The organism is Arthrobacter sp. AG258, from assembly GCF_004364695.1.
GTDB lineage: Bacteria > Actinomycetota > Actinomycetes > Actinomycetales > Micrococcaceae > Arthrobacter.
The window spans coordinates 113,253-169,077 of the sequence record NZ_SOBI01000010.1 but is presented as its reverse complement, the minus strand read 5'-3'; the positions used below and the strand labels follow the sequence as shown (position 1 = coordinate 169,077).

General features: G+C 67.6%; 58 protein-coding genes and 3 tRNA genes (2 of these 61 only partly in view). 41 read left to right on the top strand and 20 right to left on the bottom strand.

Annotated elements, in window-relative coordinates:
• Positions 1–70, top strand: the 3' end of a protein-coding gene (locus tag DFO47_RS19175; protein ID WP_018763400.1) for a homoserine O-acetyltransferase. It extends 1,046 nt beyond the left edge of the window; 70 of the gene's 1,116 nt are visible here — the last part of the coding sequence; the start codon falls outside the window, past its left edge; the stop codon is at positions 68–70.
• A 120-nt stretch (positions 71–190) separates the two neighbouring features.
• Positions 191–1,318 carry an alcohol dehydrogenase catalytic domain-containing protein gene (locus tag DFO47_RS19170; protein ID WP_133832640.1) on the top strand — a complete coding sequence of 376 codons (1,128 nt, stop codon included), beginning with the start codon at positions 191–193 and terminating at the stop codon, positions 1,316–1,318.
• A 20-nt stretch (positions 1,319–1,338) separates the two neighbouring features.
• Here DFO47_RS19170 and DFO47_RS19165 read toward each other — a convergent pair whose 3' ends face one another.
• Complete coding sequence (locus DFO47_RS19165; RefSeq protein ID WP_133832639.1) at positions 1,339–1,944, bottom strand: hypothetical protein; 606 nt, start codon at positions 1,942–1,944, stop codon at positions 1,339–1,341.
• Positions 1,945–1,993: 49 nt separating this feature from the next.
• Positions 1,994–2,863, bottom strand: coding sequence for an SGNH/GDSL hydrolase family protein (locus DFO47_RS19160; RefSeq protein ID WP_018763402.1), 870 nt, complete (start codon positions 2,861–2,863; stop codon positions 1,994–1,996).
• Between the two features lie 77 nt (positions 2,864–2,940).
• Between DFO47_RS19160 and DFO47_RS19155 the strand changes: the two genes are divergently transcribed.
• Positions 2,941–3,591 carry a phospholipase gene (locus tag DFO47_RS19155; protein WP_018763403.1) on the top strand — a complete coding sequence of 217 codons (651 nt, stop codon included), beginning with the start codon at positions 2,941–2,943 and terminating at the stop codon, positions 3,589–3,591.
• Positions 3,592–3,622: 31 nt separating this feature from the next.
• Here the strand turns inward: DFO47_RS19155 and DFO47_RS19150 are convergent, their stop codons facing one another.
• Positions 3,623–3,856 (bottom strand): RNA-binding S4 domain-containing protein, encoded by a 234-nt coding sequence (locus DFO47_RS19150; protein ID WP_018763404.1) that lies wholly within the window; start codon positions 3,854–3,856, stop codon positions 3,623–3,625.
• Between the two features lie 32 nt (positions 3,857–3,888).
• On the opposite strand from DFO47_RS19150, the gene DFO47_RS19145 reads away from it, so the two are divergent.
• The 3 genes from DFO47_RS19145 (at position 3,889) to DFO47_RS19135 (ending at position 7,449) form a co-directional block, all read left to right on the top strand.
• On the top strand, positions 3,889–4,884 hold the full coding sequence (locus DFO47_RS19145) for a DMT family transporter (RefSeq protein ID WP_133832638.1): 996 nt from the start codon (positions 3,889–3,891) through the stop codon (positions 4,882–4,884).
• A 127-nt stretch (positions 4,885–5,011) separates the two neighbouring features.
• The gene (locus tag DFO47_RS19140; protein WP_133832637.1) at positions 5,012–6,397 is read left to right on the top strand and encodes a glycine--tRNA ligase; all 1,386 of its coding nucleotides are present in this window, start codon (positions 5,012–5,014) and stop codon (positions 6,395–6,397) included.
• A 2-nt stretch (positions 6,398–6,399) separates the two neighbouring features.
• Complete coding sequence (locus tag DFO47_RS19135; protein ID WP_133832636.1) at positions 6,400–7,449, top strand: GNAT family N-acetyltransferase; 1,050 nt, start codon at positions 6,400–6,402, stop codon at positions 7,447–7,449.
• A 75-nt stretch (positions 7,450–7,524) separates the two neighbouring features.
• Here DFO47_RS19135 and DFO47_RS19130 read toward each other — a convergent pair whose 3' ends face one another.
• Together DFO47_RS19130 and DFO47_RS19125 are read right to left on the bottom strand one after the other, a co-directional pair.
• Positions 7,525–8,352: a lysophospholipid acyltransferase family protein gene (locus DFO47_RS19130; protein WP_133832635.1), complete on the bottom strand. Its 828-nt coding sequence runs from the start codon at positions 8,350–8,352 to the stop codon at positions 7,525–7,527.
• Between the two features lie 11 nt (positions 8,353–8,363).
• Positions 8,364–9,146: an alpha/beta fold hydrolase gene (locus tag DFO47_RS19125; protein ID WP_133832634.1), complete on the bottom strand. Its 783-nt coding sequence runs from the start codon at positions 9,144–9,146 to the stop codon at positions 8,364–8,366.
• 140 nt (positions 9,147–9,286) lie between these two features.
• Between DFO47_RS19125 and DFO47_RS19120 the strand changes: the two genes are divergently transcribed.
• The 11 genes from DFO47_RS19120 (at position 9,287) to DFO47_RS19070 (ending at position 19,282) form a co-directional block, all read left to right on the top strand.
• On the top strand, positions 9,287–10,732 hold the full coding sequence (locus tag DFO47_RS19120; protein WP_133832633.1) for a YibE/F family protein: 1,446 nt from the start codon (positions 9,287–9,289) through the stop codon (positions 10,730–10,732).
• 107 nt (positions 10,733–10,839) lie between these two features.
• Positions 10,840–12,018: a tRNA dihydrouridine synthase DusB gene (gene dusB / locus DFO47_RS19115; RefSeq protein WP_018763411.1), complete on the top strand. Its 1,179-nt coding sequence runs from the start codon at positions 10,840–10,842 to the stop codon at positions 12,016–12,018.
• A 64-nt stretch (positions 12,019–12,082) separates the two neighbouring features.
• Positions 12,083–13,342 (top strand): deoxyguanosinetriphosphate triphosphohydrolase, encoded by a 1,260-nt coding sequence (locus tag DFO47_RS19110; RefSeq protein ID WP_196803370.1) that lies wholly within the window; start codon positions 12,083–12,085, stop codon positions 13,340–13,342.
• A 123-nt stretch (positions 13,343–13,465) separates the two neighbouring features.
• Complete coding sequence (locus DFO47_RS19105; protein ID WP_133832632.1) at positions 13,466–13,780, top strand: hypothetical protein; 315 nt, start codon at positions 13,466–13,468, stop codon at positions 13,778–13,780.
• 76 nt (positions 13,781–13,856) lie between these two features.
• Complete coding sequence (locus DFO47_RS19100) at positions 13,857–14,918, top strand: FAD:protein FMN transferase (RefSeq protein ID WP_243835547.1); 1,062 nt, start codon at positions 13,857–13,859, stop codon at positions 14,916–14,918.
• Positions 14,911–15,468, top strand: coding sequence for a ferric reductase-like transmembrane domain-containing protein (locus tag DFO47_RS19095; RefSeq protein ID WP_243835545.1), 558 nt, complete (start codon positions 14,911–14,913; stop codon positions 15,466–15,468). Before DFO47_RS19100 ends, DFO47_RS19095 begins: the two co-directional genes overlap by 8 nt.
• Complete coding sequence (locus tag DFO47_RS19090; protein WP_133832631.1) at positions 15,465–16,721, top strand: NADH-ubiquinone oxidoreductase-F iron-sulfur binding region domain-containing protein; 1,257 nt, start codon at positions 15,465–15,467, stop codon at positions 16,719–16,721. Before DFO47_RS19095 ends, DFO47_RS19090 begins: the two co-directional genes overlap by 4 nt.
• Positions 16,718–16,978, top strand: a complete 261-nt coding sequence (locus DFO47_RS19085) for a ferredoxin (RefSeq protein ID WP_133832630.1) — start codon at positions 16,718–16,720, stop codon at positions 16,976–16,978. The genes DFO47_RS19090 and DFO47_RS19085 overlap by 4 nt, the downstream gene beginning before the upstream one ends.
• Before the next feature lie 15 nt (positions 16,979–16,993).
• Positions 16,994–18,928, top strand: coding sequence for a DNA primase (gene dnaG / locus DFO47_RS19080; RefSeq protein WP_133832629.1), 1,935 nt, complete (start codon positions 16,994–16,996; stop codon positions 18,926–18,928).
• Positions 18,929–19,014: 86 nt separating this feature from the next.
• A tRNA-Asn gene (locus tag DFO47_RS19075) sits at positions 19,015–19,087 on the top strand.
• A 122-nt stretch (positions 19,088–19,209) separates the two neighbouring features.
• A tRNA-Asn gene (locus DFO47_RS19070) sits at positions 19,210–19,282 on the top strand.
• Between the two features lie 85 nt (positions 19,283–19,367).
• Here DFO47_RS19070 and DFO47_RS19065 read toward each other — a convergent pair.
• The 3 genes from DFO47_RS19065 to DFO47_RS19055 form a co-directional block, all read right to left on the bottom strand.
• Positions 19,368–19,775: a hypothetical protein gene (locus tag DFO47_RS19065; protein ID WP_018763419.1), complete on the bottom strand. Its 408-nt coding sequence runs from the start codon at positions 19,773–19,775 to the stop codon at positions 19,368–19,370.
• 64 nt (positions 19,776–19,839) lie between these two features.
• Entirely contained in the window at positions 19,840–20,019 is a 180-nt protein-coding gene (locus DFO47_RS19060) for a glycine zipper 2TM domain-containing protein (protein ID WP_018763420.1), read from the bottom strand.
• 37 nt (positions 20,020–20,056) lie between these two features.
• Positions 20,057–21,280 carry a multidrug effflux MFS transporter gene (locus DFO47_RS19055; RefSeq protein WP_026265056.1) on the bottom strand — a complete coding sequence of 408 codons (1,224 nt, stop codon included), beginning with the start codon at positions 21,278–21,280 and terminating at the stop codon, positions 20,057–20,059.
• Between the two features lie 181 nt (positions 21,281–21,461).
• Between DFO47_RS19055 and DFO47_RS19050 the strand changes: the two genes are divergently transcribed.
• The 6 genes from DFO47_RS19050 to DFO47_RS19025 all read left to right on the top strand — a co-directional run bounded on the left by DFO47_RS19050 (position 21,462) and on the right by DFO47_RS19025 (position 26,724).
• On the top strand, positions 21,462–22,319 hold the full coding sequence (locus DFO47_RS19050; protein WP_133832628.1) for a phage holin family protein: 858 nt from the start codon (positions 21,462–21,464) through the stop codon (positions 22,317–22,319).
• A gap of 63 nt (positions 22,320–22,382) precedes the next feature.
• Positions 22,383–23,006, top strand: coding sequence for a CDP-alcohol phosphatidyltransferase family protein (locus DFO47_RS19045; protein ID WP_133832627.1), 624 nt, complete (start codon positions 22,383–22,385; stop codon positions 23,004–23,006).
• On the top strand, positions 23,006–23,914 hold the full coding sequence (locus tag DFO47_RS19040) for a DMT family transporter (protein ID WP_018763424.1): 909 nt from the start codon (positions 23,006–23,008) through the stop codon (positions 23,912–23,914). Before DFO47_RS19045 ends, DFO47_RS19040 begins: the two co-directional genes overlap by 1 nt.
• A gap of 112 nt (positions 23,915–24,026) precedes the next feature.
• Positions 24,027–25,223 carry a glycosyltransferase gene (locus tag DFO47_RS19035; protein ID WP_018763425.1) on the top strand — a complete coding sequence of 399 codons (1,197 nt, stop codon included), beginning with the start codon at positions 24,027–24,029 and terminating at the stop codon, positions 25,221–25,223.
• 74 nt (positions 25,224–25,297) lie between these two features.
• Positions 25,298–25,371, top strand: a tRNA-Ile gene (locus tag DFO47_RS19030).
• Positions 25,372–25,533: 162 nt separating this feature from the next.
• Entirely contained in the window at positions 25,534–26,724 is a 1,191-nt protein-coding gene (locus DFO47_RS19025; protein ID WP_133832626.1) for an acyl-CoA dehydrogenase family protein, read from the top strand.
• Between the two features lie 23 nt (positions 26,725–26,747).
• On the opposite strand, the gene DFO47_RS19020 is transcribed toward DFO47_RS19025, so the two are convergent.
• A complete protein-coding gene (locus DFO47_RS19020) occupies positions 26,748–27,392 on the bottom strand; it encodes a M23 family metallopeptidase (protein WP_018763427.1) in 645 nt (214 codons plus the stop codon).
• A 451-nt stretch (positions 27,393–27,843) separates the two neighbouring features.
• Here DFO47_RS19020 and rpsB point away from each other — a divergent pair, with 451 nt between their 5' ends.
• From rpsB to DFO47_RS18990, 6 genes are all read left to right on the top strand, one after another.
• Positions 27,844–28,716, top strand: a complete 873-nt coding sequence (rpsB, locus tag DFO47_RS19015; protein WP_109044945.1) for a 30S ribosomal protein S2 — start codon at positions 27,844–27,846, stop codon at positions 28,714–28,716.
• Between the two features lie 127 nt (positions 28,717–28,843).
• Entirely contained in the window at positions 28,844–29,680 is an 837-nt protein-coding gene (gene tsf, locus DFO47_RS19010; protein ID WP_018763429.1) for a translation elongation factor Ts, read from the top strand.
• A gap of 145 nt (positions 29,681–29,825) precedes the next feature.
• Positions 29,826–30,563 carry a UMP kinase gene (gene pyrH / locus DFO47_RS19005; RefSeq protein ID WP_018763430.1) on the top strand — a complete coding sequence of 246 codons (738 nt, stop codon included), beginning with the start codon at positions 29,826–29,828 and terminating at the stop codon, positions 30,561–30,563.
• Between the two features lie 126 nt (positions 30,564–30,689).
• Positions 30,690–31,247 (top strand): ribosome recycling factor, encoded by a 558-nt coding sequence (frr, locus tag DFO47_RS19000; protein WP_018763431.1) that lies wholly within the window; start codon positions 30,690–30,692, stop codon positions 31,245–31,247.
• Complete coding sequence (locus DFO47_RS18995) at positions 31,247–32,167, top strand: phosphatidate cytidylyltransferase (protein ID WP_018763432.1); 921 nt, start codon at positions 31,247–31,249, stop codon at positions 32,165–32,167. The genes frr and DFO47_RS18995 overlap by 1 nt, the downstream gene beginning before the upstream one ends.
• Before the next feature lie 147 nt (positions 32,168–32,314).
• Positions 32,315–32,899 carry a DivIVA domain-containing protein gene (locus DFO47_RS18990; protein ID WP_133832625.1) on the top strand — a complete coding sequence of 195 codons (585 nt, stop codon included), beginning with the start codon at positions 32,315–32,317 and terminating at the stop codon, positions 32,897–32,899.
• Positions 32,900–32,921: 22 nt separating this feature from the next.
• Here the strand turns inward: DFO47_RS18990 and DFO47_RS18985 are convergent, their stop codons facing one another.
• Genes DFO47_RS18985 through DFO47_RS18965 form a run of 5 tightly spaced genes read right to left on the bottom strand, consistent with a single transcriptional unit; the run spans position 32,922 to position 37,437 of the window.
• A complete protein-coding gene (locus tag DFO47_RS18985; RefSeq protein WP_043424430.1) occupies positions 32,922–33,611 on the bottom strand; it encodes a hypothetical protein in 690 nt (229 codons plus the stop codon).
• A gap of 19 nt (positions 33,612–33,630) precedes the next feature.
• A complete protein-coding gene (locus tag DFO47_RS18980; RefSeq protein ID WP_109044944.1) occupies positions 33,631–35,103 on the bottom strand; it encodes a cation acetate symporter in 1,473 nt (490 codons plus the stop codon).
• A gap of 34 nt (positions 35,104–35,137) precedes the next feature.
• Entirely contained in the window at positions 35,138–35,509 is a 372-nt protein-coding gene (locus DFO47_RS18975) for a hypothetical protein (RefSeq protein WP_133832624.1), read from the bottom strand.
• Complete coding sequence (locus DFO47_RS18970; protein ID WP_018763437.1) at positions 35,506–36,222, bottom strand: LytTR family DNA-binding domain-containing protein; 717 nt, start codon at positions 36,220–36,222, stop codon at positions 35,506–35,508. The genes DFO47_RS18975 and DFO47_RS18970 overlap by 4 nt, the downstream gene beginning before the upstream one ends.
• A 33-nt stretch (positions 36,223–36,255) precedes the next feature.
• Entirely contained in the window at positions 36,256–37,437 is a 1,182-nt protein-coding gene (locus DFO47_RS18965) for a histidine kinase (protein ID WP_109044970.1), read from the bottom strand.
• Positions 37,438–37,644: 207 nt separating this feature from the next.
• Between DFO47_RS18965 and DFO47_RS18960 the strand changes: the two genes are divergently transcribed.
• Both DFO47_RS18960 and DFO47_RS18955 read left to right on the top strand, forming a co-directional pair.
• A complete protein-coding gene (locus DFO47_RS18960) occupies positions 37,645–38,025 on the top strand; it encodes a DUF485 domain-containing protein (RefSeq protein ID WP_018763439.1) in 381 nt (126 codons plus the stop codon).
• Positions 38,022–39,638 carry a sodium/solute symporter gene (locus tag DFO47_RS18955; protein WP_018763440.1) on the top strand — a complete coding sequence of 539 codons (1,617 nt, stop codon included), beginning with the start codon at positions 38,022–38,024 and terminating at the stop codon, positions 39,636–39,638. Before DFO47_RS18960 ends, DFO47_RS18955 begins: the two co-directional genes overlap by 4 nt.
• 109 nt (positions 39,639–39,747) lie before the next feature.
• Here the strand turns inward: DFO47_RS18955 and DFO47_RS18950 are convergent, their stop codons facing one another.
• The 4 genes from DFO47_RS18950 to DFO47_RS18935 all read right to left on the bottom strand — a co-directional run bounded on the left by DFO47_RS18950 (position 39,748) and on the right by DFO47_RS18935 (position 42,113).
• Positions 39,748–40,392, bottom strand: a complete 645-nt coding sequence (locus DFO47_RS18950; protein ID WP_133832623.1) for a hypothetical protein — start codon at positions 40,390–40,392, stop codon at positions 39,748–39,750.
• A gap of 2 nt (positions 40,393–40,394) precedes the next feature.
• Positions 40,395–40,799, bottom strand: coding sequence for a DUF4383 domain-containing protein (locus DFO47_RS18945; protein WP_109044941.1), 405 nt, complete (start codon positions 40,797–40,799; stop codon positions 40,395–40,397).
• A gap of 171 nt (positions 40,800–40,970) precedes the next feature.
• A complete protein-coding gene (locus tag DFO47_RS18940) occupies positions 40,971–41,516 on the bottom strand; it encodes a hypothetical protein (protein WP_240617723.1) in 546 nt (181 codons plus the stop codon).
• Positions 41,517–41,639: 123 nt separating this feature from the next.
• Positions 41,640–42,113 (bottom strand): Lrp/AsnC family transcriptional regulator, encoded by a 474-nt coding sequence (locus DFO47_RS18935; RefSeq protein WP_026265061.1) that lies wholly within the window; start codon positions 42,111–42,113, stop codon positions 41,640–41,642.
• Positions 42,114–42,306: 193 nt separating this feature from the next.
• Here DFO47_RS18935 and pdhA point away from each other — a divergent pair, with 193 nt between their 5' ends.
• The 3 genes from pdhA to DFO47_RS18920 are packed head-to-tail and all read left to right on the top strand — an operon-like array spanning position 42,307 to position 45,922.
• Positions 42,307–43,476 (top strand): pyruvate dehydrogenase (acetyl-transferring) E1 component subunit alpha, encoded by a 1,170-nt coding sequence (pdhA, locus tag DFO47_RS18930; protein ID WP_133832622.1) that lies wholly within the window; start codon positions 42,307–42,309, stop codon positions 43,474–43,476.
• Complete coding sequence (locus DFO47_RS18925) at positions 43,476–44,486, top strand: alpha-ketoacid dehydrogenase subunit beta (RefSeq protein WP_133832621.1); 1,011 nt, start codon at positions 43,476–43,478, stop codon at positions 44,484–44,486. Before pdhA ends, DFO47_RS18925 begins: the two co-directional genes overlap by 1 nt.
• Before the next feature lie 8 nt (positions 44,487–44,494).
• A complete protein-coding gene (locus DFO47_RS18920) occupies positions 44,495–45,922 on the top strand; it encodes a dihydrolipoamide acetyltransferase family protein (RefSeq protein ID WP_243835544.1) in 1,428 nt (475 codons plus the stop codon).
• Here the strand turns inward: DFO47_RS18920 and DFO47_RS18915 are convergent.
• Positions 45,919–46,599 (bottom strand): TetR/AcrR family transcriptional regulator, encoded by a 681-nt coding sequence (locus DFO47_RS18915; protein WP_018763448.1) that lies wholly within the window; start codon positions 46,597–46,599, stop codon positions 45,919–45,921. The genes DFO47_RS18920 and DFO47_RS18915 overlap by 4 nt on opposite strands.
• 145 nt (positions 46,600–46,744) lie before the next feature.
• On the opposite strand from DFO47_RS18915, the gene DFO47_RS18910 reads away from it, so the two are divergent.
• Genes DFO47_RS18910 through DFO47_RS18880 form a run of 7 tightly spaced genes read left to right on the top strand, consistent with a single transcriptional unit; the run spans position 46,745 to position 54,727 of the window.
• Positions 46,745–48,352, top strand: a complete 1,608-nt coding sequence (locus DFO47_RS18910) for a carboxyl transferase domain-containing protein (RefSeq protein ID WP_133832618.1) — start codon at positions 46,745–46,747, stop codon at positions 48,350–48,352.
• A 7-nt stretch (positions 48,353–48,359) separates the two neighbouring features.
• Positions 48,360–50,531: a biotin carboxylase N-terminal domain-containing protein gene (locus DFO47_RS18905; protein WP_133832617.1), complete on the top strand. Its 2,172-nt coding sequence runs from the start codon at positions 48,360–48,362 to the stop codon at positions 50,529–50,531.
• Between the two features lie 2 nt (positions 50,532–50,533).
• The gene (locus DFO47_RS18900) at positions 50,534–51,697 is read left to right on the top strand and encodes an acyl-CoA dehydrogenase family protein (RefSeq protein ID WP_133832616.1); all 1,164 of its coding nucleotides are present in this window, start codon (positions 50,534–50,536) and stop codon (positions 51,695–51,697) included.
• Between the two features lie 48 nt (positions 51,698–51,745).
• Complete coding sequence (locus tag DFO47_RS18895) at positions 51,746–52,552, top strand: CoA transferase subunit A (protein ID WP_133832615.1); 807 nt, start codon at positions 51,746–51,748, stop codon at positions 52,550–52,552.
• Between the two features lie 2 nt (positions 52,553–52,554).
• Positions 52,555–53,328, top strand: a complete 774-nt coding sequence (locus tag DFO47_RS18890) for a CoA transferase subunit B (protein ID WP_133832654.1) — start codon at positions 52,555–52,557, stop codon at positions 53,326–53,328.
• Positions 53,325–53,891, top strand: coding sequence for a MaoC family dehydratase (locus DFO47_RS18885; RefSeq protein WP_243835542.1), 567 nt, complete (start codon positions 53,325–53,327; stop codon positions 53,889–53,891). The genes DFO47_RS18890 and DFO47_RS18885 overlap by 4 nt, the downstream gene beginning before the upstream one ends.
• Positions 53,888–54,727, top strand: a complete 840-nt coding sequence (locus tag DFO47_RS18880; RefSeq protein ID WP_109044931.1) for a CoA ester lyase — start codon at positions 53,888–53,890, stop codon at positions 54,725–54,727. Before DFO47_RS18885 ends, DFO47_RS18880 begins: the two co-directional genes overlap by 4 nt.
• On the opposite strand, the gene DFO47_RS18875 is transcribed toward DFO47_RS18880, so the two are convergent.
• Positions 54,724–55,825 carry the 3' portion of a lipase maturation factor family protein gene (locus DFO47_RS18875; RefSeq protein WP_133832614.1) on the bottom strand. The gene runs 365 nt beyond the window's last position, so only the last 1,102 of its 1,467 coding nucleotides appear in the window; the start codon falls outside the window, past its right edge — the gene reads right to left on this strand; the stop codon is at positions 54,724–54,726. The genes DFO47_RS18880 and DFO47_RS18875 overlap by 4 nt on opposite strands.

The window sequence follows — 55,825 nt, the reverse complement described above, 5'->3', positions numbered from 1 at the left end:
AGGCCATGACGGCTTCCTGACCGAGATCGGACAGCTGGGGAACCAGCTCCGGACGACGTTCCTGGCCTAGCTGCGCCCGTCCCGGCAGCGGCCGGCTGCTGCCCTGCGGTGCTTCCGGTGCACGCTGCCGGTGGACGCCGCGGTGCCACAGTGCAGCAGGCCCGGGGTGGAAGTACGGCATGATCGTGTCATGAAGGCAGCCGTCCTGTATTCGACCGTTCCCGCCGCACCGGGAAAGCCCGCCTACGCTGACGCGAAACCATTGGTCGTGCAGGAACTGGACCAACCGCAGCCGCGCGCCGGTGAGCTTGGGGTTGCCATCACGTATTCGAGCCTGTGCCATTCGGACCTGTCCGTGGTGGACGGCTCCAGGGTCCGGCCGCTTCCGATGGCATTGGGCCACGAGGCGGTGGGGCGGGTGGTGTCCGTGGGCGACGGGGTAGCCGATGTGTCCGTGGGAGACCACGTGGTGCTCGTTTTCGTGCCCAGTTGCGGCCACTGCCGGGCCTGCCGGGCCGGGAGGCCCGCGCTTTGCCACCGCGCTGCGGAGGTCAACGGCTCCGGTGACCTGTTGCATGGGCCGGCCTTGCTGCGCACGCCGGCGGGGGAGCGCATCAACCACCATTTGGGCGTCTCGGCGTTTGCGGATTACGCCGTGGTGGCGCGGGAGTCGGTGGTGGTGATTGACGACGACGTCCCGGACACCGTCGCGGCGATGTTCGGTTGCGCCGTGCTCACCGGAATGGGGGCCGTGCTCAATACGGCAGGCGTCAGTCCGGGACAGTCCGTGGCTGTCTTCGGCATCGGCGCAGTAGGCTTATCGGCCGTCATGGCGGCCCGCCTCGCCGGGGCCGCCGGAGTGATTGCCATCGATCCGAATCCGGGCAAGCACCCATTGGCCCTGGACGCCGGTGCCACGGCGGTGGGAACGCCTGCGGATGCGGCCCGTCTTGTGGCCGAGGCTGCCGGTGACGGGGTGGATGTGGCCGTCGAAGCAGTCGGCTCGGCCGGCGTGATCGCAGCGTGCCTTGATCTGGTGACGCGGGGCGGCGCGGTTGTCTCGGTGGGACTGCCCCATCCGTCTGCTGAACTGTCCGTTCCCGCACTGCAGTTCGCAGGCGCGGGCAAACGGCTCCTCGGCTCCTACATGGGCGACGCAGTTCCCCGCCGAGACATCCCGGCGTACCTGGGCTACTGGCGGGAAGGCAGGCTTCCGGTGGAACTGCTGCACACCGATACCCGGCCGCTGGCGGACGTTAATGAAGGCCTGGATGCGCTGCCGTCCGGGCAGGTGGTCAGGCGGCTCTTCCGGGCTTGAGGCGTGGCGGCGGCTGGGACTCAGCCGTTCATGATGTCGCTGCGGCGCTTCATGTAGTCCTCCATGGACATTTCGCCGTTGCTGTACTGCTGGTCCAGTTCTGCGAGCTTCCGGGCACGGAATCCCTGGGGCGCTCCCGGCGGGGGAACGGCCGGGCCTGGAGGCGGGCCGGCCGGCGTGTGGCCGGTACCCTGTTGCTGGCCGGGGAACTGCTGGCCCATACCCTGCTGGCCCATACCCTGCTGGCCCGGGAACTGCTGGCCCGGGAACTGCTGGAACGGCGGTTCCTGGGGCGCGCCGTAGCGGGGGTCCGGCATGGGGCGCTGCCCGTACTGGTAGGGCTGTGGGTGTGATTCATTGGCCGGGCGGGGCTGGCGGAAGCCGCCGGAGTAGTAGTCCTGCTGGGTGTAGCCGTCGCGGGGCTGGTTGCTCTGCGGCCCCGCGGACCCGGGAAACCGGCCGGACCCGGGGAACCCGCCCGGCCCGTACTGTCCCGGAAACTGGTCAGGGTACTGGCCCGGCAAGCCTTGGTCCCGGTCCCGCCGTGCCATGGACCGCCGGTACATCCGCATGGCCATGGGGACAACGAAGGACAGGATGATGATCCACAAAAACAAGCTGCTCACGGTGCCGCGCCTCTCAAAGGTTGTCCCTCCAGCGTAACCCCGTGCGGTCCTACCGGCGGCTGGGTTCCGAGGTTCCCAGCGGACCCTCGCCGGACCCCAACGGAACGCCCGGGCCAAAGACGGGACCCGGCGTCGGCCGTTTCGCCGTGACGCCGTCACCGGAGGACTGGTGCCGGAGCCGGCGCAGGACCCAGGGCACGAAGTATTCGCGCGCCCACACCAAGTCCCCGGTCCTTGCCTCGCGCCAGGTCCGGGGCGGCAGATCCTTGGGCTGGAGGGGTTCCAGCGAATGTTCAACGTTAAGCGAGTCCAGCACCATGGCCGCGATGGTGTGGTGCCCCAAGGGGGAGAAGTGCAGCCTGTCCTGGTCCCACATCTGCGGATCGCTCAGTTGCCGGAGGGACCACATGTCGGCGATGACGGCGTCGTGCCGGGCCGCGACAGTCCGCAGGTTCTCGTTATAAATGGCCACCTTGCTCCGGATCCTGCCCAGGACCGAGGAGCCTGTGTCCGGACCGTTGAACAGGACCACGGTGGCGCCGCCCATGGACAGGATCTGGACCACGGAATCGAGCTTTTCGGCCAGTGCGTCGGGGTCGCCGCCCGGGCGGATGAGGTCGTTGCCGCCTGCTGACAAGGTGACCAGGTCCGGCTTCAGGGCCAGGGCCGGGGCCAGCTGCTGGTCCACGATCTGCTGCAGGAGCCGGCCCCTGACGGCGAGGTTGGCGTAGGCGAAGTCCGGCTTGGTGCGGCCCAGTTCTTCGGCCACCCGGTCGGCCCAGCCGCGGTGGCCTCCGGGGCTTGCGGGCTCGGGGTCGCCGATGCCCTCGGTAAAGGAATCGCCCATCGCCACGTACCGGCTCCAGGGGTGGGAACCGGGGTGCACGGACGGGGTCTGGATGGCACTTGCGTCAGTCACTGTCCTATCCTGCCTTCCGCTTCAATGGCTACGCCAACGTAGGTTGTTACTTTCGGGTAACTGTAAGAATGGAAACCATGACTGACGCCGAAGTATTTCCCGCTCCCGTTGTCCTGTGGTCCCACCCCGAAGACCAGCGTGCCGGCAAACCGCTGCTGGTGCTGCTCCATGGCTATGGCGCCAACGAGCAGGACCTGTTCAGCCTTGCCGGGATGCTTCCGGGGGACTTTGCGGTGGCATCCGTCCGGGCGCCGATCGCCATGGGCCCGGGCTTCACCTGGTTCCCGTTGACGGCGTCCATCGACTACTCCCTGGACCGGGTCAAGGCGGCGTCGGCCTACGTCCAGGAATGGATCGACACCATCAGGGAAGGCCACCCCTCCGTCTCCCTGCTGGGCTTCTCCATGGGCATGGCCATGGCCACCACCCTCCTGCGGCAGCGTCCCACGGACTTCGCTGCCGTCGTCGGGCTCTCGGGCTTCGTGGTGGACGCCGCCGGCGACCCCACCTTCAAGGATGCAGAACTGGACGGAACCATCCCCATGTTCTGGGGCCGGGACCAGCAGGACCCGGTGATCACCCAGGACAAGATCGAGTTCACCATGGGGTGGGTGCGCAAGCACGTCAAGCTCACCAAGGTGCTCTACACGGGCATGTGGCACGGCATCAACCAGCAGGAGATCGGCCACGTGGGGGAGTTCCTCACCCACGAGGTGCTCAACAAGTAGGCGTACGACGACGGCGCCGCGGCCGTGGCGGTCAGCCCGCCTCCGGCGCGACCACCTTCACGGTGTGCCCGTTCACGGTGACGGTGTCGCCGTGGTGCAGCTGGCGGCCGCGGCGGTCGTCGATTTCGCCGTTGACTTTCACCAGCCCGTTCTTGATGAGCTCCGTTGCCTCCACGCCGTCCTCCACGAGGTTGGCAAGCTTCAACAGCTGGCCCAGCCGGATCATGCTGTCGCGGATGGGGACGTCGTCAATGGGGTTGCTCATACAGCAATAATGCCTGAACTAAGGTGGATCCAATGACCTCCCCTCCACGCCTGCCCGTCCTCGCAGGCCTGCCCCTGGCGGTGGGCGCCGGCCTGGCCATCCCCGTCCAAGGCCGCATCAACGGGGCCCTCGGCGCCCGCCTCAACGACGGAATCGCCGCTGCCGTGGTCAGTTTCAGCACCGGCCTGCTGGTGATGATCCTGATCTCGCTGGTCCTGCCGCGGGGCCGGGCCGGGCTGGCGGCCATCCTCCCGGCCGTCCGTACCCGGGCTTTTCCCCGCATCTACGTGCTGGCCGGCGCCATCGGGGCGCTGTTCGTCTTCGCCCAGTCCTTTACCGTGGGCCTCCTCGGGGTGGCCCTCTTCACCGTCGCCACCGTCACGGGACAGACCGTGAGCGGGCTGCTGGTGGACCGGCTGGGGATCGGCCCGGCCGGGAAGAAGTCCGTCACGGGAATCCGCATCATCGGTTGCGTCCTGACCATCGCGGCCGTCGCCTGGGCAGTGTCGCCGCGGTTCGGCGGGGGAGGTGCCGATACCGGCGCCGACCCGGCTGCGTTGCTCGTTCCGCTGCTCCTGCCGGTGGCCGCAGGCTTCCTGATGAGCTTCCAGCAGGCCATGAACGGCACCGCCACCGTCCACTACGGCACCCCCATCGCCGCCACCCTGGTCAACTTCGTGGCCGGCACCATCGTGCTGTGGGCGGCGTTCGCCGTGAAGCTCGCGGTGGCCGGGCCGGGCAATCCGTTGCCCGCCGACTGGTGGTACTACCTGGGCGGTCCCATGGGTTGCGTGTTCATCGGCCTGGGTGCCCTGCTGGTCCGCAGCCTCGGCGTCCTGGTCACCGGGCTCGGCATGATCGCGGGCCAACTCCTGGGGTCCCTGGCACTGGACCTGGTGCTGCCCGCGCCTGGCACCGTCGTCGCCCCTGCCACGGTCCTTGGGACCCTGCTCACCCTCGGCGCCATCATCCTGGCAACCTTGCCCTGGCCGCGGGGCGCGCTCCGGGGGCGCCGGCCGGTAGGCTAGTACACGCAGCTTTTGACGCATCTTCCCCCATCCGCCCACCCGGTGCCCGGTGTGCCCTGCACGCCGCAGCCGGGGTTTGCACACCGCGGACCGCACCCAGCGGCCCTGTAGAAATTGGAGTTACCCCATGGCAGCAAAATCCGTCCTCGACCAGGTCATTTCCCTCTCCAAGCGGAGGGGCTTCGTGTTCCAGGCCGGTGAGATCTACGGAGGTTCGCGTTCTGCCTGGGACTACGGCCCCTTGGGCGCTGAGCTGAAGGAAAACATCAAGCGCCAGTGGTGGCAGTCCATGGTCCGCGGCCGCGAGGACGTGGTGGGCCTTGACTCCTCCGTGATCCTGCCCCGCCAGGTGTGGGAGGCCTCCGGCCACGTCGAGGTCTTTTCCGACCCCCTGGTGGAATGCCTCTCCTGCCACAAGCGGTACCGCGCCGACCACCTCGAGGAAGAGTACGAGGAGAAGAAGGGCCGCCCGGCGGAAAATGGCCTGAAGGACATTGCCTGCGCCAACTGCGGCACCCGCGGCCAGTGGACCGAGCCGCAGGAGTTCTCCGGCCTGCTCAAGACCTACCTCGGCCCGGTCGCCAGCGAGGAAGGCCTGCACTACCTGCGCCCCGAAACCGCCCAGGGCATCTTCGTGAACTTCAACAACGTCCTCACCACGTCGCGGAAGAAGCCGCCGTTCGGTATCGGCCAGATCGGCAAGTCCTTCCGCAACGAGATCACGCCGGGCAACTTCATCTTCCGCACGCGCGAGTTCGAGCAGATGGAAATGGAGTTCTTCGTCGAGCCCGGCACGGATGAAGAGTGGCACAAGTACTGGATGAACGAGCGCATGGCCTGGTACACCGGCCTGGGCATCCGCGACGAGAACCTGCGCTTCTTCGAGCACCCCAAGGAGAAGCTGAGCCACTACTCCAAGGGCACCACGGACATCGAGTACCGCTTCGGTTTCCAGGGCTCGGAGTGGGGCGAACTGGAAGGCATCGCCAACCGGACCGACTTTGACCTCTCCACCCACGCGAAGGCTTCCGGCACGGACCTGAGCTACTTCAACCAGGCCACCAACGAGCGCTACACCCCCTACGTGATTGAGCCCGCGGCCGGCCTGACCCGTTCCTTCATGGCGTTCCTGGTGGACGCCTACACCGAGGACGAGGCCCCCAACGCCAAGGGCGGCGTGGACGTGCGCACCGTGCTGAAGCTTGACCCGCGCCTGGCCCCCGTCAAGGCCGCCGTGCTGCCGTTGAGCCGCAATGAGGACCTGTCACCGAAGGCGAAGGCACTTGGCGCCCAGCTGCGCAAGAACTGGAACATCGACTTTGACGACGCCGGTGCAATCGGCCGCCGGTACCGCCGCCAGGATGAGATCGGCACCCCGTTCTGCATCACCGTGGACTTCGATACCCTCGAGGACCAGGCCGTCACCATCCGCGAGCGGGACACCATGAGCCAGGAACGTGTTTCCCTGGACAAGGTGGAGGGTTACCTGGCCGCACGGCTGATCGGCGCCTGAGCATGGCCATCGAATACCGCCCATGGCGCGATGGTGACGACCTTGCGCTGCTGGAAATCTGGGGTGACCCGGACACTGGCGAGGCCCGCCAGTTCCGCGCCGCCCTGGCACTGTCCTCCAACGGCCGGGACGGCACGCCGTGGCGCCGCTGCATCGTGGCCGAGGACGTCATTGACGGCGTCGGCATCCCGGTAGCCGCCGGCGTCGTCTACGAGGCGTCCCTGCACCCGGAACGCCTCTGGACCTACATCGAGGTGGCCCGGGACCACCGCCGCGCCGGCATCGGCGCCAGCCTGCTGACCATGCTGCGCCGCGAAGTCGAAAACGCGCCGTCGGGTGTCACCAGGCTGCGCGCCAAGGTGGAGCCCGGCACCGCCGGGGCCGCCTTCGCCGAAGCGTTCGGGCTGGAACCCATCCAGCGCTCGCGCCTGGTGGTCGTCGAGCCGGGCGCCCTCCGGCTGCCCGTCTTCCCGGCCAAGGACGGGGACGGTGCGGCCGGCGGCGAGAACGCAGGCTCCGACGTCGTCATGGACCTGGCCACCGGCTCGGTGGAGCTCACCGACGTGGTGGGACGCTACTACACCGCCATCCATGACTGGGATTCACCCGGGGTCCTCTCCGTGGGACAGGTGCAGAAACTGTTCCTGGACGAGCTCACCGGCGCGCACGGCGCCATCGTGCTGCGGGCCGAACCGGAATCGGCTTTCGGTGCCGGCGTGGCGCCGAGCAAGAAGGGCCGCATCCGGGCCTTCGCCGTCAGCTACGCGGCCCCCGCCGGGCCTGATGCCGCACCGGCCCACCTGCAAACCCCTGGTGCAGAGACAACGGGCGCCGACATACCGACGGACGTTTTCGTGGGACATGAGCCGGCATTGTCCGCCGCGGACGCTGCCGAGGCCGTGCGCGACATGCTCGCCCTCATCGCGTACCAGCACCCGGTGATGCTGGAACTGGACGACTCGATGACCGCGCTGCGCGCCGCCGTCGAACCCCTCCTGGAGTCCGGCAAGGCCCGCCTCGCCGCGGCGGAAACCCTGGTGGTCTCCGACTGACCGGGGCCGGCCGGCCCACCCGGCAGCCAAGGCAGCGCCAGGTTTTGCCGTGACCTTCACGGCAAGACCTGGCGCTTACTTCGTTTGGCGGGAACCACGACGCCGGCCCGCGGCTGCGTCTGCGGCGTCCAGGCGCTGCCGCTCGGCGTCCGAAGGAGCGCCGCCGCCCAAGTGCGCCGGCATCCACCACGCCCCGTGCTCCGGCTGCAGCGGAAAGCCTGCAATGCACCGGTCGATCCCGGCCTGGAGCGTGCCGCGCAGCGCTTCCGTGGCCTCCTCAACGTCAACGTCATGCGGAAAGACGATCGGCGCTCCCACTTCGAGGCGCACCGGTGCCCGCCAGCTGCGCCGAAGGGAAAATCCGTGGCCGCGGGTCATCACCCGGTGGGCACCCCAGACCGAAACCGGAATGACCGGGACCCCGGCTTCCGCAGCCATCCGCACGGCACCGGTCCTGCATTCGCGAACCGTGAAGCTGCGGCTCACCCCGGCCTCCGGGAAGACCGCGAGGTACTCGCCGGCCCGCAGCTTGGCCACCGCGGCATCGTAGGCGTCTGAACGGTCCGCATAGCCCACCACCACATGGCCGCTGGCGCTGATGGCGGGGCCGGCCAACCAGTGGTCTGCGGCGCCTTGATGGACGAGAAACCGCAGCTGGGCACGCGTATGCCGCCACAGAAGCAGCTCGACTACCGCGAAGTCCACGTAGCCGAAGTGCGTGATGGCGAAGACCGCTCCCTTTCCGGGGGACGCCCGGCGGGAAGGGCCGGTGGCCGGTTCCTTCGCGGGAAGGTTTTCCAGGCCGGTCGCCTGGATGTCCAGCCGGAGGGCCCAGCGCAGGAACTGCCCGGTACGGACGATGACCCGGTAGAAGGTGTCGTTGGACGGGGGACGCCAAGGCATCGGGACCGCGCCTAGAGAGTGACGTGCACGGACGATTCCGGCAGCAGCTGCGAAAAAGAACGCGGCGGCCGGACAGGGGCGCCCGTGCTCTCCGCGAAGGACTTAATGACAAACCCGGAGGCCAGCGTCTGCCACACCCGGATCTTTCGGAGCATGAAGTGCCCCACACCCTTCAGGGACACATACTGCATGCTTGACGCTTCCGCGGTGGCGCGGCGGGCGAACGCCAGCGACTGCCGGGGGCTGGTCATGTGGTCCGTGGTTCCGTGCACGATCAGCACCTTCCGTCCGGCAACCCGGGCTGAAGGGGTCTCCGGGCTTAGCCATGGCGCAAGGGCCACCACGGCTTCAACCTGCGGATGGTCTGCGGCGCAGACGGCTGTCAGGCCGCCCATCGAGTGGCCCAGCAGGAAGATCGGTACGCCGGGGTGCTGTTCCTCGATCTGCCGTAGCGCCCACCGTGCGTCCTGCAGCGGGGTCATGTCCGGGCCATTCCAGCCGCGGACGCTGTTGCGCAGGGACCAGACCGCCAGCCCGTGTTTCCTTCCCATGCGGTGCAGGTCCCGGGCAAAGGGGACCATCCTGGCCGGGCTCAGGTGCCGGGCCTCCACGGGTGCGCGGCTGTGCGCCCTCCCGCCGTGCAGGACCAGGACCACTCCCTTGGTGGCACCGGATGCCGCAAGGACGCTCAGTACGGGACGGTGCTGGGGATCCGAAGGCGCGCGCCCGGCCTGTTCCCCGCCACTTTTTCCCGTCCCGCGGGTATCGGTTCCACGTGTCCCACCGTTGTCCATGCCTGGTTCCTCCCCATCCGATGGTCCATTTATAAACCCTATGGCGCCGCACGTAGAGTACAAGCCATGAGGTTGTACTGCTGATGGGCGCCGGTCACTCCCACACTTCCGAGAGCCATTCGGAGCCGACACCGCAAGCGATGGCTGCCCGCAGCAAGGCGAACCGCATCCTGGCCGCGGTCCTCATCCCGCTGGCGCTGCTGACCCTGGCCGGGATGGCCGCGCTGTGGCCCTCCGGCAGCAAGGAAGGAATCACCCTCGCCAACCCGTACTCCACGGCCCCCGGCGTGACATTCGATACGGGAACCATCCAAAGCGTGGTGGCCGAGAACTGCATGCAGGGGACCAGCCAGCAATCAAGCCAGCCGGGGGCCGGCCAGCAATCCGGCCAGCCGGGGGCCGGCCAGCAGTCCAGCCAGCAGGGGACGGGCCAGGATTCCACCGGACAGCCTCCCCGCCAGGGCTCGGACTGCACGTTCGCGTTCACGGAGCCGGATAAGGGCGGGAGCCCGGTCAAGGTGGTGATCAACCCGGATGTGGCCTCTTCGCACGGGGTCAAGCCCGGGGACCAGATCCGGTACCTGAACCTCTCGAAGGTCCAAGGGGCCACCGGGTCGCAGGGTTCGCCGGCCTACGTCTTTGTGGACTTCGTCCGCACCCTGCCGATTGTCCTGCTCGCCGTGCTCTATGCCGCGGTGGTCATCGCTGTCGCCCGGTGGCGCGGTCTCCGCGCCCTGGTCGGACTCGTGGGCGCCTATTTTGTCCTGGCCAACTTCCTGCTCCCGGGCCTGGTGGAGGGCAAGCCTCCGCTGCTCCTGACCCTGGTGGGCTCCACCGTGATCATGATCGGTGTGCTCTACTTTGCCCACGGATTCTCGGCGAGGACGTCCACGGCATTGTTGGGCACCATTTTCGGGCTCGGCATCACGGCGCTGTTGGCCGCCTGGGCCACGGACGCCGCCAACCTCGCCGGCGTCGGCAGCCATGACGCCGCCACCTTGGTGAACACCTCGGCGAACATCTCAATCTCCGGCGTGATCCTGTGCGGGCTCATCATTTCGGGACTGGGCGTCCTGAACGACGTCACCATCACCCAGTCCTCTGCCGTTTGGGAGCTCTACGAACTGGCGCCGGGCACCAGCGCCCGGAAACTCTTCACCTCCGCCATGCGGATCGGCCGAGACCACATCGCCTCCACCGTGTACACAATCGCCTTCGCCTACGCGGGGGCCGCGCTGCCCATCCTGATCATCGTCATGCTCTACGACCGGCCCCTGATCGATACCCTCACCAGTTCGGAACTGTCCGAGGAAGTCATCCGCACGCTGGTGGGTTCCATCGGCCTGGTCCTGGCCATCCCGGTCACCACCCTGATCGCCGTGCTCGTGGTCAAGGCAACCGGCATCAGGGCAGTTGAGGGCCATGCCGGGGTCGGGGCGCACGACGACGGCCACGTCCACGCCGTAGACGTGGCGGATACCGGGGCGCTCGCCGCAGCCGCGCTGGGGGAGCGCAGCCGGCGGGCCGGCGTCGAACCAGCTGCGGAAACCGCCACCCGCCGGGGCCGGAGGGCGGACCGCGGCTGACGGGGTGCGCGGCGACTTGCCTGCGGGGCGGGCCGGAAAGCCCCGCCGGAGAGGCCTGGTGCCACGGCGGAAACCTTCGATTTGCCCGGCTTTGCAACAATGGACAGGTGACTGTTGCAGCAACCCCTCCCGCCCCCAAGCTGGAACTCCCGCCCCTGAAGCTGGGACCCATCACCGTTGACACTCCGGTGATCCTGGCCCCCATGGCCGGCATCACCAACTCCGCCTTTCGCAGGCTCTGCCGTGAATACGGCGGCGGCATGTACGTGGCGGAGATGGTCACCTCCCGCGCACTGGTGGAACGGACCCCTGAATCACTCCGCATCATTTCGCATGACGACGACGAGAAAGTCCGTTCCGTCCAGCTGTACGGTGTGGATCCGGGCACCGTCGGCGCCGCCGTGCGGATGCTCGTGGAGGAAGACCGGGCGGACCACATCGACCTCAACTTCGGCTGCCCGGTCCCCAAGGTGACCCGGCGCGGCGGCGGCTCGGCCCTGCCCTGGAAGATCGACCTCTTCACCGCGATCGTGCAGACCGCCGTCAAGGAAGCCGGCAAGGGCAACGTTCCGCTGACCATCAAGATGCGCAAGGGCATTGACGATGACCACCTGACGTACCTCGATGCCGGCCGCATCGCCCGCGACTCCGGGGTTGCCGCCGTCGCGCTGCACGGCCGCACGGCCGCCCAGTTCTACTCCGGCAAGGCGGACTGGTCCGCCATCGCGCGCCTCCGCGAGGCCCTGCCGGACATCCCGGTGCTGGGCAACGGCGATATCTGGTCAGCAGAGGACGCCGTCAGGATGGTCCGCGAAACCGGCGTGGACGGCGTGGTGGTGGGCCGCGGCTGCCAAGGGCGCCCGTGGCTGTTCGGCGACCTTCAGGCGGCATTCGAAGGCAGCGATGTCCGGCACCGGCCCAACCTGCGCCAGGTGGCCGAGGGTGTGTACCGGCACGCCGAACTGATGGTGGAGACTTTCGGTGACGAGGGCAAGGCGCTGCGTGAAATCCGGAAGCATATCGCCTGGTACTTCAAGGGCTACGTGGTGGGCGGTGAGCTGCGCACCAGGCTGGCCCTGGTCACCAGCCTGGAGGTGCTCCGGGATACCCTCGCGGAGTTGGACCTGGACTCGCCCTACCCCGGGGTTGACGCCGAGGGCCCGCGCGGACGTGCCGGCTCCCCGAAACGTCCTGCCCTGCCCAAGGACTGGCTCGATTCCCGCGCCCTGAACGCCGACCAGTCCCGGGACATCGCTGCTGCCGAGCTGGATGTCTCCGGTGGCTGAGGCTTCCCTGAGCACCCCGGTCGCCGGCACTCCGGCGTCCGGCACGCCTACCGCGGCGCTCGCCTTGCCCGGCTACGAGCTGCACGATTCCGCCCGCTGGGTGGAGGAACCGCCCAAGAACACGTACCGCTCCGATTTCGAGCGGGACCGCGCCCGGGTCCTGCACTCCTCGGCCCTGCGCCGGCTGGGCGCCAAAACCCAGGTGGTGGCCCCTGACACGGACGACTTCGTCCGCACCCGGCTCACGCACAGCCTGGAAGTGGCGCAGGTGGGCCGGGAACTCGGCCGGGCCTTGGGCTGCGACCCCGACGTGGTGGACACGGCCTGCTTGAGCCACGATCTCGGCCACCCGCCGTTCGGCCACAACGGCGAATCGGCGCTGAACGAGGTGGCGCACGCCATTGGCGGGTTCGAAGGCAACGCCCAGACGCTCCGCCTGCTCACCCGGCTCGAACCCAAAGTGCTCACGGCTGACGGCCGCCCGGCCGGGCTGAACCTCACCCGCGCAAGCCTCGATGCCGCGTCTAAATATCCGTGGTCTGCCCTGGAAGCCCCGGTGATCCATGGCCAGCGGACCAGCAAGTTCGGCGCCTACGAGGACGATCTCCCCATCTTCAACTGGATCCGCGAGGGTGCCCCGGAGCGCCGGTCCTGCCTGGAAGCCCAGGTGATGGACCTCGCGGACGACATTTCCTACTCGGTGCACGACGTGGAGGACGCGATTGTTGCCGGCCACTTCCAGTTGCGCTGGCTGGACAACCCGGACCACCGGGCCCGCGTGGTGGGGTACGCGAAGCAGTGGTACCTGCCGCACAACGATCCTGCGGCGATCGACGCCGCGCTGGCCCGGCTCGAGGCCACGGACGTGTGGGTGCGCGAGGCGGACGGCAGCCGCAAGTCGATGGCAGCCCTGAAGAACATGACCAGCCAGCTGATCGGCAGGTTCTGCCAGAGCGCCCTGGAAACCACCCGTGCCGTCTACGGCCCCGAAAACCTCACCCGGTACAGCGCCGAGCTCATGGTGCCGGATGAGACGGTGATGGAGATCGCGGTCATGAAGGGCCTCGCCACCACGTTCGTGATGACCACTGAACACCGGCAGCCCATCTACGAGCGCCAGCGCGAAGTGCTGCACGCCCTGGTCACTGCCCTGAGCGCCACGGGGGACAGGCACCTGGAACCGATGTTTGCCGCCGACTGGCGGGACGCTGCCGACGACGGGGCACGGCTCCGGGTGGTCATCGACCAGGTGGCGTCCCTGACGGATGGTTCGGCGCTTGCCATGTACGAGCGCCTGGTGGGGAGCCTGCCTTCGCTCTGGTAGCCCCGCGAGGCCGTGGCGGATCCTGCCAACACCCGACCGATCAACAGCTTGCTCTAAGAGTTTCCACAGGAACGAGGGGCAAGATAGGGGAAAAGGCAGGCCGTTAAAGCACGGGAGCAGGTCATGAGTACTCGCAGCAGGGGCAAGCGCCTCGCCACCGGGATTACCGTGGCGGTGGGCGTGGGCAGCGTCGCCGTTGCGGGCGTCAGCGCGGCCGCCGTGTACGCCGCCACGCCTTCCGTCATCGCCAGGACCACTCCCGGGACGGACAACAGCACCCAAGGCACCACGCCGAAACCGAGCGGTTCCACCGGTTCGGGCAACGACAGTTACGGGAGCCGGCAGGACGGTACGCGCCGTTCCAAGAGCTACGGAAGCACCACGCCGGTCCAACCCGGCAACGGCGGCACGGTCCACGGCAGGTCTTCGGGATCCTGAGATGAACGGTCCTGACGCGCACGGTGCCCGCATGGGCCGGTCCGGCCCGGCCGGCACTGGGGCGGCGGAAAGCGGTATGGCGGCCCAATCAACCTGGACAGCCTGGGAGCTTGAGGCCTCCGTTACCGTTACGGACGCCGGCGCCCTGGCTGGCGCGGAACGGATCGTCCGCGACGTGGTGGCCGCCGTCGACGCCGCCTGCAGCCGTTTCCGCAACGACTCGGAACTTGTGATCCTCCAACCCCGGATGGCACAGGGCGTCACCGTCAGCCCGATGCTCCGGCTGCTCCTGCAACGGGCCCTGGACGCGGCGGCCATGACCGGCGGCGACGTCGACCCCACCCTCGGAGCGGACCTGGCCGCACTGGGCCACGGCCCGGACCAACAGGGTATGACGGGGCTCCGCAGCGTGCCGGTGCCGGCACTGGCGAACGGAGCGGCGCGAACTCCTGCGCCGCCGTCGGCCGCATCCCCTGACATGCCCGCGACGCGGGCACCCGGATGGACCAGGCTCGGCCTCGACGCCACCACCCTGACCCTGCCTGCCGAACTCCGGCTTGACCTCGGTGCCACGGCCAAGGCGGTCGCGGCGGACCTCGCCGCCGCCGAAGTGCACCAGCGGCTCCGCTGCGGGGTCCTCGTAGGGCTCGGCGGAGACCTGGCCAGCGCAGGGCCCGGACCCCTCGTGGATGGCCAACCCGGCCAGTGGCAAATCCTGGTCCAGGACCTGCCCGCCGACCCCGCCCAGCACATCTCCCTCGCGTCCGGGTATGCCCTCGCCACGTCCAGCACGCAAAAGCGCCGCTGGACGCACCGGGGAACCGACGTCCACCACATCCTTGACCCGCGCTTCGGGCTCCCGGCCGAGCCCGTCTGGCGGTCCGTGACAGTGGCCGCACCCACATGCCTGGATGCCAACGCCTGCAGCACGGCCGCCATTGTCCGCGGCCACGCCGCCGTGGACTGGTTCCGGGCCGAAAATATCGTGGCCCGGCTCGTGGACCGCCACGGCCGGATTGTCACCACCGGCGGCTGGCCCACCGATAGCCAAGGCCCCCGCGGCGCCGGGTCCAATCCTGCAGACCCACCCCGCCAAGCAGCCCGCCCCGGCGCTGCGGGGGGTGGCCGCCATGGATGAGGCAATGTGGGCTTTCGGACGGGTGAGCGGCTTCATCTCCCTTGCCCTGTTCACCGCGTCCGTACTGCTGGGAATCCTCAACAGGTCCGGCCGTCCCCTGATGGTGCTGCCGCGGTTTTCCATCAGCCTCCTGCACCGGAACATCGCCCTGCTCGCCACCGTCTTCCTGGGGCTCCACGTGGGCTCACTGCTGCTGGACTCCTTTGCCAAGCTGAAGCCGGTGGACGTCGTGGTGCCCTTCCTGGGCTCCTTCCAACCGTTCTGGCAGGGTTTGGGGACGGTGGCCCTTGACCTGGTCCTGGCCGTGGTTGTCACCGGGTTGCTGCGGCACCGGATCGGACAACGGACCTTCAAGGCGGTCCACTGGCTGACCTATGGCGTCTGGCCGGTGGCGATGGCGCACGCCCTCGGAAACGGTAGCGACGTCTCGAGCGGCTGGTTCCTGCTGCTTGCCGCGGCGTCCGCCGTCGCCGTGGCCGCTGCGCTGTTGTGGCGGCTGTCCCCGACATTTCTTGAAACCTCCGCTGCCAGGCAAGGAAACCTCCCGTGAGCCACGCCAGAGACACCTCCCAGCCGGCGCCCCCGGATGCGGCACGGCAGGAACCGCGCCTCCTCGCGGCCGGCCCGGATGCCGGCTGGGACCAGCACCTGGATGTCTTCGGCCCCCTGGACGCAGACGCGGCCGCACCGGGGCTGCTTGACGCGCTCGCGGCGTCGGGGCTGACCGGCCGGGGCGGGGCAGCGTTCGAAACCTGGCGCAAGGTGACCGCGACGGCGGAGTCCGGCCGCAAGGGCCTGTTTGCGGCCCGGCCGGTGGTGATCGCCAACGGCGCCGAGGGCGAACCACTCAGCTTCAAAGACCGGACCCTCCTTAGCCATGCACCGCACTTGGTCATCGACGGCCTGCTCACCCTGGCGGCTGCCTTGGGCGGCGCCGGCACCTACGTGTACGCGCCGGCAGCAGGCCTGCCCCGTGTCCGGCAGGCCCTCGCGGGGCGTCCCGGCACCAAGCGGGTCCGGGTGGTGGAGGCGCCGGACGCGTTCATCTCCGGCGAGTCAAGCGCGGTGGTCAACATGATTGCCACCGGAAATGCGGTGCCGGTTGACCAACGCCGGCGCCTGAGCGAATCGGGACTGAACGGCCGCCCCACGCTGGTGGTCAATGTCGAAACCCTGGCACAGGTTGCCCTGATCGCCCGCTACGGGGCGCAGTGGTTCCGCCAAGCGGGAACTGCGACGGATCCGGGAACCCGGCTCGTGTCAGTATCCGGTCCGGCCCCGGTCCGCGACGTGGTGCTGGAGGTGCCGGGCGGGGTGGAACTGTCCACCGTCCTCAAGGAAGCGGGGATGGACCCGGCTCCCTTGTCCGCCGTCCTGGTGGGCGGCTACCACGGCCGCTGGGTACGGCCTGCTGCCCATGTGCTCTCGCCGGAGGGGCCGGTGGGCGGGACGGTGCGTCCCGGAGCAGGTGTGATCCATGCGCTGGATCCGCACGCCTGCGGGATCGGGGCGACCGCCCGGATCCTCACCTACCTCGCCAATGAATCGGCCAGGCAATGCGGACCCTGCATGTTCGGCCTGCCGGCCATGGCGTCCGTCCTCAACCGGATCGCTGGCGGGGAACGCAACCCCCGCCTCGCCTCCGAACTAGACCGGCTGGGACGGCTGGTGTCCGGCCGCGGCGCCTGCCGGCATCCTGAGGGGACCACTGGGCTGGTCAGCAGCGCCCTGGAGGTGTTCGCCGCGGACTTCCGTGCGCACCTCGCCGGATACTGTGTTCCCCTGGGGGGAGTGGCGGCATGACTGCCATTCTGCACATCGACTGGACCAGCTGCGACGGCCGCGGCCTGTGCACAGAACTGCTTCCCGGCGTACTGGACCGTGATGACTGGGGATACCCCGTGGCACGCGGGAAGTCCGGCCGCGAACGGACGGACATTCCGCTGCGGGACGCGGACCGGGAAGCCGCGCAGGAGGCCGTGTTCCTCTGCCCCAAGCTGGCCCTGAGCCTCCAGGAACGCATGGCGCCGGCACGTGAAAGCCGTGAGCCGGGACGGTGACACTAAGATTGCTGTGTGGCTGGGCTGATTAAACGTGAAGATATCGACGAAGTACGCCAGCGCACGGACATCAAGGAAGTGGTTGACGGCTACGTCACGCTCAAAGGCGCCGGGCTGGGAACGTGGAAGGGCCTGTGCCCCTTCCACGACGAGCGTTCGCCGTCCTTCACCGTCCGCCCCCAGGTAGGCCGCTACCACTGCTTTGGCTGCGGCGAGGACGGTGACGTCATCGCCTTCGTCCAAAAGCAGGACCACAGCTCCTTCCACGAGGCGGTAGAAAAACTCGCCGCCCGGATCGGCTACGAGCTGCGCTACGAGGATGGCGGAAGCGGGCCCAACCGGGAGGAAGTGGGCCGGCGGCAGCGTTTGCTGGACGCCCACAAAATTGCCGACGAGTTCTTCCGCGCCCAGTTGCTCACGCCTGGTGCCGCCGAGGCCCGGAACTTCCTGCACGGACGGGGCTTTGACCGGGCAGCCGCCGAGCACTTCGGCTGCGGGTATGCCCCCCAAGGCTGGGATGCGTTGCTGAAGCACCTCCGGGGCCGCGGCTTCACCGACGCCGAGCTGAAGCTCACTGGCATGTTCTCGGAGGGCAACCGCGGCATCTACGACCGCTTCCGCGGCCGCCTCATCTGGCCCATCAAGGACATCGCCGGCGACACCATCGGCTTCGGCGCCCGCAAGCTCTTCGAGGACGACCAGGGCCCCAAGTACCTCAACACCCCGGAAACCACGCTCTACAAGAAGTCCCAGGTCCTCTACGGAATCGACCTCGCCAAGCGCAGCATCGCCAAGGACCGCCAACTCGTGGTGGTGGAGGGCTACACGGACGTGATGGCCTGCCACCTTGCAGGAATTACGACGGCGGTGGCCACCTGCGGCACCGCGTTCGGCACCGAGCACATCAAGATTGCCCGCCGGCTCTTGTCCGACGACGGCACCGGGGGAGAAGTGGTGTTCACGTTCGACGGGGACGCCGCGGGGCAGAAAGCGGCCCTCCGCGCCTTCGAGGAAGACCAGCGCTTCACGGCCCAGACCTACGTGGCGGTGGAACCCACGGGCGCCGACCCCTGCGACCTCCGCCTGAGCAGGGGAGACGAAGCAGTGCACGCCCTCATCCAGTCCCGCCGGCCGCTGTTTGAATTCGCCATCCGCACCACCTTGAAGCAGTTCAACCTGGATACCGTTGAGGGCCGCGTACAGGGCCTGAAAGCCTCAGTGCCCGTGGTGGCCGCCATTCGTGACGCCTCCACCCGGACCGGCTACTGCCAGGCGCTGACCGGCTGGCTCGGGATGCCGGACCCCAACGAAGTCCTCCGCCTGGTCACGGCGGCCGTGAAGCGGGGGGACACCGGACGTCCGGCCGCCTCCGGCCACCCGCAGGCCGGCAAGGCCGCCCAGCCGGGCGCCGCCCAACCCGGCGGCCCCGGCGTTGCTGCCGGGCCGTCGTCGGGCGCGGTCCCTTCCTACCACCGGCCGGACCCCCGGGATCCCGTGGCCTCGATGGAACGCCAGGCCCTGGAGGTGGCACTCCAGCAGCCGTCCCTGCTGGCCGGCGCCGTTTGGGACCGCTTCGCAGACGCCCGGTTCGCCACGCCCGCCTTCCAGGCGGTCCACGACGCCATGCGCGCCACCGGTCCGGGGCAGGCGGCCGGTGATCCGGTGCGCTGGGTGGAACACGTGATGCACGAAGTTCCCGAACCCCTCCGGCCGCTGGTCTCGGAGCTGGCTGTGGTGCCGCTGCCTGCCCACACGGAGGAGGCCGTGCTGAAGTATTGCCGCGACATCCTGTCCCGCTTGTTCGAGCTGCAGATCACCCGGGTCAAGGCGGACAAGATGGGGCAGCTGCAACGGCTCGATCCGGCCGCGGATCCGGAAACCTACCAGCGGCTCAACCGTGAACTGATGATGCTGGAAATGGAACGCCGGGCCCTGCGCGCCGAGGCGTAGCCGGGCCCGTACCGGGGTGGCCGGGACGGACGGCGTCCCGATTTCGTTTCCGCCGCAGGTGTTTGCTAGGCTAATACCCGCTTCATTCCTCCTTAGCTCAATTGGCAGAGCATTCGACTGTTAATCGAAGGGTTGCTGGTTCAAGTCCAGCAGGAGGAGCGCACAGTCCCCGTTTCGGCCTCCGGAACGGGGACTTTTCTTTGCCCGCGGGCTGTTTGGGCCCGGAAAACCGCCGATTTCCCTTGGGCCGGAATCCTTTGCTAATGTCATACCTGCTTCATTCCTCCTTAGCTCAATTGGCAGAGCATTCGACTGTTAATCGAAGGGTTGCTGGTTCAAGTCCAGCAGGAGGAGCGCAACGGAAAATCCCTGTTCCTCCAGCCGGCGGAACAGGGATTTTTTTGTCTTCGCGGGCAAAGCCTTGGACGCGCCCGGCAGATCAGACGAAGTCCATTTCCACCTGCAGGAATCTTTCGGCCTCCGCGATGGCTGCGTTGAAGGCCTCGTTTTCCGTGGGCGACCTGCGGGGTTCGCGCGGGTTCCATTCGTGCGGGGCCGAGTGGATTCGGACAAAGCCGGCATCCGGCGGGGCGTAGAAAATACCGAACCGCTGGACCGGCCACTCCGGCGAGGTTTCCGGAGCCACCAGCAGGGCTGCATTGAAGGCGGGATTGAACCACTGGGCGATGGGCCGGCGGCGGTCCTCGGTAAACAGCCCCGCGGCGTACAGCGCCGCTGACTGCTGCCCGGCCTGGGCACACAGTCGCTCCCACCACAGTGGCAGGATCCGGGCGTCGCACCGTTGCCATGTGGCCGGAAGTGGCGGTTGGTTCTGCCAGCTGGGCACGGGAATATTTTATCGCGGGAAGGCCCGGGAAGGCAGGTGGCGCGTCCGCAGTCGGGCCCGGCAGTCAGCGGCGTTTCCGGGACCCGGGGTTGATCCGGTACAGCAGTGCTGCGCCGGCCAGCGTGCCCAGGATGATGCCCCAGGCCGGGTTGCCCACGGCCCGGCCGGCAAAATAGCCGACGACGGCGCCGAGCACGGCGCCCAGGAAGAGTCCCCGTCCGTTGCGGTGCGGTTTCCGGCTCATCGGCGGCCTTCCTGGTGGACGTTCGGTGGATCGGCGGTTAGTGGATTGAGGGTACCGTGCGCGGGCGGACAACCAGCCACAAGGCCCCGATGGCAAGCAGGATGCATGCGGCCTGCACCGAACCCATCGGCGCCGCGCTGGTAATGCCCAGCCAGCCCACCACGGGGGAAATCAGCCCGGCCATGAGGAACGTGGCCGCACCAAGGAGCGACGCCGCCGTCCCCGCCTGGGCTGCGTGGCCGGCCAGTGCCAGCACTTGGACGCAGGGGAACATGAAGCCTGTCCCCAGGATGTAGAACCACAGCGGGACCATCACTCCCCACAGCCCCAGGCCCATGCGGTCGAACACGACGATCAGCACGGCCATCAGGAACATCCAGGCCGTGGCGCACGCCAGGATCCACTGTGGCGGGACAACCCGGATCAGGCGCGCACTGGTTTGGACGCCGGCAACGATGCCCAGGGAGTTGATGCCAAAGAGCAACCCGTACTGCTGGGCGGAGAAGCCGAACACGTCCTGGAACAGGAAGGGCGACGCCGACAGGTAGGTGAACAGGCCGCCAAAGTTGAATCCGGCCACCATCAGCAGCCCCACGAAGATCCGGTCGCTGAAGAGCGCCTTGTACCGCTGCCGGGCAGTCATGCCGCTCTTGCCGCGCTTCTCCGGCGGAAGCGTCTCGCGCACCAGCAGCAGGGCGGCCACGATGACAAGGGTTCCGTAGGAGGCAAGGAACACGAATATTCCGGGCCAGGGCATGACCAGCAGCAGCTGCGAGCCGATCACCGGTGCCAGGATGGGGGCCAGGCCGTTGACCAGCGCCATCCGCGAAAACATCCGTACCATGGCATACCCGGAAAACAGGTCGCGCACCATGGCCATGGCCACCACGCCGCCGCCGGCAGCGCCGACACCCATCAGGACACGGAAGATCCCCAAGGTGGTGATGTCCGCGGACAAGGCCGCACCCACGGACGCTGCGATATGGAGGGCGGTGGCAAGGATCAAGGGTGTCCGGCGGCCAAACTTGTCGCTGAACGGCCCCACCACTAGCTGCCCGAACGCAAAGCCCACGGTAGTGCCAGCCAGCGTCAACTGAACCTGCGCCTCCGTCACGCCCAGGCTCGCCTCCAGCGCAGGAAAAGCGGGCAGGTAAAGGTCGATCGTGAACGGACCCAAGGCCGTCAGGGCGCCCAGGAGGAGGATGTACAGAAGCTTCCGGCGGCGGGTCAGCAGGTCGCCTGGATTGGGGGCATTGGTCACGATCACCAATCCTAGGCCCGGCGGGGGACGTTTTTTCAGCGTTGTAGGCCGCGCCGCCCGGCAAGCCCCGGAGTTCGCCCTGAACCTGAATGATAGTTTGGGTGGCGTGGACTGTGCGGCTGCACATTTCCGCAGGACAACGCAGGCAGTATCGACCCAGACGACCAGTAAGGCGGAACCGATGAGCGGACGTCACAGCGGGCGTACCAGTCCCGGATTGCGCATCACCGCGCTGCCGGGAACGGCACGACTCCTTTTCCGGTTGGCCCCACGCCAGCTCAACGACGAGATCGCCTTCGCCAAGATCGAACTCAAGCGCAAGGGCATCCAGGTTGGGGTGGCCGCAGCGTTCTTCGCCATCGCCCTGGTCTTCGTGGCGTTCCTGGTAGTTGGCCTGATCGTCGCCGCCATCATGGGGCTGGCCACCATCATGCCTGCCTGGCTGGCAGCACTCCTGGTGTCCGCCGCCTTCCTGGTCATCGCTTTGGTCGGCGGCCTTGTAGGCCTTGCGAGGTTCAAGAAAGCCATGCCGCTGGTGCCTGAAGAAACCATCCGCGGCATTAAGTACGATCTCGGCGTCGCCCGCGAAGGGTCCGCCTTCAATCCCGCGGTCCTGGATCCGGACAGCCCGGAAGCAAAGGCAGCGAAGGCTGCAAAGGCCGAAGCCGCCGCCAAGGCCAAGGCCGAGAAGGCGGCCAAGGCCGCCCAGCACGATCAGGAGTTCCCGCACGCTTCCGAGCCCGAGCTGGTTCGCCGGCTCAGCCAGCGCCGGCACCACCTCGCCGAGGTCCGGGATGAACTCGGCACGGAGCTGGACCTCAAGACGCAGGCCCGCTACCTGCTGGCCGCCGCCCAGGTCAAAGCCCGTGAGGCCCAGCTGCTCGCCGCCCGCGGCGCGGACGCGGCATCGCAGCGGTTCGCCGCCGTCGCCGACTCCGCGGACCTGGGCCGCCGCTGGAAGCCGCTGGCAGCCCTCGCAGCGGCCGGTACGGTGCTGGTGGTCCTGCTCCGGCGGCTCCTGCGCGCCAACCAAGCCTGAACAGGTCCGTAACGCACAACCGATAGACCGCGCCGCGGCGCAACAGCAAGGAGAGGGGGACGGGTGAGGTTCATTGGCGCAGGCGCCCGCCCCGGCCGCCCCCAGGTGGACCACGACCGCGTGTTCACCATCCCCAACCTGCTTACCGTGGTGCGGTTCATGGGGGTTCCGCTCTTCATTTGGCTCGTCCTGGCCCAGCGGGAATACGGAGCCGGCGTGGCCGTCCTGGCGGTCATGGCGGGTACGGACTGGATTGACGGCTACATTGCCCGCCGTTTCGACCAAGCTTCCAAACTCGGCCGTGTCCTGGACCCCATTGCTGACCGGCTGGCCCTGCTTGCCGTGGCGGTCACCCTGGTGATCGCCGGCGTCGTGCACTGGCTCTACCTCGCCGCGCTGGTGATTCCCGACGCCATTCTGCTGGTCCTCACGCTCTCCCTTTTCCATGGCCATCCCGACCTCCCCGTCAGTGTTGTGGGCAAGGTCAGGACCGGCCTGCTCCTGCTGGGAACGCCGCTGCTGCTCCTGTCCCGGGTGGACACCGTCGCCGCGGGCCAGCTCCTCGCTGCCGCCTGGGTGGTCCTGGTCCTGGGCCTGGTGGGCCACTGGATTGCCGCCCACAACTACTTCTGGGCCATGCTGCGCAAAGGCCGGGAAACGGAACAACACAACGGCGGTCACGGCTGATGGTGTGGTTCGCCGTCGCGCTGGCGGTCCTGGGTGCCTTCTGCCTGGCCCTCGGTGCCCAGCGCCAGGGGAGTGCCGTCAAAGCCGATACCGGCGGGCTCGCGCTGAGCTCCAACGGTTTCCTCCGGCTGCTGCGCAACCCGCGCTGGATGTTCGGGCTCCTGCTGCTGTGCCTGGGCATGGCCATGAATGCCGTGGCCCTCGTATCAGCCCCGCTGACCGTGGTCCAGCCCATTGGTGCCATTGCCCTGGTGATCACCACGGTGGTTAACGCCCGGGACCAGGACCTCACCATCAACCGCGCCACGGCGGTCTCCATCGCCGCATGCGTCACGGGATCGGCGCTCTTCGTCCTCCTTGCCGTGAACGTGACGCAGGAAAGCCACCACGTCAGCCTGGCAGACGAGCTGACCATCGTGCTGCTCCTCGCTCTCGCGGTGGGCCTGTTCGGCACGCTGGCGGTGACGTTCCGGCACCGCATGAACGCGTTCGTCTACATCCTTGGCGCCGGTATCCTGTTCGGCTTCGTTGCGGTCCTGACCCGGATCATCGGCAAGCACCTCCTGGACCCCAACGGGCTTTTCCTGCTGAACGTGCAGTGGTACTCGGTGGTGGCCATCATCGCTGCCGGCGGCCTGGGCTCCTGGTTTGTCCAGAGCGCTTACTCCACCGGCCCTCCGGACCTGGTGATCGCCGGACTCACGGTGATCGACCCCATGGTGGGCATCGCCATCGGCATCATCATCCTGGGCGAACTGCGCCCCGATGTCCACGCCGTCATGGCCATCGCAATGGGAACTGCGGCGTGCCTTGCTATCGTTGGGGTTATCGCCCTTTCCCGGCACCACCCGGAGGTCACCAAGCGCAAGAAGGACGCGCGCAAGGCCGCCGGCAAACCGAACCAGTAGCCCGTCACCGCACACATCAAGCAAACCACGAGGCCGTGCGCCACCTGCGCCGGCGGCCAACCGTGCTGTCAGTTTCACGCTGCCCGCACCGTGACCATCAGGAGTACTCCACATGACCACGCCAGCCGACCAGCGCCCCCTGACCATCCTGATCGCGGCGGACACCTACCCGCCGGACGTCAACGGCGCCGCCCAGTTCGGATACCGGCTGGCCAAGGGCATGACCGCCCGGGGCCACAACGTCCATGTCCTGGCGTCCCGCGACAGCAAGGGAAAGAGCTTCACCGAATTCCGTGCGGAAGCAACCGTGCACCGGCTCCGCTCGCACCGGGCGTTCACCCACGAGACCTTCCGCATCTGCTTCCCGTGGGAAATCAAGAAGGAAATCAGCCTGCTTTTTGACCGGGTCAAGCCGGACGTGGTGCACATCCAGAGCCACTACATGATCGGCGAGCACGTCCTCTATGAGGCCGTGAAACGCGGCATCAGGGTAGTGGCCACCAACCACTTCATGCCGGAAAACCTCAACCCCTTCCTGCCGTTCCCGCAGTGGTTCAAGGACATCGTCGGCCGGGTTTCCTGGAAGGACATGGGCAAGGTCATGGGCCAGGCCGACGTCGTCACCACGCCCACGCCGCTGGCCGCCAGGGCCATGCATGAGCACGCCTTCCTGCGCAAAGTCCTGCCGCTGTCCAACGGCATCGACTCCGCCGCCTATGAGCTGAAGCCCGGCGAGCGTATTGAGCCGCATGCCCACCCCACGGTGCTCTTCGCCGGCCGCCTGGCCGAAGAAAAGCACGTTGACGTGCTCATCGAAGCCATCGGTAAGACTCCGCCGGAACTGAATGTGCACCTGGAGATCGTGGGCGGCGGCGAAGTACGGCCCGCCCTCGAGGACCTGGTCCTGCGGCTGGGACTTGGCGGCCGGGTGAAATTCCTGGGGCTTGCCAGCGACGAGGAACTGCGCAGGGCCTACATCGCGGCCGACCTCTTCTGCATGCCCGGAACTGCTGAATTGCAGTCGCTGGTGACCCTTGAGGCGATGTCCGCTTCCACCCCCGTGGTCCTTGCCGACGCCATGGCCCTTCCGCATCTGGTGCGCGACGGCGAAAACGGCTACCTGTTTACGCCCAACGACAGCGACGATCTCGCCAAGAAGATCACCCAGGTCCTGGAACTGCCCGAGGAGGAACGGCGCGCCATGGGCAGGGCCAGCCGGGAGATGGTGGAGCCCCACAGTATCCAGGGGACCCTGCAGACCTTCGAGGACCTGTACCGCGGTGCCACCTACGAGGACAAAGTGGTCTGAACCCTTTCCCGGGTTTGCTAGAGTGTTTCTGCCCTGCCGGAGCGCGGCCTTCAGGCCCGCTCCCGGGGTGGTTGGGGGCTATAGCTCAGCTGGTTAGAGCGCGGGACTCATAATCCTAAGGTCCTCGGTTCAAGTCCGAGTAGCCCTACCGCCACACGAAGACCGCGGCCGACAGTCCCTGTCGGCCGCGGTCTTCGTGGTTAAGGCCGGGTGTTCTTGGTTAACTGGACACCCTCGGGTAAGTTACTGATCAGTAACATCCTGGCCGCCACCGCGGCCCGGTCAGCGCTGATCACCAAAGAAGGTACCCATGCCCGCCTCTGCAGCCGATCCCCGTGAGCTTCCCTACGCCGACGGCGACTTTTTCGCCTTTGAGCAACTCCTCTCGAACAAGGAACGCGACCGGCTGGCCGAAGTCAGGGACTTTCTGGCGCGCGAGGTCCGGCCGATCGCCGTGGACTGCTGGAACCGCGCCGAGTTCCCGATGGACCTGGTGTCCAAGCTCGCCGACGTGGACCTGGTCAGCCCCGTCCGGCGGCAGGGTTACTCCAACCTCTTCGCAGGAATGCTGCATGCCGAGGCCACCCGGGCCGACGCCTCCATCGCCACCTTCCTGGGGGTGCATGACGGGCTGTTCACCGGATCCATCGAACTGCTGGCGTCCCCGGAACAGCAGGCCGAGTGGCTGCCGGATATTTATGCATTGAAGAAGATCGGCGCCTTCGGCCTGACCGAACCGCTGGGCGGCAGCGACGTTGCCGGCGGAACCCGCACCACCGCACGCAAAGACGGTGACCGGTGGATCCTGAACGGGGCCAAGCGCTGGATCGGCAACGCCACCTTCTCGGACTGGGTGGTGGTGTACGCCCGGGATGAGGCGGACAACCAGGTCAAGGGCTTCATGGTGGACACTTCGTTGGCCGGCTTCAGCGCCACAAAGATCGAAAACAAGATATCCCTGCGCACCGTCCAGAACGCCGACATTGTCCTGGATAACGTTGCCGTTCCCGGAGACTTCAAGCTCGCGAACGCCAACAGCTTCCGCGACGTCAACAAAGTCCTGAAGGTCACCCGCCTGGCCGTTGCCTGGCAGGCCGTGGGACTCCAGTTGGCAGCGTTCGACGTTGCCCGGCGCTACGCAGTGGAACGTCAGCAGTTCGGCCGGCCGCTGGCCTCCTTCCAGCTCGTCCAGGACCAGCTGGTGCGGATCCTCGGCAACGCGGTCAGCTCCATGGGCATGATGGTCCGGTTGTCGCAATTGGAGGACGCGGGAGTGGCGAAGGACGAGCAGTCCGCCTTGGCCAAGGCCTTCACCACCGCGCGCATGCGCGAGAGCGTGGCGCTGGGTCGAGGCATCCTTGGCGGCAACGGCATCGTGACCGATTTCGAGATGGCCAAGATCTTCGCCGACGCAGAGGCCATCTACTCCTACGAGGGGACCGCCGAGATCAACACCCTGGTCACGGGCCGGGCCATCACGGGCATCTCGGCCATCGTCTGATCCGCCGCCCGGCCGCGTTCCGGTCAGGGTGCGCCGGCCAGTGGGAGCAGGATGGACGGGCGCAGGTCCAGGACGAACTGGAGCGGATTGACATACTGCTCCCCGTCCCTGACGCCCCAGTGCAGGCACGCCGCCAAGGGGCAGTGGCCGGGGACCACTGTGCCGACCACCTCGCCTGCCGCCACCGGCGTCCCAACGGCCAGCGGGCTGTCCACGGGTTCGAAACTGCTCCGCAGGCCATCACCGTGGTCGATGGTGATCACGGGCCGGTCCACCACGACTCCGACGAAACTCACCGTCCCCGCCGCAGGGGACACCACGTCGGCGCCGGGCGCGGCGCCGCCAAGGTCGACGCCGCGGTGACCGCTGAGCCAAGGGAGCGGCGGGGGAGAGAAATACCGGAGCACCGGCGGCTTCGGGGCAAGGGGCCAGCGCCAGGCTGCCGTGGCACCAGGCCCGGCAGCCGCCGTCGTGCCCCCGGCCCGCTGGAGTGGTGCCGCGCCGGACCCGGCGGAGCTGCCGGCCTCAACCGGGCCGCCTGCCGTCGCGGAGGCGCCGGCTTCAGCCGGACCGACTGCCGAAACCGGACCGACTGCCGACGGCGGCCCTGCCGATGCCATGGATGCCGGCAGCATCAGCACTGCTGCCAGGAGGATTGATCGTTTCATGGCACCAGCGTGCCCGGGCGTTCCGCAGGCCGGGAGGGGGCAGTCCGGCTATGTGGATAAGCCGGCCCGGGCCCTGCCGGGACGGTCCGGCGCGCAGGGGTCCCTGTAGTACACTTGATGGAGCAGTTTGCTGCGCCCTCAACGCATCCCGTCCCAGTGGTTCACCCCCGCGGTGCCTTCCCCTGTCCGGATTGCGTCGGCACATCTCATTCAGGAGTGTGGGGGAACAGCGGCTGACTACGCGCATCCGGGCCTCCGGGACCCAACGCCACGGCGTTGGCCTTGGAGGACCGGTCTTCCCGCGGTCAGGGCTTTGGTCCTGATGGGACGGCCGGAGGATGCCAGGAGCAAGGCCCGTCCGGGCCGCGCTGATCAACCGTCAACTATTGGCAGGGTAAGAAGCCTTCGGGGTTTCTCATGAATGACCTGCCGGAAAATAAGGAGCGTCGGAATGCCCGTCGTAACCATGCGCCAGCTGCTTGACAGCGGCGTCCACTTTGGACACCAGACCCGCCGTTGGAACCCGAAGATGAAGCGCTTCATCTTCACCGAGCGCAACGGCATCTACATCATCGACCTGCAGCAGTCGCTGTCCTACATCGACCGCGCCTATGAGTTCGTCAAGGCCACTGTTGCCCACGGCGGCACCGTGCTGTTCGTCGGTACCAAGAAGCAGGCCCAGGAAGCAATCGCAGAGCAGGCAACCCGCGTGGGCCAGCCCTACGTGAACCAGCGGTGGCTCGGCGGTATGCTGACCAACTTCCAGACTGTCGCCAAGCGTATCCAGCGCATGAAGGAACTCGAAGAGATCGACTTCGACGACGTCGCCGGTTCCGCCTACACCAAGAAGGAGCTCCTGCTCCTCAAGCGTGAACTGACCAAGCTCGAGTCCAACCTCGGCGGCATCCGCAACCTGACCAAGGCGCCGTCCGTGCTCTGGGTTGTCGACACCAAGAAGGAACACCTCGCCGTTGACGAGGCCAAGAAGCTGAACATCCCGGTTGTTGCCATCCTGGACACCAACTGCGATCCCGACGAAGTCGACTTCCCGATCCCGGGCAACGACGACGCCATCCGCTCCGTGAACCTCCTGACCCGCGTTGTCGCCGACGCCGTCGCCGAGGGCCTCATCGCCCGCAACAACCGCGGCACCGGCACCACCGACGCTCCGGAAGAGCCCCTCGCCGAGTGGGAGCGCGAGCTCCTCGAAGGCAACAAGGCGGAAGCCGCTGCCGCTCCGGCCGAAAACGCTGAAGCTCCGGCCGCCGAAGCTCCCGCTGCCGAGGCTCCCGCTGCCGAGGCTCCCGCCGAAGACGCCAAGTAACACACGTCAATCCGGATTCTCCGCGCTGTCCGCAGCCGGAGCTGCTGACAGGATGGCAGCCCACACCCGTGGGCTGCCGTCCTGTCGGTCCGTACACCACCAAACATTTCTAGACAGAGGGGTTCACATGGCGAACTACACTGCCGCTGACATCAAGGCCCTGCGCGAGCGCACCGGCGCCGGCATGATGGACGTCAAGAAGGCTCTTGACGAAGCCAACGGTGACGCCGAGAAGGCCATCGAGATCATCCGCATCAAGGGCCTGAAGGGCGCTACCAAGCGTGAAGGCCGCTCCACCGCCGAAGGCCTGGTGGCCGCAAAGGTCAGCAACGGCGTCGGCGTCATGATCGAGGTCAACTGCGAGACCGACTTCGTTGCCAAGGCTGACAAGTTCATCCAGCTGGCCGACAAGGTCCTGGCCGTCGCCGTCGAGTCCGGCGCTGCCGACCTCGAAACCCTGCTCGCCACCGATGTCGACGGCAAGCCGCTGTCCGAGGTCGTCGTCGAAGAGGGTGCCATCCTGGGCGAGAAGGTTGTGGTTCGCCGCATCTCCCGCATCGAGGGTGCAACGGTCGACGCTTACCTGCACAAGACCTCCAAGGACCTCCCGGCCCAGGTCGGCGTCCTGTTCGCCGTTGACGGTGAAGGCGAAGCCGCAGCCACGGCAGCCCACGACGTCGCCGTCCACATCGCCGCGATGGCTCCGAACTACCTCACCCGTGAGGACGTTCCGGCCGATCTCGTTGAGTCCGAGCGCCGCATCGCCGAGGAGACCGCCAAGGCAGAAGGCAAGCCCGAGGCAGCCCTCACCAAGATCGTTGAAGGCCGCGTGACGGGCTTCTACAAGGGCGAGGTCCTGGTTGACCAGGCATTCGCCAAGGACGCCAAGAAGTCCGTGGCACAGATCCTCGAAGAGGCCGGTGTCAAGGGAACTGCGTTCACGCGTTTCCGCGTCGGCTCCTAGTCGAAACTGCAAGGGGTGGCCACTTCGGTGGCCGCCCCTTTTGCATGCGCCCAATCCGCTGGAAACGCGGCGGCAAGCGCGGCCGGTTCCGAGCACGGGACCCGGCAGGATACCCTTTTTTCAGAATCACCAACGGGAAGGCATCATGGAAGCCGTCAACACTGACATGCATTCAGAGAAGAGCAAGCGGCGGGTCCTCCTGAAGCTCTCAGGCGAGGTCTTCGGCGGCGGGAAACTGGGTGTCGACCCCGAGACCGTCCGCGACGTCGCCAAGCAGATCGCAGCGGCCGTCCCGCAGGTTGAGGTGGCCATCGTGGTAGGTGGCGGCAACTTCTTCCGCGGCGCAGAGTTGTCCCAGAGCGGCATGGACCGCTCACGAGCCGACTACATGGGCATGCTGGGGACCGTCATGAACTGCCTCGCCTTGCAGGACTTCCTGGAGCAGGCCGGAGTGGAAACCCGCGTCCAGAGCGCCATCACCATGGGCCAGGTGGCCGAGGCCTACATCCCACGCCGCGCTATCCGCCACATGGAAAAGGGTCGCGTGGTCATCTTTGGCGCCGGCGCCGGCCTGCCCTACTTCTCCACCGACACGGTGGCCGCCCAGCGGGCCCTGGAAGTCCACGCCGACGTCGTCCTGATGGCCAAGAGCGGAGTGGACGCCGTCTACACGGCAGACCCCAAGAAGGACCCGAGCGCCGAACGCCTCGAAACCCTCAGCTACGACGATGCGCTGCGCCGTGACATCCGGGTCATGGACCAGACTGCCATGACCATGTGCAAGGACAACGACCTCTCGATGGTCGTCTTCGGCATGGAGGGTGAAGGCAACGTCACCCGCGCCATCCTCGGCGAGAAGCTGGGCACGCTGGTCACCGCCTAGCTCCGGCTAGGATGATTTCAGGACAGTTCCGTCCCCGCCTGCGACGGCGGGGACGGAGACAGCAACAGAGAACCACGTGAGTGCAACCGGCGCGATCGGACTGCACCAGAACCGTCAGGAGAGACCGTGATCGAAGAAACCTTGCTCGAAGCCGAAGAAAAGATGGACAAGGCGGTAGAGGTAGCCAAGGAAGACTTCGCGTCCGTCCGCACCGGCCGCGCCAACCCCGGCCTCTACAACAAGGTCCTGGTGGAGTACTACGGGTCGCCCACGCCGCTGCAGCAGCTCGCCTCGTTCGCCATCCCGGACGCCCGCACCATCCTGATCACCCCGTTCGACAAGACCGCCCTCCGGGACATCGAACGCGCCTTGAGCGACTCCGAGGTTGGTGCCAATCCGTCCAACGACGGCAACGTCATCCGGATCACCATTCCTGAGCTGACCAAGGAACGCCGCAAGGAATACGTCAAGATCGTCAAGACCAAGGGCGAGGACGCGAAGATCTCCATCCGCAACATCCGGCGCAAGGCCAAGGAAACGCTGGACCGCCTGGTCAAGGACGGCGAAGCCGGCGAGGACGAAGGCAGCCGGGCCGAGAAGGAACTTGACAGCCTCACCAAGGCCCACGTGGACGGCATCGACGAACTGCTCAAGCGCAAGGAAGCAGAGCTGCTCGAAGTCTGATGGGCCAGGCAGATCAGGCCCCCGCTTCACGGGCCCGCACACGGGGGAAGCAGCCCAGGAGCAACCCGACGCCGAAAGCCGGGCGGAACCTGCCCGCCGCCGTCGTGGTGGGCCTGGCCATGCTGCTGGGCGTGCTGGGCGGCCTGCTGTTCCTCCCGCTGGCGTTCGTAGCAATCGTTACGGCCTTCGCCGTCTTCGGCGTCTGGGAAATCTACCGTGCGCTGGAGGCCAACGGAACCAGGATGCCCATTGTGCCGGTCATGACCGGCACCGTGGCCCTGCCGTTCGCCGCCTACTTCGGCGGCATTGAGAGCCAGCTGTTCGCCCTCCTGCTCAGCGCCGTGGCCGTCCTGCTGTGGCGGTCGATCGAAAGCGCCGCAGGATCGGCCAACAGCATCTTCGCCGGCGTCTTCACGCTGGGCTGGGTTCCGTTCTTCATCAGCTTCGCGGCCCTGCCGCTGCACGCGGCCGGAACCATCCCGCTGGGGCTGTGGCCAGGCGGCCTGGCGCCCATCGGCGCCTGGGAAATTGCAGTCATGCTGCTGCTGGTGGTCTCGAACGACACCTTCGGCTACCTGGTGGGAGCGTCCATCGGGAAGCACCCCATGGCGCCCAAGATCAGCCCCAAGAAGTCCTGGGAGGGCTTCGCCGGATCGGCAGCGGGCGCCATGCTGATCGGCGTCCTGGCCGCCATCTTCGTACTGGACAAGCCGTGGTGGGTAGGCGTGGTCCTCGCGGTGGGAACGGTGGCCGCCGCCACCGCCGGGGACCTGGCCGAGTCCATGGTCAAGCGTGAACTTGGCGTCAAGGACATGAGCAGCATCCTGCCCGGCCACGGCGGCGTGATGGACCGGCTGGACTCCATCGTCTTCGCCTCGCCCGTGGCCTTCATCCTGTACGGACTCGTGGCCGGCGCCTGAGGGATGCCCCCGGCGCGGGGCAGCCAACGAGAAACTGGCCCCACCCGGGGCGCCCGTGACACACAACGGGGCCGGACGGTTGGACCTGCCCCGGCACCTTAAACTGGTGCGGAAGCACTACGGCTGAAGAGCATTGAAGGAATCAAAGTGGCATTGGACATTCATCGGCAGATCCCTGCGTCCTTTGAGCGCGTGCAGCGCAGTGAGTACGGCTACAACGCCAAGCAGGTGGACCAGTTCCTGCAGCGGGCCCGGGTCTCCTTGGAAACCCCCGAGTCCGCAAGCGAGCCCGTCAACAGCTCCGACGTCAGGGCCGTGTCATTCGACCCCGTCAAGGGAGGCTACTCCGCCGCTGTGGTGGACGCCGCGCTGGACCGGCTTGAGGACGCGTTCGCCCGCCGCGAGCGCGATGAACTGATTGCCGCCCGCGGCGAGGAGGCCTGGCTGCGTGAAATCGGAAGCCTTTCGGGCATCCTCCGCGGACGGCTGCACCGGCCGGACGGCGAGCGCTTCCGCCGGCCCACCAAGAAGAAAACCCGAAGCTACAACACGGCCGACGTCGACCGGTTGTGCCGCGAACTCGTTGCCTACCTGGAGCAGGACAAGCCGCTGAGCGTCGACAGCGTCCGGCGTGCGGTCTTCCGCCCGGCCGTGGGCCGCGACGGCTACGAAGAATCCCAGGTGGACGCGTTCCTGGACCGGGTGGTCGAACTCATGGCGGCCATCGACTGACGAACCGCTCCCGGGAGGCCGCTTAGTCCCCGGCCGGAGGGGTGGGGGAGAGCGGGCTGAACCGCCGCCACACCTCGCGGTAGCTGCGGTAGCCGCGCACGGCGGACACTGCCAGGAACCCGGCACCGCACACAGCTCCCGCCACCGTCGCGGCCGCGATGCCCGCGCCCGCCAGCGACACCAGCAGCCCGGCAAAGATGGCAATCAAGGCGGCGTTCGCCGTCGTCATGAAGATCATGCTGCTCCCGGCCACGTGGCTGAACGTGCCTCGGTGGCCGAAGAAATAGTACGTCTGGACGGAGCCTGCCTCGTCGTCATGGTATGACGCCATCAGATAGGGGGCCACGCCCGGGTCGAGGTCAACATACGCGGCCCGCAGGCGGTTCATGGCCGTGACGTACATCAGGTCCTCGTGGGCCACGTTCATGACCCGGAGCTGGGTCAGCAGCCCAATCGCGGTGTCGATGAACAGCACCACCACGGCCAGGAGCACGAAGGCTTCCGAGAATCCCGTCGCCTGGCCCACCAAGGCAACACTGACAACGCTCGCGGAAGTGAACGTCAGGAACATGCTGATCCGCGTCAGGACCTCGCTTTGGGCGGTGCTCCGGGATGCCAGCAGGCCCCAGTGTTCCGTGGCGAGCAGCTGCGCCCGAACGGAGGAAGGGACTGCGCCTTCCCGGCGGGACGGCCCGCCGTCCTCGATGGACATGGCGTTATTGTCCACCCGATCACCGTCCGGTTGCCAGCGGCCTTTCCGGGGTGTGCAGGCGCGTCATGGTCCGCGGCATCGTTGCGGGAATACGGTGCGCCGTGGCCCGGGAGACCAGGACCATGACGGCAAAGGCCGTGGGTACACTCCAGGCGGCAGGCTGGGCAAGCCACGCCGGAGTCTGCCCGGAACCGGCCAGCGCCAGCGAGCCGGCGATCATCGCCCCGCCGCAAAGCACGCCGCCGGTCACCATGCCGGCGATCGCCCCTGTGTCCGTCAGGCCACGCCACCAGATGCCCAGAAGGAGGACCGGGCACACCGTCGAGGCAGTAAACGCGAACACCAGTCCCACGCTTCCGGCCAGGGCCAGGGAATCGGTCATGAAGGCAAAGCCCAGCGGCACGACGGCGGATACGACGGCGGCGAGCCGGAAGCCGCGGACGCTTCCGCCCAGGACGTCCTGGCTGATGACGCCGGCCAGGGAGACCACCAGTCCCGAGGTGGTGGAGAGGAACGCGGCGAAGGCCCCGGCCACCACCAGGGCGGAGAGCAGGCTGCCCGCCGTGCCGCCCAGGAATTCACCGGGCAGCCGCAGGACCATGGCGTCCGGCTGGCCCGAACGTGCCAGGTCCGGGGCGAACATCCGCGCCACCAGGCCGTACGCGGTGGGAAACAGGTAGAACACGGACAGCAACCCCAGGACGATCAGCGTGGTGCGCCTCGCGGTGTGTCCGTCCGGGTTGGTGTAGAAACGCACCAGGACGTGCGGCAGCCCCAGCGTTCCGAAGAGCAACGCCACCAGCAGGGAAATATTCTGGTACGGGCCTGCGGGGGCCGCCCCGGTGGGGTTGACGGCGGCCGGGGCCAGCGGTTGCGTGCCCTGGCCGGCCAGCACGAACACAATGAACAGGATGGGCACGGCCAGCGCCGTGAGCTTGAGCCAGTACTGGAATGCCTGCACGAACGTGATGGACCGCATGCCGCCGGCTGCCACGGTCAGGCACACCACCACCACGACGGCCACCGAGCCGACCCAGGACGGCAGGCCCGTGGTGATGCGGATGGCCAGGGCCGCGCCATGGAGTTGCGGCACGATGTACAGCCAGCCGACCATGACCACCACCAGGCTGGTCACCCTGCGGACGGTCCGCGATGCCAGCCTGGATTCCGTGAAGTCCGGGATGGTGTACGCCCCGGACCGGCGCAGTGGCGCGGCGACGAAAAGCAGCAGCATCAGGTAGCCCGCCGTGTACCCCACGGGGAACCACAGGGCGTCGGTCCCGGATAACAGGATCAGCCCGGCCACGCCAAGGAAGCTGGCGGCGGACAGGTATTCGCCGCCGATCGCGGACGCGTTCCACCATGGCCGCACCGTCCGGGAAGCGACGTAGAAATCCCCGGTGGTGCGCGAGATGCGCAGCCCGTAGAACCCGATGATCGCCGTGGCGAGGGACACCACCGCGACCGCTGTGATGGCGACCCCGGCGTTCACTGCGGCACCACCGGGGCGCCCCGTGCCGCCGGGTTCATTGTTCGCCGGCCAGGTCGCGGTAGCGCGCCTCATTGCGGGCCGCGCTCCTGACATACAGCCACGCGCTTAAGCCGATGACCGGGTAGATGCCGAGGCCCAGCAGGAGCCAGTCGAACGGGATACCGGCGATCCTGGTGTCGGCAAGGCCGGGAACCGCAACCAGGACCAGGGGGAACGCGGCCAGGATGAGCAGGAAGCCGCCGGCGACAACCAGTGCCAGCCGCAGCTGCGAGCGGATCAGGGAACGCACGAATACCTGGCCAACCTCGGTGTCCTGGGCGGCTTCGCGTGATTCCAGCGGGCGCGGTCCGCCGCGGCCGGGGCCGCCGGGGGAGGCGTGCGGGGCGGTAACCCGGACCCTGGTCATGCGTGCGGCCTGATGCGGGTTGCTTCCAGCTTCTCCCGCACCGTGGGCAGGTGGCGCCGGCTGATGGGCAGCCCGGCCCCGGCCACGGTCACGCGGGGCCCGTCGGCCGCCAGCTTCATGGAGGACACGTGTTTCAGCGCCACCAGGTAGGAGCGGTGCGTCCGGATGAATCCCGCATCCGCCCACTGTTGTTCCAGGTCGGCCAGGGGCACCCGGATCAGGTAGCTGGCGTCGGCGGTGTGCAGGCGGGCATAGTCGCCCTGCGCCTGGACATACGTGACGTCGTCCCGCCGGATCATCCTGGTGGTCCCGCCCTGGTCCACCGTGATCATCTCCGGCGCGCTGCCGCCGTCGCGCAGTTCACTGATCCGGCCCACGGAGCGCGCCAGGCGTTCGGTGCGGACGGGCTTGAGCAGGTAGTCGACGGCGGCCAGTTCAAACGCTGCCAGGGCATGGTCCTCGTCGGCGGTAACGAACACAACCGCCGGGGGATTGCTGCTCCGGGCGATGAAGCCGGCGATGTCCAGGCCGGACACGGCGGGCATGTGAATGTCCAGGAACACGGCGTCGATGCCGCCGCCCGCCAGGGCTGCGAGGGCTTCCGCGCCGGACGTTGCCCGCAGCACCTTGCCGATGCGCTCATCCCTGCCCAGCAGGAAAGCCAGTTCCTCAACGGCGGGCAGCTCATCATCAACGACGAGGACGTTAATCATGCTCCTAGGGTACTTCCAGCAGCGGGAGCCGCCTCACGCGTCATGGCCGGGCTGGGACTTGGGTACGCGCATGGTGATCAGGGTTCCCTCGCCCGGCGCCGTTTCCACCACCAGCCCGTGGTCGTTGCCGTAAACCTGCCGGAGCCGGGCATCCACGTTCCGCAGCCCCACGTGGTCCCCGTCGGTGTGGCCTGCCAGCACGGACCGGAGCTGTTCCGGATCCATCCCCACGCCGTCGTCCTCGATGGTGACTTCGGCGAAGGCGCCGGCGTCCTCTGCGGTGATGGTGATGTGTCCGGGCCCCGCCTTGGCCTCAAGGCCGTGCCGGACGGCATTCTCCACCAGCGGCTGCAGGCTCAGGAAGGGGATGACGGTGCTGAGGACCTCGGGGGCTACGCGCAGGCTGACCTGGACGCGTTCGCCAAACCGGGCCCGTTCCAGCAACAGGTAGCGGTCGATGCAGCGGAGTTCCTCTGCAAGGGTGGTGAAGTCGCCGTGCCGCCGGAACGAGTACCGGGTGAAGTCGGCAAACTCCACCACGAGCTCCCTGGCCCGCTCGGGATCCGTGTTGATGAACGAGGCGATGGCGTTCAGCGAGTTGTAGATGAAGTGCGGGCTGATCTGCGCTCGAAGCGCCCGCACTTCCGCCTCCATCAACAGCGTGCGGGATGCGTCCAGCTCCGCGAGTTCCACCTGCACCGCAACCCAGTCGGCCACTTCCCCCGTTGCACGGACGAGGCCCGCGCCGGCCGTGGGGGCGAACGCCGCCACCGCACCCACCACGCGGGTGCCGGCCCGCACCGGGGCGATAACTGCGGCCAGGGGCCCGCCGGTTCCCTCCGCGCCTGCAGGAAGCACGGCCGCCCGGCCTGATTCCATGGCGCCGGCGGCGAGCTGCATCAGCCGCGCCCGGATTTCCTCAGCGCCGCCATCCCAGGCCAGGACGCCGGACGTGTCGGTTATGGCCAATGCGTCGCAGCCCAGCAGGGAACGAAGCTGGCGGGCGGCCTTCGCGGCTCCTGACGGGTTCAGCCCGCGGCGCAGGTGCTGGCCTGCCTGGGAGGCGGCGTGCAGCGTGCGGTAGGTGGCCCGCTCGGCGTCCGTGCCCAGCTCCCTGAAGGAACGGAGCACCTTCAGGCCCACGCCGACGACGACGGCAATGGCCATGGCGATCAGCGCCACTGCCGCGGCGGTCAGGAGGGGGGAGTCCGGCATGGTGCCCAGCGTAGCGGCGGGTGCCGTTTGCCGCAGCATCGCAGCCGTTGAGCGACCCCGCGCCGCGTAGTTCTGGAATACCGCGCCGGACAGGCCGCAGAGTGATTGCAGTCACATCTGCGGTTTCCCTGGCAGAGTTCCCGGGCAGTTTCCTGCCGCGGGCCCTGCCGCCCGGTGTGTACCCGCATGACTCAATGAGGAGGAACGATGGGTAACGAGGCCCATACTCCGGACGCAGCGGCGTCCGTGGACTTCGAGCAAGTCCAGTCGACCGGGCAGTTCCAGGAACTGCGCAGGCGTCACCGCAGCTTTGTCTTCCCCATGGCAGTGGCCTTCCTGCTGTGGTATTTCGCTTACGTCCTCCTGGCCGATTACGCGGTGGACTTCATGTCCACCAAGGTTTGGGGCAACATCAACGTCGGCCTGATCCTGGGGCTGCTCCAGTTCGTCTCGACCTTCGCCATCACCGGCTGGTACGTGCACTACTCCAACCGGAAACTGGACCCGATCGCCACCGAAATCAGGAATGAGATCGAGGGGCACGAATTCGACAAGGACGGACACCGAGTGGGCGGAGCCAACAAATGATCGCAATCCCAGCCGCCGTGGATGTTGCCGCGCTCAAAGACACCACCCTCTTGAACATGGGCATCTTCGGCCTGTTCGTGGCCGTGACCATGGTGATCGTGTTCCGTGCCAGCCGGAACAACAAGACCGCCGCCGACTACTACGCCGCCGGCCGGTCCTTCACCGGCTCGCAGAACGGCACCGCCATCGCCGGGGACTACCTGTCGGCGGCATCCTTCCTGGGCATCACCGGCGCCATCGCCATCAACGGCTATGACGGCTTCATGTACTCCATCGGCTTCCTCGTGGCGTGGCTCGTGGCGCTGCTCCTGGTGGCCGAACTGCTGCGGAACACCGGCAAATTCACCATGGCGGACGTCCTGTCCTTCCGGCTGAAGCAGCGCCCGGTCCGGATAGCGGCGGCCATCTCCACCCTTGCCGTCTGCTTCTTCTACCTGCTGGCCCAGATGGCCGGTGCGGGAAGCCTGATCTCCCTCCTGCTGGGCATCAGTGACTGGGGCGGACAGGCGCTGGTAATCATCGTCGTCGGCGCCCTCATGATCATGTACGTCCTGATCGGCGGCATGAAGGGCACCACGTGGGTGCAGATCATCAAAGCCATGCTGCTGATCGCCGGCGCCGCCGTCATGACGCTGTGGGTCCTGGCCATCTACGGCTTCAACCTCTCCGCCCTCCTGGGCGGCGCCGTGGAAACCGCCAACAACCCGGCCGTCCTGAACCCCGGCCTGCAGTACGGCAAGACGGAAACCTCGAAGCTGGACTTCATGTCCCTGGGCCTGGCCCTGGTCCTGGGCACGGCAGCCCTGCCGCACGTGCTGATGCGCTTCTACACCGTGCCCACGGCCAAGGAGGCCCGGAAATCCGTGGTGTGGTCCATCTGGCTGATCGGCCTGTTCTACCTCTTCACCCTGGTGCTCGGCTACGGCGCCGCAGCCCTGGTGGGCGCGGACACCATCAAGAGCGCCCCCGGCGGCGTCAACGCGGCCGCCCCGCTGCTGGCCTTCCACCTGGGCGGCCCGCTGCTGCTCGGCTTCATCTCCGCGGTAGCGTTCGCCACCATCCTGGCCGTGGTGGCCGGGCTGACCATCACCGCCGCCGCTTCCTTCGCGCACGACATCTACGCCAACGTCATCGCCAAGGGCAAGGCCGACGCCGCCACGGAAGTCCGGGTGGCCCGGCGCACCGTGGTGGTGATCGGCATCCTGGCCATCCTGGGCGGCATCTTCGCCAACGGCCAGAACGTGGCCTTCCTGGTGGCCCTGGCCTTCGCCGTCGCCGCGTCCGCCAACCTGCCCACCATCATCTACTCGCTGTTCTGGCGGAAGTTCACCACCCAGGGCGCGGTGTGGAGCATGTACGGCGGCCTGGCGTCGGCGATCCTGCTCATCGTTTTCTCCCCGGTTGTTTCCGGTGCCAAGACCTCGATGATCCCGGGCGCCAACTTCGCCCTCTTCCCGCTCAGCAACCCCGGCATCGTGTCCATCCCGCTGGCGTTCCTGCTGGGCTGGCTGGGCACCACGCTGGACAAGCGGCGCGAGGACCCGGCCAAGCAGGCCGAAATGGAAGTGCGCTCGCTGACGGGCATCGGGGCTGAAAAGGCGGTGGACCACTAACTGACGCCGGGCAGCCCGGAACACGGAAGAGCCTCCATGCCGCTGGTGCGGTGTGGAGGCTCTTTTGTTGTGCGGCGGTGCAGCCGTGGGCGGCTTTCGCCGTTGCGTTTCATCGTTGATGGTGGCCGGCCGGGGCCAGGTTTCCGTGTTCTCCGTGCGGGACGGCGTACTGGCCCGCCGTTGACGCAGCGAGTCCCGGCGTCGCTATTCCCGCCACCAGCACGGCGCCGGCGAAGGCTGCCGCAAGCAGCCGTCCGGGCCGGACCGATCCCGCCGTACCGCTGCCTGCCCGCGGCCCGCCTTCCCGGCGTGCTTCCGCCCGCCCGAGCCAGCCAAGAGACGCAATGATCATCAGCGTCAGCAGCAGGGCGGAGAGCTGCGTGAGGTTGAGCCCGGACGTCCGCGGAGCGGCGAAGGCGATGGCCGCCACATGGACTGCTGCGGCGCCTCCCAAGGCATACCGCACCCGGCGGCCGCCCGCCGGAGGCTCCTTGGCCAGGAACACGATGGCTCCCGCCAGCAGGGCCGTGCCCCACAGCGCGGCTGCTGCACCGAGAAGCCCAAGAGGTTGCGCGGGCCCGGCTGCCGCGGCGAAGAAGCTGGACGCAATCGCCAGGTTGACCGATCCCGCACCGAACCCGGCGAATCCGGTAACAAGCCGGACCGCCGCGACAGCGTCAGACATCGGCCGGGCGGGGGCGGCAGCAGCCCCCGGAACCGCCGGGCCGGAAGCGGCAAAACCGGATGCCGCCATGGCTATGCCCGGGCAGCGGCCGGGGACTTGTCCAGGGACAAGCCAACGCCCAGGAGCAGGACGGCGCTGGCGAGGTGCAGGACGTTGTCGGCACCGTTCAGGGCGATAATGTTCAGCGGCGAGTCCAGCAGGAACAAGCCCACGATGCCCACCAGGAGGTAAACGGCCCCCACGCTGGCGTTGAGGGTGCGCGCGGTGTCCGTCCCGCGGAGCCCGGCGAACAGCAGGGCCGCGCCAATGGCCAGGTGGATGACGTTGTGGAGCGGGTTGACCTCGAAGATGATCAGGTTCGCGCCTTCGGTGGCGACGAATCCGACGCCGGACGTGACGGCAAAGCCGAGGAGGCCCACCAGCAGGTAGACGGCTCCGAAAACGGTGGCGACGAGACGGTTGGGTGAGTTGCGCATGGGACGAATCCTTCCTAGGGCGGGGACAGTTCCCCGAACGCCGGGCCCGGACGGACCCTCGGAAGCAGTTCGCATCACTGCAGGAGAAGGATGGGTGAAAAGATCAGTACCCTTTGTACTGCGCGGCTGCCGGGGCGGCACCGGCCCGCCCGCAATCGCGCGGCGGAGCGGTCAGGCAGCGGGCCGGAGCTTGATGTTGGTCATCTTGAGGTCGTTGGTGCCCTCGAAGCGGTAGGCGAGGTCGACCTTCTTGCCGTTACAGCTGATCTGGCCCGCCACGTCGGCTGATTTCAGGCCGTTTTCGGTGGCCACCTTGAGGTCGGTGTAGGCGGGCTTGCAGGAGTCATCCAGTTCCAGGCTTTTCACCCCGGCGATGAACGCCTCCTTGGAAAGCTGCTGCTGGAGCGCGGGGTCAAGGTAGTTGTCATATGCGGTGGTCACCTCGCCCGCGATCACCTTCTTGGTGAAGTCGTCGGCGAGGCCCCTGGCCTGGTTGGTGGCACTGTTCACCACGTTCACCAGGATCACGACGCCGAGGATCACCAACAGCAGCACCCCGCCGATGCCGCCGAGCACGATCCACAGTTTCCGCCGGCTGCGCACCCGCGGACGTTCCCCGGGCAGGCCGAACGGGGCCGGCTGCGCAGGCATCGGGGGCAGTTGCTGCGGCGACGGGTCCGCGTGTCCGTGCCGGTACGAATCCTGGGGACTGCTCAAGGGGGAGCCTTTCGGGGACGGGTGCGGTGGCACCGGCGGATTGCCCGGGCCCATCCCGGCCCGGCGCGTAACTGGAACCAGCCTATAACCCCGGCCTCCGGCGTCGTGCCTCCCGTGGTGCAGCTACCCTCCCTCCGAGCCCCGTTCCAGGAGGGGCTGCACCCGGAAGGGGATCAGCTCGCCCATGGCCAGGGCCGTGTCCGCCCGCTCCACGCCGTCGCAGGCCAGGATCTTGCCGTTGATCCGGAACAGGTCCTCGGCGTCCTTGGCCACCACGCGCAGCAGCAGGTCTGCCGACCCCGTGAGCCCGTACCCCTCCAGGATCTCGGGGATCGCCGCGATCTCCTCCGCCAGCCGCCCAAGTTTCTGCTGCTGGACGTGCACGGAGATGAAGGCCATCAGCGGGTACCCCAGCGCCACTGGATTAATACGCCGTTCGAAGGACAGGAAGACGTGCTTCTTTTCCAGCTGTGCCATCCGCGCCTGGACGGTGTTCCGGGACAGGCCGAGCTTTTGCGCCAGTGCCACCACGGTCCGGCGCGGGTCCTGCGACAGCGCCGACAGCAGGCGGGTGTCAGTGCCATCCAAAGCTTGCATAATGCGCAACGCTAGCACGGTGGCAGCACGGCGGACAGGGCATTCTGCTCAGAAACAGCCGTGGTGGTTGTACCCCCTGAGCATTGTGAGTAGGGTCACAGTATCTGGGGCAATGGCGCCCGGAAGGCCGGTGGAGGCTGGAGCCAAAAGCCCGAAAACCACAGGTCAACGACGTACGAAGGTTGCGGCAATCGTGTCTACAGACGAAACGGGCCATGGCGGTGCAATCACCCCCGACAACGCAGGGGAATCCACCGCGTCCGGGCAGGAACTCCTCCAGTTGATCACCCCGGAAGGCGAGCGGATCAGCCACCCGGAGTTCGATTTTTGGGTCAAGGACATCACCGACGAGCAGTTGTGTTCGCTGTTCGAGGACATGACGGTCATCCGGCGGATCGATGTTGAAGCCACCGCCCTGCAAAGGCAGGGAGAGCTGGCGCTCTGGCCGCCGCTGCTGGGGCAGGAGGCGTCCCAGATCGGTTCGGGACGCGCCATGCGGGCGGACGACTTTGTCTTCTCCAGCTACCGCGAGAACGGCGTGGCCTACTGCCGGGGAGTGGACCTGACAGATCTGCTCCGGGTCTGGCGCGGCAACGCCTCCGGCGGCTGGGACCCCTACAGCATCAACATGGCAACGCCGCAGATCATCATTGGCGCCCAAACCCTCCATGCCACCGGCTATGCCATGGGCATCCAGAACGACGGCGCCGATGCCGTGGCAGTTACCTACTTCGGCGACGGCGCCACCAGCGAAGGCGACGTCAACGAGGCCATGGTGTTCGCCGCCAGCTTCCAGGCCCCCGTGGTGTTCTTCTGCACCAACAACCACTGGGCCATCTCCGAGCCCGTACGGCTGCAGTCGCACATCCACCTTGCGGAGCGGGCCACAGGCTTCGGCATCCCCAGCCTGCGGGTGGACGGCAATGACGTCCTGGCTGTCATGGCAGGCACCCGGCTTGCACTGGACCGGGCGCGGCGCGGCGGCGGCCCCACCTTCATCGAAGCCGTCACCTACCGGATGGGACCGCACACCACCGCCGATGATCCCACCCGCTACCGGGACGCCAACGAACTGGAGGACTGGGCGGCAAAGGACCCCGTCTCCCGGCTGGCATCGCTCCTGGACCGGAAGGGCCTCCTGACCGCGGAGCTGCAGGAGCAGGTCCGGCGCAAGGCCGATTCCGTGGCAGCGGAAATGCGCCGCGGTTGCACCACCATGCCGGATCCCCAGCCGATGGACGTCTTCAAGCACGTCTACAGCACCCCCAACTCCTGGCTTGAACGCCAGCAGGACCATTACGCCCGCTACCTGGCCTCATTCGGCGACCCCGCAGGAGCAGTTTCAGAGGAAGGTGCACGCTGATGACCCAGTTGACCTTTGCCCGCGCCATAAACGCCGGCCTGCGGAAGTCGCTGGAAAGCGACTCCAAGGTGGTCCTCCTCGGCGAGGACATCGGTGCCCTCGGCGGCGTGTTCCGGGTAACCGACGGCCTGCAAAAAGACTTCGGCACCCACCGGGTGGTGGACACGCCGCTGGCCGAATCCGCCATCGTGGGGACTGCCGTCGGCCTGGCCTACCGCGGCTACCGCCCTGTGGTGGAGATCCAGTTCGACGGATTCATCTATCCGGCGTTCGACCAGATTGTCAGCCAGGTGGCGAAGCTGCATTACCGCACACGCGGCGCGGTGAAGATGCCCATCACCATCAGGGTTCCCTTCGGCGGCGGGATCGGCTCGCCGGAGCACCACTCCGAGTCCCCGGAAGCGTACTTCACACACACCTCCGGGCTGCGCGTGGTGGCCGTTTCCAACCCCCAGGACGCGTACACCGTGATCCAGCAGGCCATTTCCTGCGACGATCCCGTCCTGTATTTCGAACCCAAGCGCCGCTACCACGACAAAGGCGAGGTGGACGAGTCGGCCGCCCTTTCTTCCGCCCTGCCCATGGACAAGGCCCGCGTGCTGACCGAGGGCACCGACGCCACCCTGGTGGCCTACGGACCCCTGGTCAAGACCGCACTGGACGCGGCCACGGCCGCAGTCGAGGAGGGAATCTCCCTCGAAGTCATCGACCTGCGCTCGCTGGCCCCGGTGGACTACGACGCCGTGGTCGCCTCCGTGCGCAAGACCGGGCGCCTGGTGGTCACGCACGAAGCCGGACAGTCCGGCGGCCTCGGAGCGGAAGTGGCCGCCAGCATCACCGAGCGGTGTTTCTACCACCTCGAAGCTGCTCCGGTCCGGGTCACCGGGTTCGACATTCCGTACCCGTACTCCAAGCTGGAAATGCACCACCTGCCGGGCCTGGACCGTATCCTCGACGGCGTGGACCGCGCCTTGGGCCGCCCGAATTCCCTGAGCGGGCTGGAAGGATGAGCGCCACCATGATCAAGGAATTCCGTCTCCCTGACCTGGGCGAAGGGCTCACAGAGTCAGAAATCCTCAGCTGGAAAGTGGACGTTGGGGACACCGTCAGCCTGAACCAGGTCATTGCCGAGGTGGAGACAGCCAAAGCCGTGGTGGAGCTTCCCTCTCCGTATGCCGGGGTTATCAAGGAGCTCCACGAGCAGCCCGGGTCCGTGGTTGAGGTGGGCAAACCCATTGTCTCGTTCGAGGTGCCGGACGACGCCGGAACGGCACCTTCGGGCCCGTCCGGCACGTTGACGGCGGAGCCGGGGGAGCGCGGCGCGGAAACGCAGAAACGGGAACCGAACCTGGTGGGCTACGGCGCCGTCGTCGAAGGCTCCGGCCGGCCGGCCCGCCGGCCCCGGAACTTCGCCGCCCCGGTGGTTGGCGCGGTCAAAACCGAGCCGGTCAAAATCGAGCCGCTCAAAACTGAGCCGGTTAAAACCGCGCCGGTCCAAACCGGGCCTTCGGTGGTTGAGCCTGCCGAAACTAGGCCTGCTGACACTGCAACCGCCGAGCGGCCACGGTCCACACCACCGGTGCGCAAGCTGGCCAGGGACCTGGGGGTGGACCTGGCACGGGTTCCCGGCACCGGGCCTGGCGGGTTGATCACCAGGGAAGACGTCCGGGGATTTGCCGGACACGGCGAAGAAGCTGTCCCGCCCCTGGCGGAGCCGGTGGCCCGCTCAGGCAGCCGGTTGGGGGAGCGGGAAACCCGGACTCCCATCAAGGGCGTCCGCAAATACACCGCGGCCGCCATGGTGCAGAGTGCCTTCACCGCCCCGCATGCCACCGAATTCCTCACCGTGGACGTGACGCCAAGCCTTGAACTGCTGGCCAGGCTCAAGAACAGCAGGGAGTTCGCCGGCTTCAAGCTCACCCCGCTGACGCTCGCGGCCAAGGCAGTCCTCGTCGCCCTCCGCAGGAATCCGGCGCTGAATTCGCACTGGGATGAGGAACACCAGGAAATTGTCACCTACAACTACGTCAACCTTGGCATCGCGGCGGCCACGCCCCGGGGACTCACCGTTCCCAACATCAAGGATGCGGACACCATGCAACTTCCGCAGCTCGCCCAGGCGTTGACGGCGCTCGCGGAAACGGCCCGCGCCGGCAAGACCACGCCTGCCGAGCTGTCCGGGGGCACCATTTCCATCACCAACATCGGCGTTTTTGGCATCGACGCCGGTACCCCCATCCTCAATCCCGGTGAAGCGGCCATCCTGGGGCTGGGCGCCGTCCGGACCCTGCCGTGGGAATACCGGGGCGAGGTGGCCCTGCGCCAAGTGATCACCTTGAGCCTGTCCTTCGACCACCGGCTGGTGGACGGCGAACAAGGCTCCCGGTTCCTGGCCGACGTCGGCACCATCCTGGCCGAGCCGGGAATGGTGCTCACCATGGTCTAGCGGGAGGGCGGGGCGTCCCCTGCACTGTCCGCCAGCAGCGCTGCCAGTGCCATGCGCTCAAGCAGGGGGCGGGCCACGCCTGCCGCCATCCGCCGGCCATGGCTGCGGACGGAGTGCGGAGTGGAGTTGATGAGGCCGAAGGTGGCGTGCGCCCGCATGCGGAGTTCGGCAGCGTCCGTCCCGGGGTGGACTCCGGCGAGGACGTCCACCCATAACTCCACGTAGCTGCGCTGCAGGGAGCGCACCGCGGACTGGTCCTGCTCGGAGAGGTTGCTGAGGTCCCGGTCCTGGACGCGGATCACGTCGGGCTTGCCGAGCGCAAAATCCACCTGGAACTCCACCAGCCGGCGCAGGGCGGCTGCCGGGTCGGCGCTGTCTTCCACCACCTGGCGTCCGCCGTCCAGCAGTTCCTGGCTCACGGTCACCAGGAGGTCGGCGAGGACTGCCTGCTTGCCCGGGAAATGGCGGTACACCGCGGGGCCGCTCACGCCCGCGGCCGCACCAAGGTCTTCGAGCGACACCCGGTTGAACCCGTTCAGTGCGAACAGTGAAGCCGCCGCGGTGAGCAGGGCCTGCCGCCGGTTCTCCTTCGCCTTGCCGCGCTGTGTGGTGGGAGCCGGGTGCGGCGTGGTGCCTGGCTGCGCGGCGTTGCTGGACTGTGTTCCCGTGCTTGGCACTTTTCCTCCTCGGACCGACGCAGATTCTACCAACACCGCCATGTGTTGGACATCACAGTTAATCGAGACTAACCTGAATTTCAGTTATTAGTCACTAACCGAGTTGGCCTGGAGCCGGCCCGGTCCAGACAGGAACGGATCGTCAATGGAGACCCTGGCCAGCAGGCTCGACCCCGCAAGCGAGTCCTTCCGCGCCAACCGGGAAGCGCAACTGGCTCTCGCCGGCGACCTCCGGAAGAGGCTGGCGGACGCGGCCCTCGGCGGCCCACAGAAATCGCGGGAGAGGCACGTGGCCCGGGGGAAGCTGCTGCCACGGCACCGGATCGACCAGTTGCTGGATGACGGCAGCCCGTTCCTGGAAATCGCGCCGCTGGCTGCCAACGGGATGTACGGCGACGACGCACCGGGCGCCGGGGTCATCGCCGGGATCGGACTGGTGCACGGGCGGCAGGTGCTGGTGATCTCCAACGATGCCACCGTCAAAGGCGGCACCTACTACCCGATGACGGTGAAGAAGCACCTGCGTGCCCAGGAGATAGCCCTCGAAAACGGACTGCCCTGCATCTACCTGGTGGATTCGGGCGGGGCGTTCCTTCCCAAGCAGGATGAGGTCTTTCCGGACAAGGACCATTTTGGCCGCATCTTCTACAACCAGGCCAGGCTCTCCGCCGCGAAGATACCGCAGATCGCCGCCGTCATGGGGTCATGCACCGCCGGCGGTGCCTACGTCCCCGCCATGAGCGACGAGACAGTCATTGTCAGGAACCAAGGCACGATCTTCCTGGGCGGCCCGCCCCTGGTGAAGGCCGCCATCGGGGAGATCGTGACTGCGGAGGAACTCGGCGGTGGAGACGTGCACGCACGCATCTCCGGGGTGACCGACCACCTGGCCGAAAATGACGAGCACGCCCTGCAGATCATCCGGGATATCGTTGCCACCCTCCCACCGCCCGCCGCGCCCGCCTGGCAGGTGGAGCCCGTCGTCGAACCCGCCGTGGACCCTGTCGGAATCTACGGCGCCGTGCCCACGGACGTCAACGCCCCCTACGACGTCCACGAAGTCATCGCCCGGCTGGTGGACGGCAGCAGGTTCCACGAGTTCAAACGGGAATACGGCACCACCCTTGTCACGGGATTCGCCCGGATCTGCGGACACCCCGTGGGAATCGTGGCAAACAACGGCGTGCTCTTCAGCGAATCGTCGCTCAAGGGCGCCCATTTCATCGAACTCTGCGACCAGCGCGGCATCCCCCTGCTGTTCCTGCAGAACATCTCCGGCTTCATGGTGGGCAAGGACGCCGAGCAGGGCGGCATCGCCAAGAACGGCGCCAAGATGGTGACCGCCGTAGCCACCGCCCGCGTTCCCAAGCTGACGGTGGTTATCGGCGGCTCCTTTGGCGCCGGCAACTATTCGATGTGCGGCCGGGCCTATTCGCCGCGGTTCCTCTGGATGTGGCCCGCCGCCCGGATCTCCGTCATGGGCGGCAACCAGGCCGCCAGCGTCCTGGCCACCGTGAAACGCGACCAGTACGAGGCGGCCGGCGAAGAATGGCCGGCAAGCGACGAAGAGGCGTTCAAAGCACCCATCCGCCGCCAGTACGAGGACCAAGGCAGCCCCTACTACTCCACGGCCAGGCTCTGGGACGATGCCGTGATCGACCCCGCAGACACCCGCACCGTCCTGGGACTGGCGCTCGACGTCGTATCCCGCACCCCCTTGCCGGAGACCTCCTTCGGCCTCTTCCGGATGTGAGCCCTCAATGACCATGCAAACCCGAACAGATCCAGCCCCCGGCGGCACGTCCACCCCACGCCTTTTCGGCACGGTCCTGGTGGCAAACCGCGGTGAAATCGCCTGCCGGGTCATCCGGACCCTGCGCCGCCTGGGCATCCGGTCGGTGGCCGTCTACAGCGATGCCGACGCCGGCGCCCGCCACGTCCGCGAAGCTGACGCGGCCGTGCGCATCGGCCCGGCAGCCGCCGTCGACAGCTACCTGAGCGCGGACGCCATCATTGAGGCGTGCCGGCAATCGGGCGCCGAGGCCGTCCACCCGGGGTACGGCTTCCTCAGCGAGAACGTGGACTTCGCCCGCGCCTTGGAGAAATCCGGCATCACGTTCATCGGACCCGGCGTGGAGGCCCTGAACGTCATGGGGGACAAGATCCGGGCCAAGAACCACGTGGCCGGCTACGGCGTGCCCGTGGTACCTGGCATCGCCGAGCCCGGCATGACCGACAGCGAACTGGTGGAGGCAGCCGGCGGGGTCGGCTTTCCGCTCCTGATCAAGCCCTCCGCCGGCGGCGGCGGCAAGGGGATGCACGCCGTCGAAAAACCGGAGGACCTGGCCGCCGCCCTGGCAACGGCCCGGCGCGTGGCCGCCGCCGCGTTCGGCGACGACACCCTGTTCCTGGAACGCCTGGTGACCACCCCACGGCACATCGAAGTGCAGGTGCTGGCGGACAGCCACGGCAACGTCATCCACCTGGGCGAGCGGGAATGCTCGTTGCAGCGGCGTCACCAGAAAGTCATCGAGGAGGCGCCGTCGCCGCTGCTGGAGGGCCTTCCGGACGGGGCGGCCATTCGGGCACGGATCGGCGAGGCGGCCTGCAATGCAGCCCGCAGCGTGAACTACCGGGGCGCCGGAACCGTGGAATTCCTGGTTTCCGACGACGCACCGGACGAGTTCTTCTTCATGGAGATGAACACCAGGCTGCAGGTGGAGCACCCGGTGACCGAAATGGTCACCGGCACCGACCTCGTGGAATGGCAGGTAAGGATCGCCGCCGGTGCCGAACTGACGCTCCGGCAGGCCGACGTCGAACTTTCCGGCCATGCCGTGGAAGCGCGCGTGTACGCCGAGGTGCCGGAGAAGAATTTCCTCCCCTCCACCGGGACCGTGCTGGTGCTGGACGAACTGCCATCCCCGGCCGGGGGCCGGGTCCGGGTGGACTCCTCCCTGCTGGAGGGCCTGGAACTCCCGGCCCACTATGACCCCATGATTTCCAAGGTCATCGCGTGGGGCGAAGACCGCGGTGCCGCGCTGGCGACCCTTGATGAGGCCCTGGCCCGCTACACCGCCTTGGGCATCGACACCAATGTGGAGTACCTGCGGCTCCTGCTGAACGACTCCGACGTCAAGGCCGGCCACCTGGACACCGGCCTGATCGAACGCAAGCTGCCCGGCATGGAATTCCGGAAGGCCGGTGACGCCGAACTGGTGGCCGCGGCGCTGTACGCGCTCTCCCTGGAGGACCACAACACTGCCCCGGGGAGCGGACCGTGGCGGGCCCACAACGGCTGGCGGCTCGGAACGCCGGCACCGCGCCGGATCAGCCTGGGAACGGCCGACGACGGCGTGGCCACGGTTGAGGTCACCGGAAGTCCCGCCGTGGCTGCCGCCGTGACGGCAGCCGTTGACGGGCGAAAGCAGGAGCGCGCCGGACTGTCCCTCGAGGACCCGCGGCGGGCCGTCCTCCGGCTCGGCGACGACACCCAAATTTACGCGGTGTACGCAAGCCCCGGCCGGCCCACACGGCTCTTCCTGGGCAGTGATGGCTGGTCCTGCCGGCTTGAGGTCCTGACCCGGGAGGCACGGCTGGACCGGGTGCTGGCCGCCATTCAACGCGAAGAAGGCTCAGCGGACCCCGAGGTGCGCTCGCCAATGCCGGGAACCGTGGTGGCCGTCCCGGTCACCGACGGCGACGCGGTCCAGGCCGGGGAGGTCCTGGTGTCCGTGGAGGCCATGAAGATGGAGCACCACCTCGTTGCGCCGCTGGCCGGCACCGTGCACCTCAGCGCCCGCACCGGCGACCTCGTGAAGGCCGACCAGGTCCTGGCCACCGTGCACCCCCACCCTGCAGACGCGGAACCAGCGCCCGCAGATATCGACACAGACACAGACACAGCCACCAGCCAAGGCGAAGGAGCCTGACCATGACCGGATTCGAACTCAGCGAGGAATACCAGGACCTCAGCGACACCGTCCGCGACTTCGCGGACAACGTGGTGGCCCCTGTCTCCGCCAAACACGATGAGGAACACAGCTTCCCGTATGACGTGGTGAAACAGATGGCCGAAATGGGCCTGTTCGGGCTGCCCTTCCCGGAGGAATTCGGCGGCATGGGCGGCGACTACTTCGCGCTCGCCCTGGCCTTGGAACAACTCGGCCGGGTGGACCAGTCGGTGGCCATCACGCTGGAGGCCGGCGTTTCCCTGGGTGCCATGCCGGTGTACCGCTTTGGAACCGACGCCCAGAAGCAGGAATGGCTGCCCATGCTGGCGTCCGGCCAGGCGCTCGCAGGCTTCGGCCTCACCGAACCCGAGGCCGGCTCTGACGCCGGCGGTACCAAGACCCACGCCCGGCGGGAGGACGGTCACTGGGTGATCAACGGCAACAAGGAGTTCATCACCAACTCGGGAACCGACATCACCCGCCTGGTTACCGTCACCGCCGTCACCGGGCAGCAGGAACGCCCCGACGGCAGCATCAAGAAGGACATCTCCACCATCCTGGTGCCCACCGGCACCCCGGGCTTCAAGGCGGAAAAGCCCTACAACAAGGTGGGCTGGAATGCCTCCGACACCCACCCGCTGACCCTGAAGGATGTCCGGGTCCCGGAAGAAAACTTGTTGGGAACCGAGGGCCGCGGCTACGCGAATTTCCTGTCCATCCTGGACGAGGGCCGGATTGCCATCGCCGCCCTGGCCACCGGCGCCGCCCAAGGCTGCGTTGACCAGTCCGTCAAATACGCCCGCGAGCGCCGCGCTTTCGGCCACGAAATCGGCAAGTACCAGGCCATCTCCTTCAAGATCGCGCGGATGGAAGCGCGGGCCCACACGGCCCGCCTGGCCTACTACGATGCGGCCGCCAGGATGCTGGCCGGCAAGCCGTTCAAGACCCAGGCGGCCATCGCTAAGATGGTCGCAGGCGAGGCGGCCATGGACAACGCGCGGGATGCCACCCAGGTATTTGGCGGCTATGGCTTCATCAACGAGTTCACCGTGGCACGCCACTACCGCGACTCCAAGATCCTTGAAGTGGGGGAGGGCACCACGGAAGTCCAGCTGATGCTGATCGCCCGTGAACTGGGACTGTAAGCACCTGCGCCAGCAGTACGGATCGCAGCCGGCCTGAAAGGATCATTGATGATTGACAAGGTTGTAGCCAGCGCCGACGCCGCCGTGGCGGACATCCCGGACGGGGCGTCCCTGGCGGTTGGCGGGTTCGGGCTGTGCGGAATCCCGGTGGCCCTGATCGACGCCCTGCACCGCGCCGGCACTACTGGCCTGGAAACGGTCAGCAATAACTGCGGCGTGGATGACTGGGGCTTGGGTATCCTGCTCCGCGACGGCCGCATCCGCCGCACCATCAGCTCCTACGTGGGGGAGAACAAGGAGTTCGCCCGCCAGTACCTTGCCGGTGAGCTCGAGGTGGTGTTGACACCGCAGGGCACCCTGGCCGAGAAGCTGCGCGCCGGCGGCGCCGGCATCCCCGCGTTCTACACCAAGGCGGGGGTGGGGACCCAGGTGTCCGACGGCGGTCTGCCGCAGAAGTACGACGCCGACGGCGGCATTGCCATCGCCTCCGCGGCCAAGGAAGTGCGCTCCTTCGGGGGAGTGGACTACGTCCTGGAAGAATCCCTCACCCCCGACTACGGGCTGGTGCACGCCTGGAAAGGTGACTGGCACGGCAACCTGGTCTTCCATGCCACGGCCATGAACTTCAACCCGCTCTGCGCCATGGCCGGACGCATCACCATCGCCGAGGTGGAGGAACTCGTCGAACCCGGCGAACTGGACCCCGAACACATCCACACCCCCGGGATCTTCGTCCAGCGGGTGGTCCTGGCGGCCGGCGGGGAAAAGCGCATCGAAAAGCGGACGGTGGCCCTGGCGGCCCCGGCCGCGGCGGGCGGAAGCCCCGCCGGCAGTGACCAGCAGGCAGGAGCATGACCATGGATCCCAACAGCCCCGAGGCGCCCCGCCCGGAAGCGGTCCGTCCGGAATACCGGCGCGGCGGCGGGCACCAACCCGGGCCCGGCGGAGCCGCCGCCGCAGCAGGCAGCAAAGGCTGGACGCGGAACGAACTGGCCGCCAGGGTTGCCCGGGAACTCCGCAACGGCCAGTACGTCAACCTGGGCATCGGCATGCCCACCCTGATACCCAACTACATCCCGGCCGGGGTGGAAGTGGTGCTGCACTCGGAGAACGGGATCCTGGGCGTCGGCCCCTACCCGGCGGAGGACGCGGTGGATCCGGACCTGATCAATGCCGGCAAGGAGACCGTGACGGTAAACCGGGGTGCGGCGTTCTTCGACTCGGCAACGTCGTTTGGCATGATCCGCGGCGGCCACGTGGACCTCGCCGTCCTGGGCGCGATGGAAGTGGCCGCCAACGGAGACCTCGCCAACTGGATGGTCCCGGGAAAGATGGTCAAGGGAATGGGCGGCGCCATGGACCTGGTGTTTGGCGCCAAGCGCGTGATCGTGATGATGGAGCACGTGGACCGGAACGGCAATCCCAAGATCGTCCGGGAGTGCTCGCTCCCGCTGACCGGCAAAGGCTGCGTGGACCGGATCATCACCGACCTCGCCGTGATCGACGTCGTCCGGGACGGCGGCCCCTCCCGGCTGGTGCTGCGCGAGCTGGCCCCCAACGTTTCCGTCGAAGACGTGGTGGCCGCCACCGGTGCGGAATTGTACGAAGAAGACCAGGAACTCACCGTATGACCGGCACCAACCCCACTGATGGAGTTCCGGCCGGCCCAACGGCCGGAGGGGGCGGCAGGCGCGTCATCGAGCAGCGCGGGCTCTACTTCGACGAGCTGGAGGAGGGCGTGCTGTATGCCCACCGGCCCGGACGCACCGTGACGGAAACGGACAACGTCCTCTTCACCACCCTCACCATGAACACGCAGGCGCTGCACCTGGACGCGGCCTGGAGCGCGGGGCAGCCCTTTGGCCAGCGGCTGATGAACTCGATGTTCACGCTCGCCACCATGGTGGGGCAGTCCGTCACCCAGTTGACCCAGGGGACCATCATCGCCCAGCTCGGGCTGACCGATGTCTCCTTCCCGCACCCGCTCTACCACGGGGACACGCTCTACACCGAGACCGTGATCACCGGCAAGCGGCTTTCGGCCTCCCGGCCCGGCCAGGGCATCGTCACCATGGAGCACACCGGGCGCAACCAGGACGGAGCCGTGGTGGCACGGGCCACCAGAAGCTGCCTCATGTGGACCCGGGGCGCCCACCAGGACCAGCCCGGCGCACAGGGGAGAATGCCCGTATGACATTTGTGATGGGCCCGGCCCTGCTCTTTTGCCCCGCCGACCGCCCCGAGCGCTACCTGAAAGCCGCAGCGCGGGCGGACGCCGTGATCCTGGACCTCGAGGACGCCGTGGCGCCACCGGACAAGCAGCGGGCGCGCGGGGCAATCCTGGCCCAGGCGGGCGCTGCAGGAGACGATCCCGAACTTGACCCCAGCCGGACCATCGTCCGGGTCAACCCGGTCGGCACGGACGACTTCGCGAAGGACCTGCACTGCCTGGCGCACACGCCGTACCGCACGGTGATGCTCGCCAAGGCGGAATCGGCTGAACAGCTTAAGGCGCTGGAAGGCTACCAGGTCATTGCGCTGTGCGAAACGGCCCTGGGCGTGCTGAACGCCCCCGCCATTGCGGCTGCCCCCAACGTTGTGGCCCTGATGTGGGGAGCAGAGGACCTCGTGGCCACGTTGGGCGGCACCTCCAGCAGGAAGGACGACGGCGGCTACCGGGCGGTCGCCCTGCACGCCCGCTCCTCGGTGCTGCTGGCCGCCAGGGCCTTGGGCAAGGAAGCCATCGACGCCGTGTACACCAACATCCCCGACCTCGACGGGCTGGCGGACGAAACCGCCGACGCCGTGGCCTCCGGGTTCGGCTCCAAGGCGTGTATCCATCCAGGCCAGGCTGCCGTGGTCCGCAAAGCCTACGCTCCCTCCGAGGAGGAGGTGGCCGCGGCGCGTGAACTGCTGGACGCTGCCGCGGCGGCCGGGAGCGGGGTCTTCCAACACCACGGAAAGATGATCGACGGGCCAATCCTGAAGCACGCCGAAGGCATCCTGCGCCGTGCAGGCAGGGACGCCTAGCTGCCCTTCCGTCCCGTCGGCCGGCGAAGGGACGTGGGCGGAATGGGCTCGTACAGCAGCGTCCGCACCCAGCGGTTCCCGGTCTCCCGGAGCTCCTTCCGGGTGGCGAAGCGGTAATGGAAACTTCGCACGCGCACCAGGCGCGGCGCGGCGCCGTCGAACGGGTCATGCCGGAGCAGCCGCAACACCTGCCGGTCCGCCACGAGCAGTTTGCCCAGGAAGGCATAGAACCATTCCTCGTGCACGCTCCGCAGCGGCAGGAACCACATCAGCCAGTCCAGCCGCAGGTGGTACGGAGCCCACTGCCGGGGAATGCGGCTGACATCGCCGGGTTTGCCCTTGAAGCCGTACTCGCGCCAGTCCGACGCGTCCCCGGGGTTCCCGTCCAAGGTTCCTTCAACCACGATCTCGATGCGCTGCCTGGTCACCGTGCCGAAGGCGCCGTAGGCATTGACCAGCTGCCACCGGTTGAAGCTGGCATTCATGAGCTGCCGGCGGGAGAAGAGGTTCCGCAAAGGCCAGTAGCTAAGGACCAGCAGCAGGAGGGACGCCGCCAGCGTTATGGCCAGCCACCACAGGGGAGTGGCCGGTGCTGCGCCGGCGTGCCAGTCCGCCGGGACGGCCGGGATCACGGCGTGGGCCACGGGATCGCTGACCGCGGCAAACGCCAGGATGATCGCCATCCAGTTCAGCCATGCAAAGTTGCCGCTCGCCACCAGCCACAGCTGGGTGGCCACGACGACGGCCGCCGCCACGCCCGCCACCGGCTGCGGGGCGAACAGCAGGAACGGCACCACCAGTTGGGCGATGTGGTTGCCCACCACTTCGACCCGGTGCAGCGGCTTCGGCAGCAGGTGTGCCTGCCTGCTGAGGGGGCCCGGCATGGGCTGGGTTTCATGGTGGTAGTACAAGGCCGTCAGGTCCCGCCATTCGCGGCCGCCGCGGATCTTGATCATGCCTGCCCCGAATTCCAGCCGGAACACCAGCCACACCACCAGGATCAGGATGGTCCGCGGCGGTTCCGTCTGGTCCGATCCCAGGAAGGCCACGGTGAAACCGGCCTCCAGCAGCAGCATCTCCCAGCCGAACCCGTAGAAG

Bases quoted from the DNA above. Each gene is read 5' to 3' on its own strand.
- DFO47_RS19170 (WP_133832640.1), top strand. From the start codon at position 191: ATGAAGGCAGCCGTCCTGTATTCGACCGTTCCCGCCGCACCGGGAAAG.
- DFO47_RS19155 (WP_018763403.1), top strand. From the start codon at position 2,941: ATGACTGACGCCGAAGTATTTCCCGCTCCCGTTGTCCTGTGGTCCCAC.
- DFO47_RS19150 (WP_018763404.1), bottom strand. From the start codon at position 3,856: ATGAGCAACCCCATTGACGACGTCCCCATCCGCGACAGCATGATCCGG.
- DFO47_RS19145 (WP_133832638.1), top strand. From the start codon at position 3,889: ATGACCTCCCCTCCACGCCTGCCCGTCCTCGCAGGCCTGCCCCTGGCG.
- DFO47_RS19140 (WP_133832637.1), top strand. From the start codon at position 5,012: ATGGCAGCAAAATCCGTCCTCGACCAGGTCATTTCCCTCTCCAAGCGG.
- DFO47_RS19135 (WP_133832636.1), top strand. From the start codon at position 6,400: ATGGCCATCGAATACCGCCCATGGCGCGATGGTGACGACCTTGCGCTG.
- DFO47_RS19130 (WP_133832635.1), bottom strand. From the start codon at position 8,352: ATGCCTTGGCGTCCCCCGTCCAACGACACCTTCTACCGGGTCATCGTC.
- DFO47_RS19125 (WP_133832634.1), bottom strand. From the start codon at position 9,146: ATGGACAACGGTGGGACACGTGGAACCGATACCCGCGGGACGGGAAAA.
- DFO47_RS19120 (WP_133832633.1), top strand. From the start codon at position 9,287: ATGGCTGCCCGCAGCAAGGCGAACCGCATCCTGGCCGCGGTCCTCATC.
- DFO47_RS19105 (WP_133832632.1), top strand. From the start codon at position 13,466: ATGAGTACTCGCAGCAGGGGCAAGCGCCTCGCCACCGGGATTACCGTG.
- DFO47_RS19100 (WP_243835547.1), top strand. From the start codon at position 13,857: ATGGCGGCCCAATCAACCTGGACAGCCTGGGAGCTTGAGGCCTCCGTT.
- DFO47_RS19095 (WP_243835545.1), top strand. From the start codon at position 14,911: ATGGATGAGGCAATGTGGGCTTTCGGACGGGTGAGCGGCTTCATCTCC.
- DFO47_RS19085 (WP_133832630.1), top strand. From the start codon at position 16,718: ATGACTGCCATTCTGCACATCGACTGGACCAGCTGCGACGGCCGCGGC.
- DFO47_RS19060 (WP_018763420.1), bottom strand. From the start codon at position 20,019: ATGAGCCGGAAACCGCACCGCAACGGACGGGGACTCTTCCTGGGCGCC.
- DFO47_RS19050 (WP_133832628.1), top strand. From the start codon at position 21,462: ATGAGCGGACGTCACAGCGGGCGTACCAGTCCCGGATTGCGCATCACC.
- DFO47_RS19040 (WP_018763424.1), top strand. From the start codon at position 23,006: ATGGTGTGGTTCGCCGTCGCGCTGGCGGTCCTGGGTGCCTTCTGCCTG.
- DFO47_RS19035 (WP_018763425.1), top strand. From the start codon at position 24,027: ATGACCACGCCAGCCGACCAGCGCCCCCTGACCATCCTGATCGCGGCG.
- DFO47_RS19025 (WP_133832626.1), top strand. From the start codon at position 25,534: ATGCCCGCCTCTGCAGCCGATCCCCGTGAGCTTCCCTACGCCGACGGC.
- DFO47_RS19020 (WP_018763427.1), bottom strand. From the start codon at position 27,392: ATGAAACGATCAATCCTCCTGGCAGCAGTGCTGATGCTGCCGGCATCC.
- rpsB (WP_109044945.1), top strand. From the start codon at position 27,844: ATGCCCGTCGTAACCATGCGCCAGCTGCTTGACAGCGGCGTCCACTTT.
- tsf (WP_018763429.1), top strand. From the start codon at position 28,844: ATGGCGAACTACACTGCCGCTGACATCAAGGCCCTGCGCGAGCGCACC.
- pyrH (WP_018763430.1), top strand. From the start codon at position 29,826: ATGGAAGCCGTCAACACTGACATGCATTCAGAGAAGAGCAAGCGGCGG.
- DFO47_RS18995 (WP_018763432.1), top strand. From the start codon at position 31,247: ATGGGCCAGGCAGATCAGGCCCCCGCTTCACGGGCCCGCACACGGGGG.
- DFO47_RS18985 (WP_043424430.1), bottom strand. From the start codon at position 33,611: ATGTCCATCGAGGACGGCGGGCCGTCCCGCCGGGAAGGCGCAGTCCCT.
- DFO47_RS18975 (WP_133832624.1), bottom strand. From the start codon at position 35,509: ATGACCAGGGTCCGGGTTACCGCCCCGCACGCCTCCCCCGGCGGCCCC.
- DFO47_RS18970 (WP_018763437.1), bottom strand. From the start codon at position 36,222: ATGATTAACGTCCTCGTCGTTGATGATGAGCTGCCCGCCGTTGAGGAA.
- DFO47_RS18965 (WP_109044970.1), bottom strand. From the start codon at position 37,437: ATGCCGGACTCCCCCCTCCTGACCGCCGCGGCAGTGGCGCTGATCGCC.
- DFO47_RS18960 (WP_018763439.1), top strand. From the start codon at position 37,645: ATGGGTAACGAGGCCCATACTCCGGACGCAGCGGCGTCCGTGGACTTC.
- DFO47_RS18955 (WP_018763440.1), top strand. From the start codon at position 38,022: ATGATCGCAATCCCAGCCGCCGTGGATGTTGCCGCGCTCAAAGACACC.
- DFO47_RS18950 (WP_133832623.1), bottom strand. From the start codon at position 40,392: ATGGCGGCATCCGGTTTTGCCGCTTCCGGCCCGGCGGTTCCGGGGGCT.
- DFO47_RS18945 (WP_109044941.1), bottom strand. From the start codon at position 40,799: ATGCGCAACTCACCCAACCGTCTCGTCGCCACCGTTTTCGGAGCCGTC.
- DFO47_RS18935 (WP_026265061.1), bottom strand. From the start codon at position 42,113: ATGCAAGCTTTGGATGGCACTGACACCCGCCTGCTGTCGGCGCTGTCG.
- DFO47_RS18925 (WP_133832621.1), top strand. From the start codon at position 43,476: ATGACCCAGTTGACCTTTGCCCGCGCCATAAACGCCGGCCTGCGGAAG.
- DFO47_RS18920 (WP_243835544.1), top strand. From the start codon at position 44,495: ATGATCAAGGAATTCCGTCTCCCTGACCTGGGCGAAGGGCTCACAGAG.
- DFO47_RS18910 (WP_133832618.1), top strand. From the start codon at position 46,745: ATGGAGACCCTGGCCAGCAGGCTCGACCCCGCAAGCGAGTCCTTCCGC.
- DFO47_RS18905 (WP_133832617.1), top strand. From the start codon at position 48,360: ATGACCATGCAAACCCGAACAGATCCAGCCCCCGGCGGCACGTCCACC.
- DFO47_RS18900 (WP_133832616.1), top strand. From the start codon at position 50,534: ATGACCGGATTCGAACTCAGCGAGGAATACCAGGACCTCAGCGACACC.
- DFO47_RS18895 (WP_133832615.1), top strand. From the start codon at position 51,746: ATGATTGACAAGGTTGTAGCCAGCGCCGACGCCGCCGTGGCGGACATC.
- DFO47_RS18890 (WP_133832654.1), top strand. From the start codon at position 52,555: ATGGATCCCAACAGCCCCGAGGCGCCCCGCCCGGAAGCGGTCCGTCCG.
- DFO47_RS18885 (WP_243835542.1), top strand. From the start codon at position 53,325: ATGACCGGCACCAACCCCACTGATGGAGTTCCGGCCGGCCCAACGGCC.
- DFO47_RS18880 (WP_109044931.1), top strand. From the start codon at position 53,888: ATGACATTTGTGATGGGCCCGGCCCTGCTCTTTTGCCCCGCCGACCGC.